The sequence below is a fragment of the Microbacterium sp. CnD16-F genome, assembly GCF_024124465.1.
In the GTDB taxonomy this organism is placed as follows: Bacteria; Actinomycetota; Actinomycetes; order Actinomycetales; family Microbacteriaceae; genus Microbacterium; species Microbacterium gawkjiense.
The window spans coordinates 1-52,846 of record NZ_JAMXSA010000016.1 but is presented as its reverse complement, the minus strand read 5'-3'; the positions used below and the strand labels follow the sequence as shown (position 1 = coordinate 52,846).

Below are 52,846 nucleotides of genomic sequence, written 5' to 3'. Positions count from 1 at the left end.
CGATGGCCTCGAGCGAAGCGGCCGTCCGCGACGGACGCGCGGCGCTCGACGCGGCATCCTCCCGCTCGGATCACGCGACGCTGCCCGGCGCCGCCCTCCGCAGCGACGACGCCGTGCTGCGTCCGGAGTGCCCGTCCGCGCACCTCAGCGACGACGAGGGACTCTGCACCCCGCCGGACGGCCGCCCCGCACCGCCCGCCTCCGTCCGCGTCGCCGGAGCGCGCGTGACCCTCGTCGGCGACTCGGTGATGCTCGCGTCCGCCGGCGGCCTCCTCGACCGGATGCCGGGCGCCCAGGTCGACGCGAAGGTGTCCCGCTCGATGGGGGCCGGCGTCGCGATCGTCGACCGCCTCGCCGCCCGCGCACAGCTGCGCGACTACGTCGTCGTGGGTCTCGGCACGAACGGACCGGTGGACCCCGACGACCTCGCGCGCCTGAAGAAGGATGTCGGCCCTCACCGCACGCTCGTGCTCGTGACCGCCCACGCGCCCCGCGACTGGATCCCGGGCGTCAACGAGGAGCTCGAGTCCTTCGCGCAGCACACCCCCGGGGTCGCGATCGCGGACTGGTCGGCGGCGATCAGCGGTCATGAAGACCTGCTGGCGGGCGACGGCATCCACCCCGGCGCCCGCGGCGGACAGCGCTACGCCGACGCCGTGGCCGACGCGATCGACGGTGTCGAGAACAGCCGCGCGCAGCTGCGCTACCGCGTCGAGCTCGCCCAGTGGGCCGTCGCCCAGACCTTCGACGCCGCGCGCTGACCCTCTCAGGACCGCTCCCCCGCCCACACGCCCGCCGAGCCGCCGCCCGCCGAGCGACGCCGCCTCTGCGTCCACATCATGTGCTCCGGACGAGGGCACACGTTCTGGACCGTGCACAGCGTGTGATGTCGTTGCGAGCACATGATGTGGCCGGGGAGGCGGCGGCCCCAAGCCCCCGCGCGGGTACGAGAAAGGGCCCGCCCCGAAACGGGGGCGGGCCCTCGGATTCCCTCCGGGGAGGGAGCCTTACTTGGCCTCGTCGGCCTTCTCGTCGTCGGACGCGACGGCGTCCTCGGCGGTGGCTTCGGCAGCAGCGCCCTCCTCGGGCGACTCGGCACCGGCGTCGGCGGCGTCCTCAGCGGGCGTCTCGACCTCGGTCTCCTCGGCAGCGGGCTCCTCGGCAGCCGGCGCAGCGGCGGCCGGAGCAGCCTTCTTCGACGACTTCGCCTTCGGGGTGACGGGCTCGAGGACGAGCTCGATCACGGCCATGGGCGCGTTGTCGCCCTTCCGGTTGCCGACCTTCGTGATGCGGGTGTAGCCGCCCTCACGCTCGGCGACCAGCGGCGCGATCTCGGCGAAGAGCTCGTGCACGACGGACTTGTCGCCGATGACCGACAGGACGCGACGGCGAGCGTGCAGGTCGCCGCGCTTGGCGAACGTCACCAGGCGCTCGGCGAACGGACGCAGGCGCTTGGCCTTGGTCTCGGTCGTGGTGATCGACTTGTGCGTGAACAGCGCGGCAGCGAGGTTCGCAAGCAGAAGACGCTCGTGGGCGGGGCCGCCACCGAGGCGGGCACCCTTCGTGGGCTTGGGCATGTCAATTACTCCTGGAAAGAAATTCAGTCAGTGGACCGGGACGAACCGGAGTCCGCTCAGACGGTCTCGTCGTCGTAGCCGCCGTAGAAGTGCGCACCGTCGAACCCGGGGACCGAGTCCTTCAGCGACAGGCCGAGCGAGACGAGCTTGTCCTTGACCTCGTCGACCGACTTCTGACCGAAGTTGCGGATGTTCATGAGCTGCGTCTCCGAGAGGGCGACGAGCTCGGACACCGTGTTGATGCCCTCGCGCTTGAGGCAGTTGTACGAGCGGACCGACAGGTCGAGGTCCTCGATCGGCATCGAGAGCTCGTTGGTCAGGACCTCGGCGACCGGCGCGGGGCCGATCTCGATGCCCTCGGCCTCGACGTTCAGCTCGCGGGCGAGACCGAACAGCTCGACCAGCGTGCGACCGGCCGACGCGACGGCGTCGCGGGGGCTGATCGACGACTTGGTCTCGACGTCCAGGACGAGCTTGTCGAAGTCGGTGCGCTCACCGGCACGGGTGGCGTCGACGCGGTAGCTGACCTTGAGGACGGGCGAGTAGATCGAGTCGATCGGGATCTGACCGGCCTCGGCGTACTCGTTGCGGTTCTGCGTGGCCGAAACGTAGCCGCGGCCGCGCTCGATCGTCAGCTCGAGCTCGAACTTCGCCGAGTCGTTGAGCGTCGCGATGACCAGGTCGGGGTTGTGGACCTCGACACCCGCCGGAGCGGAGATGTCGGCGGCCGTGACCTCGCCGGCGCCCGTCTTGCGCAGGTACGCGGTGATGGGCTCGTCGCGCTCGCTGGAGACCACCAGCTGCTTGATGTTGAGGATGATCTCGGTGACATCCTCCTTGACACCCGGGACGGTGCTGAACTCGTGCAGCACGCCGTCGATGCGGATGCTGGTGACCGCGGCACCCGGGATCGACGACAGCAGGCTGCGACGCAGCGCGTTGCCGATCGTGTAGCCGAAGCCCGGCTCGAGGGGCTCGATGACGAATCGGCTGCGGAAGTCGCCGACCTTCTCCTCGGTCAGAGTGGGACGCTGTGCAATGAGCACTATGTGTTCCTTTCAGTCACGTGACCGCTATATGACACGTGCAGTTGGTGAAGTGTTGAGTTGTGACCGGGATGCCGGGGCGCGACGCACGTCGCACCCCCGGCATCCGTCGAGGATCAGACGCGGCGGCGCTTCGGGGGGCGGCAGCCGTTGTGGGCCTGAGGCGTGACGTCCTGGATCGAACCGACCTCGAGGCCGGCGGCGGTCAGCGAACGGATCGCGGTCTCGCGGCCCGAGCCGGGCCCCTTGACGAAGACGTCGACCTTCTTGACGCCGTGCTCCTGCGCCTGACGCGCAGCGGACTCGGCGGCCATGCCGGCGGCGTACGGGGTCGACTTGCGCGAGCCCTTGAAGCCGACGCCACCCGAGGAGGCCCAGCTGATGACCGCACCCGAGGGGTCGGTGATCGAAACGATCGTGTTGTTGAACGTCGACTTGATGTGGGCCTGGCCCAGCGCGATGTTCTTCTTCTCCTTGCGGCGCGGCTTGCGCGCAGCGGACTTGGCCTGTGCCATGTGAGTGTTCTCCTAAACCTGTGGCGGCCGCGCTTTAGCGCGCCTTCTTCTTGCCGGCGACGGTGCGCTTGGGACCCTTGCGGGTACGCGCGTTGGTCTTCGTGCGCTGGCCGCGCACGGGCAGGCCGCGACGGTGGCGGATACCCTCGTACGAGCCGATCTCGACCTTGCGGCGGATGTCTGCGGCGACCTCGCGGCGCAGGTCACCCTCCACCTTGTAGGTGCCTTCGATGTGGTCGCGGAGGGCGACCAGCTGCTCGTCGGTGAGGTCCTTGACGCGGATCGACTCGTCGATGCCGGTCGAGCTGAGGATCTCGACGGAGCGGGTACGGCCGATGCCGTAGATGTAGGTGAGGGCGATCACCACGCGCTTGTCGCGCGGGATGTCAACGCCGGCAAGACGTGCCATGCGATGTCTCCTAGGAGTAAGTGGAGGTGTGGAGCAGGATCGGTGCCCGGGCCTCCGACCCGAGGTGTCCCCCGCAGAGCGGGTTCTGATCCTGCCGAGATGTGTTCAGTTGTGAGCCTGCGAGGCCGCGCCGGGGCGCGGCATCCCATCAGCCCTGGCGCTGCTTGTGACGCGGGTTCGACTTGCAGATGACCATGACGCGACCGTGGCGGCGGATGACCTTGCAGTGGTCGCAGATGGGCTTGACGGAGGGGTTGACCTTCATGATTTTCCTGATTCGCTGTCTTCGCCGACGCACACGGGTGTGCGGGGCGTTACTTCTCGACCGGTCTCAGCGGTAGCGGTAGACGATGCGACCGCGCGTGAGGTCGTAAGGCGAGAGCTCCACGACGACACGGTCTTCGGGGATGATGCGGATGTAGTTCTGCCGCATCTTTCCGGAGATCGTGGCCAGGACCTTGTGACCGTTGCTCAGCTCGACGCGGAACATCGCGTTCGGCAGAGCCTCGGAGATCACACCCTCGATCTCGATGACACCGTCTTTCTTCGCCATACGCTCGCTTACAGTTGGCAGACCGGTCGGTCTGCGGTGAGTGGGGATTGTGGTGACACGCCGAAACAGGCGCAACGCACCAAAGATTTAGTGTACGTGATATCGGAGCGACCCGCCACTCGGCGTGTCGCCTCCGCGCGCTCAGCCCGCGATTGTTCTTCGCCGAGTCACCATCCACGTGCCGACTCACCATCCGATGGCGCGCATCTCGCTGGTGATTCGACGCACCGATGGTGATTCGACGCGCCCATGGCTTCCTGCACAGCCCGATGGATGCCGCGGACGTCCCCCGACGGCTGTTCCGCATCGCGACATCGCGACGCTGAGCCACGGAGATCTCCGAAAGCTGGCGCGGGGCACGTTCGTCGCATCGGAGACGTGGGATGCGGCGTGGCCCGCCGAACGCCATCTCCTGCAGGTGGCGGCCTATGAGCAGCGCCGGCGCGGCGGCGTCGTCTACTCCCACCTGACCGCTGCGCTGCTGCACGGACTGCCTCTCTGGGGCGCCCCGCCGACGCATGTGCACGTCTCCGGCACGCAGCACAACGGGGCGGTCTCGCGAGGGACACCGTATGTGTCCCGCCATCGATGCGCCGTACCCGACGTCGACGTGGTCTCATCGGGTGGCCTCGTCCTCACCGCGCCCGCACGCACCGTCGCCGACGTGCTGCGGACGACGCCCCGCGACACCGCGATCGCGATAGCGGATGCCGCGCTCCGCGCGGTCGCGTGGGACGCACGGCAGCGACTCTACGACGCCGATGCAGCCGAATATCTCCGCGCCGAGATCGCGCGACGGTTGACCACTGGCGCTCGCGGGGTACGTCAGGCGCGCGAACTCCTGGAGCTCGCCGACGGGCGCTCGGAGTCCGCGGGAGAAAGTGTGAGCCGCTTGCGCCTGCACGACCTGGGATTCCGGCGGATCAGGCTTCAGGTGTCGGTGGGGCCCTACTTCGTCGACTTCGGCCTCGATGACGCCGCGGGGTGGGGCGAGTACGACGGCGAGGTGAAGTACCGCGACGTCGCCATGCGGCACGGGCGGGCCCTGGAGGATGTCCTGCGAGCGGAGAAGGAGCGGGAGGACTGGATCCGCGGGCTGACCGGGCGTCGCGTCATCCGCTGGACGACCGCCGACATCCGCTCCCCCGGCGGTCTGCGCTCGAAGCTCTACCGGTTCGGCGTGTTCCCCACCCCGAATCACCGCCGAAACGCCGAATCACCACCCGACGGCGCGCATTCGGATGGTGACGGGGCAACCGAGTGGTGACTCGGCGAGTGAGCGCCGCTCGGTGATCTCGGAGGCGACCCGCCACTCGGCGAGTGAGCGCCGCTTCGAGATCAGCGAGCGGACAGTCGCGAGAGGATGTCGGCCTGCGGGTCGTACGTGACCGGGACGACCTCGTCGTTCACGACGAGCGTCGGGGTCCCGGTGGCGCCTTCCGGCAACTCCTGCGACTGGGCGAAGCTCTTGTACTCGTGGTCCTTGATCGACTTCTCGAGCTCGGCGGTCACGTTCACGCCGGCATCCTTCGCGATCTGGATGAGCTCGTCGTCGGTCAGGCCGGGCGTCTGCTCCTGGGGCCGCTCGTCCCACAGCGCACGGAAGAAGGCGTAGGCGTTGTCGGGGTCGGCTTCGGCGACGGCGTACATGGCGGATGCCGCACGGCTCGAGTACTCGGTGCCCTGGGAGAGCCGGTCGAGGATCGTGACCGGGTGCACCTCGAGGGTGATGCTGCCGTCGTCGACGAGGCCCGAGATCGTCTTGCCCTCCGTCTCCTCGAACTGGCCGCAGTACGGGCACATGAAGTCCACGTAGGTGGCGACGGTGTCGGGCCCGTCGCCGAAGGTGATCGCACCGGTCTCGCGGTTGATGCCGCTGGCCTGCGGGACGGGTCCGGGGCCCGACGCCTGCGAGTTCAGCACAGCGACAACGGCGACGACACCCACCAGGACCGCCACCACCGCGACGCTGATCCAGATCGCGAACCAGTTGGTCTTACCCGTGGCCGTCGCCATGTGCGTGTCCTCCTCAGGAGATGGGGGTCGGGGTGATGCCGAAGGCCGCGAGTCCCGCGGCGCCGCCGTCGGGGGCCGTCAGCACCCAGATACCTCCCTCGTGCACCGCGACGCTATGTTCCCAATGGGAGCCGTCCTGGCCGTCGACCGTGCTGACGGTCCAGTCGTCGTCCTCGACGAGGGTCGCCTCGTCCCCCGCGACGATCATGGGCTCGATCGCGACGCACAGCCCCGGCCGCACCTCGGGTCCGAGGTCGGCGACGCGGTAGTTGAAGACCGTCGGGCCCTCGTGCATCTTGCGGCCGATCCCGTGTCCGACGTAATCGCGGAGGATGCCGTAGCCCTCCCCCGACCCCTCGACGTAGGACTGCACGGCGTCGCCGATCTCGCCGACGCGCGAGGCCGAGGCGAGCGCGGCGATGCCGGCCCACAGCGAGCCCTCGGTCACGTCCGACAGCCGCTGACGACGTTCGACGAGCTCGGGACGGTCCGGGTCGGGCACGACGATCGTGATCGCCGAGTCCCCGTTCCACCCCTCGAACTGCGCGCCGCAGTCGATCGAGACGATGTCGCCCGGCTGCAGGACCCGATCACCCGGGATGCCGTGGACGACCTCCTGGTTGACCGAGATGCACGTCGTGTGGTGGTAGCCGCGCACCAGCTGGAAGTTCGATTCCGCCCCGCGGGCGAGGATCGTGCGCTCGGCGATGGCATCGAGCTCCGCGGTCGTCACACCCGCGCCAACCGCCGGACGCACGGCATCCAATGCCGCCGCGGTGATGAGACCCGGTTCGACCATCGCGCGCAGCTGCGCGGGCGTCTTGTAGATGGAGCGGCGGAAGACCATCAGGCGGTGATGCCGCGTGCCGCGAGGGCCGCCGTGATGCGCTCGGTGATCTCGTCGAGCGACCCGACGCCGTCGATCTCGTCGACGATGCCGCGCTCGCGGTACACGTCGAGGATCGGCGCCGTCTCGGACTCGTAGATCGACAGGCGCTTCGCGATCGACTCCTCGTTGTCGTCGGCGCGGCCCTGCTCGGCCGCGCGACGCGAGAGGCGGGCGATCGACTCGTCGCGCGGCACCGAGAGCTCGATGACCGCGGTGAGCGGTTCGCCCCGCTGCTCGAGGAAGCCGTCGAGGTGGCCGACCTGGGTCAGGTTGCGCGGGTAGCCGTCGAGCAGGAAGCCGTGCGCGGCATCCTGCTGCGACAGTCGGTCGCGGACGATCTCGCTCGTCAGCTCGTCGGGGACGAGGTCGCCGGCGTCGATGATCGCCTTCACCTTGAGCCCGAGGTCGGTGCCGTCCTTGACGTTCGCGCGGAAGACATCGCCGGTCGAGACGGTGGGGATGCCGAGCCGTTCGGCGATGCGGGCTCCCTGCGTCCCCTTGCCCGAGCCCTGCGGGCCGATGATCAGGAGGCGGGCGGGATTCTGCGTCATCGGAGGAGTCCTTCGTAGTGGCGCTGCTGGAGCTGGGCGTCGATCTGCTTCACCGTCTCGAGACCGACACCGACGATGATGAGGATCGACGCGCCACCGAACGGGAAGTTCTGGTTGGCGCCCACCGTCGCGAGGGCCAGGAGCGGGAGCAGGGCGATGAGGCCCAGGTAGATGGAACCCGGCAGGGTGATGCGGGTGAGAACGTAGTCGAGGTACTCCGCCGTGGGACGTCCCGCACGGATGCCGGGGATGAACCCGCCGTACTTCTTCATGTTGTCGGCGACCTCGACCGGGTTGAACGTGATCGCGACGTAGAAGTAGGTGAAGCCGATGATGAGCAGGAAGTACACCGCCATGTAGAGCGGGTGGTCGCCGTTGACGAAGTTCGCCTGGATCCACGACACCCAGCCCGGCACGCTGCCGTCGGCGGCGGGGTTCGCGTTGAACTGCGCGATGAGGGCCGGGATGTACAGCAGCGACGAGGCGAAGATGACGGGCACGACGCCGGCCATGTTGACCTTGATCGGGATGTACGTGTTGCTGCCGCCGAGCGTCCGGCGCCCGACCATGCGCTTCGCGTACTGGACCGGGATGCGGCGCTGCGACTGCTCGACGAAGACGACGAGGGCGACGGTCGCGATGCCGACGGCCAGGACCAGCAGGAAGATCTCGAAGCTGCGGGCGACCGCGATGCTCCACAGCGCCGACGGGAAGGTCGCCGCGATGGAGGTGAAGATGAGGAGCGACATGCCGTTGCCGATGCCGCGCTCGGTGACGAGCTCGGCCATCCACATGATGAGGCCGGTGCCGGCGGTCAGCGTGACGATCATGAGCAGCTGCGCCCACCAGGCCTCGTCGGTGAGGAGCTGCTGGCACTCGGCCACGCCGGTGATGCCGAAGAGCTGGCCCGAGCGGGCGACGGTGACGAGTGTGGTCGACTGCAGCAGCGCCAGCGCGATCGTCAGGTAGCGGGTGTACTGGGTGAGCTTGGCCTGACCGGCCTGGCCCTCCTTGTACAGGGTCTCGAAGTGCGGGATCACCACGCGGAGGAGCTGCACGATGATCGTGCCGGTGATGTAGGGCATGACGCCGAGCGCGAAGATCGACAGCTGCAGCAGCGCGCCGCCCGAGAAGAGGTTCACGAGCGAGAGCAGGCCCTCGGTCGACCCGGACTGGTCGAGGCAGGTCTTCACGTTCGGGAAGTCCACGAACGGAGCCGGGATGTGCGCGCCGAACCGGTAGATGGCGATGATGCCGAGCGTGAAACCGATCTTCCGACGGAGATCCGGAGTGCGGAAGACCCGCGCGATGGCGCTGAACAAAGGGATTTCCTCCAGTGGGATGCCGGGCGCGCCGGAGCTCGCCGCATTCCAACATACGGCAACAGGGGCCGGAGGTTATCCTCCGGCCCCTGGCACGTGATTACTTGATCGAGCCGCCGGCGGCAACGATCTTCTGCTCGGCCGAACCCGAGACCTTGTCGACGGAGACCGTCAGCGCGACCGAGATGTCGCCGGTGCCGAGCACCTTGACCTTCTCGTTCTTGCGCACGGCGCCCTTGGCGACGAGGTCCGTCACGGTGACGTCGCCACCGTTGGGGTACAGCTCCGCGAGCTTGTCGAGGTTGACCACCTGGTACTCGACGCGGAACGGGTTCTTGAACCCGCGCAGCTTCGGCGTACGCATGTGGAGGGGCATCTGCCCACCCTCGAAGCCCACCTTGACCTGGTAACGAGCCTTCGTACCCTTGGTACCGCGGCCCGACGTCTTACCCTTCGAGCCCTCACCGCGACCGACACGGGTCTTCGCGACGTTGGCACCGGGGACCGGACGCAGGTGGTGGACCTTCAGCACGCCGGGGCGCGCCGCATCCTTCTTCGGGGCAGCCTTGTCGGCAGCGGGCCCAGCCGCAGCCTTCCGGGTTGCCGGCTTCTTGGCCTTGGGCTCGACGGCCTCGACCGTCTCGTCCTTCTTCTCAGCCATCAGTCGATCTCCTCAACCTTCACGAGGTGCGCGACGGTCTTGATGTACCCGCGCGTCTGCGCGTCATCGGGACGAACGACGGAGTCGTTGATCCGCTTCAGACCGAGCGAACGCAGCGTGTCACGCTGGTTCTGCTTCTCGCTCACCTTGGACTTGACCTGGGTCACCTTCAGACGAGCAGCCATCATGCACCCACCTTTGCAGCCTTGGCGGCGTCAGCCTCGGCACGGACCAGACGCGCGGGGGCGACCTGGTCGAAGTCGAGACCACGACGCGCAGCGACGGCGCGCGGCTCCTCGAGCTGCTTCAGCGCTGCGACGGTCGCGTGCACGATGTTGATCGTGTTCGACGAACCCAGCGACTTCGACAGCACATCGTGGATGCCGGCGCACTCGAGGACGGCGCGGACCGGACCACCGGCGATGACACCGGTACCGGCAGCGGCCGGACGCAGCAGCACGACACCGGCAGCAGCCTCACCCTGGACGGGGTGCGGGATGCTGGAGGCGACACGCGGCACGCGGAAGAAGTTGCGCTTGGCCTCTTCGACACCCTTCGAGATGGCGAGGGGGACCTCACGCGCCTTGCCGTAGCCGACACCGACGAGACCGTTGCCGTCACCCACGACGACGAGCGCCGTGAAGCTGAAGCGACGACCGCCCTTGACGACCTTCGACACGCGGTTGATCGTGACGACGCGCTCCAGGAACTGGTTGTCGCCGCGGTCGCGCGAGTTGCGGTCGCGGGTCTGGCTGCGCTCGCGGCCACCGCGGCGCGGCTCGCGCTCGCGCTCGGCGGGCGCCTCGGCCGTAGCCGCAGCCGCAGCGGGCTGCTCGGTCGCGGTCACTTCGTTCTCCTTGTTCTCGGTCACAGGTTCAGACCTCCTTCGCGAGCGCCGTCGGCGATCGCAGCGACGCGGCCCGCGTAGCGGTTGCCGCCGCGGTCGAACACGACCGTCTCGATGCCGGCAGCCTTCGCACGCTCAGCGACGAGCTCGCCGACCTTGCGGGCCTTGGCGGTCTTGTCACCATCGAACGTGCGCAGGTCGGCCTCGAGGGTGGAGGCCGATGCGACGGTGAAGCCCTTGCTGTCGTCGACCAGCTGGACGAAGACGTGGCGGGCGGAACGGGTCACGACGAGACGCGGACGCGCCTCGGTGCCCACGATCTTCTTGCGAAGACGGGCGTGACGACGCGAACGTGCGTCGGACTTCGACTTGAGAGCCATGGTTACTTACCACTCTTTCCGGCCTTGCGGCGAACGACCTCGCCCGCGTACCGCACACCCTTGCCCTTGTAGGGCTCCGGCTTGCGGATCTTGCGGATGTTGGCGGCTGCCTCGCCGACGGCCTGCTTCGAGATACCGGCGACGGTGAGCTTGTTGTTGCCCTCGACGGTGAGCGTGATGCCCTCCGGCGCCTCGACCAGGACGGGGTGCGAGAAGCCGAGTGCGAACTCGACCGCCGTGCCCTTCTGAGCGACGCGGTAACCGGTGCCGACGACCTCGAGGCCCTTGGTGTAGCCCTGGGTCACGCCGATGATGTTGTTGTTGATGAGGGTGCGGGTGAGCCCGTGGAGAGCACGCGACTCGCGCTCGTCATCGGGGCGGGAGACCAGGACCTGGTTCTCCTCGACCTTGACCTCGATGGGCTGTGCCACGGTGAGGTTCAGCTCGCCCTTGGGGCCCTTGACGGCGACGTCCTGGCCGGAGACCGTGACGGTCACACCGGCGGGGATGTCGATGGGAAGACGTCCAATACGCGACATGTCAGATCACCACACGTAGGCGAGGACTTCCCCGCCGACGCCCTTCTGCTCGGCCTGGCGGTCCGTGAGGAGGCCAGAGGAGGTGGACAGGATCGCGACCCCGAGGCCACCGAGGACCTTGGGAAGCTCGTTCGACTTCGCGTACACGCGGAGACCGGGCTTGGAGACGCGCTTGATGCCGGCGATCGACCGCTCGCGGTTCGGGCCGTACTTCAGGGTCAGGGTGAGCGTCTGGCCGACACGGGCGTCGGAGACCTCCCAGCCGGAGATGTAGCCCTCCTGCTGGAGGATCTCGGCGATGTGCGTCTTGAGCTTCGAGCTCGGCAGCGCGACGGTGTCGTGGTGCGCGGAGTTCGCGTTGCGCAGACGGGTCAGCATGTCTGCGACCGGGTCTGTCATCGTCATAAGTGTGTTCCTTTAGTCATGAGGTTTCGACTGCCGTTACACGACAGGCGACCTTCTATGAATGAGCGATATTCAGTTGTGCAGTCGTTCGGCCCCGGAGCACGCCCCGAGGCCGAACGATCGATCTTATCGGATCACGCCTGAGCGTCCGCCGACTTGAACGGGAAGCCCAGGTGCTTGAGCAGCGCCCGACCCTCGTCATCCGTCTTCGCCGTCGTGACGATGGTGATGTCGAAACCGCGGACGCGGTCGATCTTGTCCTGGTTGATCTCGTGGAACACGGACTGCTCCTGGAGACCGAAGGTGTAGTTGCCGTTGCCGTCGAACTGCGTCGCCGACAGTCCGCGGAAGTCGCGGATGCGGGGCAGGGCGAGGTTGACGAGACGGTCGACGAACTCCCACGCACGGTCACCGCGGAGGGTGACGTGGGCACCGATGGCCTGGCCCTCACGCAGCTTGAACTGCGCGATGGACTTGCGGGCCTTGGTGACGACCGGCTTCTGGCCGGTGATCTTGGTGAGGTCGTCGACCGCACCATCGATCACCTTGCTGTCGCGCGCAGCCTCACCGACACCGGTGTTGACGACGACCTTCACGAGACCGGGGATCTGCATGACGTTGGCGTAGCCGAACTCGTCCTGCAGAGCCTTCTTGATCTCGGTCTGGTACTTCTGCTTCAGGCGGGGCTGGATCTTGCCAGCCTCCGCGGCAGTTGCGTTGCTCATGTTCAGAGGTCCTTGCCGCTCTTCTTGGCGTAGCGGACGCGGACGGTGCGCTTGACGCCGTCCTTCGTCTGCTCCTCGACGCGGTGGCCGACACGGGTCGGCTTCTTGGTCGACGGGTCGACCAGCGCCACGTTGGAGATGTGGATCGGGGCTTCCATCGTCTCGATGCCGCCCGTCTTGGTGCCGCGCTGCGACTGGCCGACGCGGGTGTGCTTGGTGACGTAGTTCACGCCCTCCACCACGACGCGGTTCTGCTCGACGAGGACCTCGAGGACCTTGCCCTGCTTGCCGCGGTCGCCGCCCTTGTCCTGCTTGCGGCCACTGATGACCTGAACCAGGTCACCCTTCTTGATGTGCGCCATGATCAGATGACCTCCGGTGCCAGCGAGACGATCTTCATGAACTTCTTGTCGCGAAGCTCACGACCGACCGGGCCGAAGATGCGGGTGCCGCGGGGCTCCCCGTCGTTCTTCAGGATGACGGCGGCGTTCTCGTCGAACTTGATGTACGAGCCGTCGGGACGACGGGTCGACTTGACGGTGCGGACGATGACGGCCTTGACCACATCGCCCTTCTTGACGTTGCCGCCCGGGATCGCGTCCTTGACGGTCGCCACGATGACATCCCCGACACCGGCGTAACGGCGGTTGGAACCACCGAGGACGCGGATCGTGAGGAGCTCCTTGGCGCCGGTGTTGTCGGCGACCTTGAGGCGAGACTCGTTCTGGATCATTGCTTACTTCGCCTTCTCGAGAATCTCGACCAGGCGCCAGCGCTTGGTGGCGCTGAGCGGACGGGTCTCGTTGATGAGGACGAGGTCGCCGATGCCGGCGGTGTTCTGCTCGTCGTGAGCCTTCACCTTCGACGTGCGGCGGATGACCTTGCCGTAGAGGGGGTGCTTCACGCGGTCCTCGACCTCGACGACGATCGTCTTGTCCATCTTGTCGCTGACGACGTAGCCACGACGGGCCTTGCGGTACCCACGGGCGTTGACGTCGCGGACGTCGTGCTCGGCCGACTCGTGACCAGTGGTCACGGGCGCCGTAGCGGCATCCTTCTTCTCAGCCATCACTCGGCCTCTTCCTTCGCGGCCTCAGCGGACTCGTCCGCCTTCTTGGCCTTGCTCTTCTTCGCCTTGGTGGCCGTCTCGACCGGGGCGGGGGTGGCACGGATGCCGAGCTCCCGCTCGCGGATGACGGTGTAGAGCCGCGCGATGTCGCGCTTGACCGCACGGATGCGGCCGTGGCTCTCGAGCTGGCCGGTGGCCGACTGGAAGCGCAGGTTGAACAGCTCTTCCTTGGCCTTGCGCAGCTCCTCCACGAGGCGCTGGTCTTCGAACGTGTCCAGCTCGCTCGGGGCGAGCGTCTTGGTGCCGACGGCCATTACGCGTCGCCCTCCTCGCGCTTGATGATGCGTGCCTTGAGCGGCAGCTTGTGGATGGCACGGGTCAGGGCCTCGCGAGCGAGCTGCTCGTTGACGCCCGCGACCTCGAAGAGGACGCGACCCGGCTTGACGTTAGCGACCCACCACTCGGGCGAACCCTTACCGGAACCCATGCGGGTTTCGGCCGGCTTCTTGGTGAGCGGACGGTCGGGGTAGATGTTGATCCACACCTTTCCGCCACGCTTGATGTGACGCGTCATGGCGATACGAGCGGACTCGATCTGACGGTTCGTCACGTAAGCGGGCGTGAGGGCCTGGATGCCGAACTCACCGAACGTGACCGCGGTGCCGCCGGTGGCGGCGCCGTCACGCTTCGGGTGGTGCTGCTTGCGGTACTTGACCTTGCGGGGAATAAGCATCAGGCAGACGCTCCTTCTGCGACGGGGGCCTCGCTGCGGGGGCCACGACGACGGTCGCCACCGCGGTCGTCACGACGTGACTTCGGCGCGTTGGCCTGCTCGCGAGCGAGCTCCTTGTTGGTGAGGTCGCCCTTGTAGATCCAGACCTTCACGCCGATGCGGCCGAAGGTGGTCTTCGCCTCGTAGAAGCCGTAGTCGATGTTCGCGCGGAGGGTGTGCAGGGGCACACGGCCTTCGCGGTAGAACTCCGAACGGCTCATCTCGGCGCCGCCGAGGCGGCCGGAGACCTGGATCCGGACACCCTTGGCACCGGCGCGCTGCGCACCCTGCAGACCCTTGCGCATCGCGCGGCGGAAGGCCACGCGGGCGGAGAGCTGCTCGGCGATGCCCTGCGCGACCAGCTGAGCGTCGGCCTCGGGGTTCTTCACCTCGAGGATGTTCAGCTGGATCTGCTTACCGGTGAGCTTCTCGAGGTCGGCGCGGATGCGCTCGGCCTCGGCGCCGCGGCGGCCGATCACGATGCCCGGGCGGGCGGTGTGGATGTCGACGCGGACGCGGTCACGCGTGCGCTCGATCTCGATGTTGCTCACGCCGGCACGGTCGAGCGACGTCGTCAGGAGGCGACGGATCTTGACGTCCTCCGCCACGTAGTCGGCGTAGCGCTGCCCGGGCTTGGTGGAGTCCGAGAACCAACGCGACACGTGGTCGGTGGTGATGCCGAGGCGGAAGCCGTACGGGTTGACCTTCTGTCCCATTACTTGCTCGCCTTCTTGGTCTGGGCAGCCGGGGCGGACTCGGCGACCTCGGGGGTCGAGAGCACGACCGTGATGTGGCTGGTGCGCTTCTTGATCTGGAACGCGCGACCCTGGGCGCGGGGCTGGAAACGCTTGAGCGTCGTGCCCTCGTCCACGTACGCGTTCTTCACGTACAGGTCCTGCTCGTCCAGGAACTCGTTGTCCTTGTCGGCCTTCACACGAGCGTTCGCGACCGCAGCGGCCACGAGCTTGTAGATGGGCTCGCTGGCACCCTGGGGAGCGAACTTCAGGATGGCGAGAGCCTCCTGAGCCTGCTTGCCCTTGATGAGCGCGACGACACGACGAGCCTTCTGAGGGGTCACGCGGATGTGCTTCACGCGTGCGATGGATTCCACCATTTGTACTCCTCCTCTTCCTCTCTCTGAGAGCGTCGCCGCGTCAGCGGCGACGGCCCTTCTTGTCGTCCTTCTCGTGGCCGCGGAAGGTGCGGGTGGGCGCGAACTCGCCCAGCTTGTGACCGACCATGGTCTCGGACACGAACACGGGGATGTGCTTGCGTCCGTCGTGCACGGCGATCGTGTGACCCAGCATGGCCGGGATGATCATCGAACGACGCGACCAGGTCTTGATGACGTTCTTGGTACCGGCTTCGTTCTGCGAGACGACCTTGCGAAGCAGGTGCTCGTCGACGAAGGGGCCCTTCTTAAGGCTGCGAGGCATCTTCCTCTACTCCTACTTCCGCTTCTTGCCGGCGTTGCGACGGCGAACGATCAACTTGTCGCTTTCCTTGTTGGGGTGCCGGGTACGACCCTCGGCCTGGCCCCAAGGAGTGACGGGGTGACGTCCACCGGAGGTCTTACCCTCACCACCACCGTGCGGGTGGTCGACCGGGTTCATGGCGACACCGCGGACGGTCGGGCGGATGCCCTTCCAGCGGTTGCGGCCGGCCTTGCCCCAGTTGATGTTGGACTGCTCGGCGTTGCCGACCTCGCCGATGGTGGCGCGGCAGCGCGCGTCGACGTTGCGGATCTCACCCGAGGGCAGACGCAGCTGCGCGTACGGGCCGTCCTTCGCCACGAGGCGGACGGACGCACCGGCCGAGCGCGCCATCTTCGCGCCGCCGCCGGGGCGGAGTTCGATGGCGTGGATGACCGTACCGGTGGGGATGTTGCGCAGCGGCAGGTTGTTGCCGGGCTTGATGTCGGCGCCGGCACCCGACTCGACGATGTCACCCTGCGACAGCTTGTTCGGGGCGAGGATGTACCGCTTCTCACCGTCGAAGTAGTGCAGCAGCGCGATGCGCGCGGTGCGGTTGGGGTCGTACTCGATGTGAGCGACCTTGGCGTTGATGCCGTCCTTGTCGTTACGACGGAAGTCGATCACGCGGTACTGGCGCTTGTGGCCACCACCGATGTGACGGGTCGTGATGCGGCCCTGGTTGTTGCGACCACCGGTCTTCGCCAGCGGGCGAAGGAGCGACTTCTCGGGCGTCGACCGCGTGATCTCAGCGAAGTCGGCGACCGACGAACCGCGACGACCGGGGGTCGTGGGCTTGTACTTGCGAATAGCCATGTCTCTAGTCCTCTATCCCAGCTGTCAGCCGACGGCCGTGAAGATGTCGATGGTGCCCGACTTCAGGCTCACGATGGCGCGCTTGGTGTCCTTGCGCTTACCGGTGCCGAAACGGGTGCGGCGGGACTTGCCCGGGCGGTTGAGCGTGTTCACCGACGCGACCTTGACGCCGAAGATCTTCTCGATGGCGAGCTTGATCTCGGTCTTGGTGGCGCGCGGGTCCACGAGGAACGTGTACTTGCCCTCGTCGATGAGCCCGTAGCTCTTCTCGGAGACGACCGGCTTCAGGATGATGTCGCGCGGGTCCTTGTTGACGGCGGTCATGCCGAGACCTCCTCGGTGGAGCCGGCCTTCGCAGCGACGAACGCGTCGTAGGCGGCCTTGGTGAAGACGATGTCGTCGGAGACGAGCACGTCGTAGGCGTTGAGCTGGTCGAACGTGAGCACGTGGACGTACGCGAGGTTGCGGACGCTCTTGACGCTCAGCTCGTCATCACGCGTGATGACGACCATGACGTTCTTCGTCGGCGCGAGCTGAGCCAGAACCGCGGCAGCAGCCTTCGTCGAGGGCGCACCCTCGATGCCGAACGAGTCGATGACGTGCAGACGCCCGCCGCGAGCCCGGTCGCTGAGCGCGCCCAGGAGGGCGGCGGCGACCATCTTCTTGGGGGTGCGCTGCGAGTAGTTGCGCGGCTTCGGTCCGTGGACGATGCCACCACCGGTCATGTGCGGCGCGCGGATCGAGCCCTGACGGGCGTTACCCGTGCCCTTCTGCTTGAAAGGCTTGCGGCCGGCACCGGAGACCTCACCGCGACGCTTGGTCGAGTGAGTGCCCTGGCGAGCCGCCGCGAGCTGCGCGACGACGACCTGGTGGATGAGGGGGATGTTCGTCTTGACGTCGAACAGCGCGGCGGGCAGCTCCACGGAGCCAGCCTTCTTGCCGTCTGCCTTCACGACGTCGAGCGCGAGAGTCGAGTCAGCCATGTTCAGGCACCCTTCACTGCGTTGCGGACGTAGACGATGCGGCCACGAGCACCGGGGACGGCGCCCTTGACGAGCAGCAGACCCTTCTCGGCGTCGACGGCGTGCACCGTGAGGTTGAGGACGGTCACGCGCTCGCCACCCATACGGCCGGCCATGCGCATGCCCTTGAAGACGCGGCTCGGGGTCGACGAGGCGCCGATCGAACCGGGCTTGCGGTGGTTGCGGTGCGCACCGTGCGAAGCGGAGACGCCCTTGAAGTTGTGACGCTTCATGACACCGGCGAAGCCCTTGCCCTTGCTGGTGCCGACGACGTCGACCAGCTGGCCGGCCTCGAAGGTGGCGTCGACGGTGAGCTCCTGACCGAGTGAGTAGTCAGCGGCATCCGCCGTCCGCACCTCGGTGAGGTGACGACGCGGGGTCACACCGGCAGCCTCGAAGTGGGCCGTCTGCGGCTTGTTGACCTTGCGGGGGTCGATCTGGCCGTAAGCGATCTGCACGGCGTTGTAGCCGTCGCGCTCGGGCGTGCGCACCTGGGTCACCACGTTGGGGGCGACTTCGATGACGGTGACGGGAACGACCTTGCCGTTCTCGTCCCAGACCTGGGTCATGCCGAGCTTGGTGCCCAGCAGGCCCTTGGAAACCTTGGAGTTGATGTCAGCCATGATGATCGACCTCAGAGCTTGATCTCGATGTTGACGTCGGCCGGGAGGTCGAGACGCATCAGCGAGTCGACGGCCTTGGGCGTCGGGTCGATGATGTCGATGAGGCGCTTGTGGGTGCGCATCTCGAAGTGCTCGCGGCTGTCCTTGTACTTGTGCGGCGAACGGATGACTGCGATCACGTTCTTCTCGGTCGGAAGGGGCACCGGGCCCACGACCGTCGCGCCCGCACGGGTCACGGTGTCGACGATTTTGCGTGCCGACGAGTCGATGACCTCGTGGTCATACGACTTCAGGCGAATGCGGATCTTCTGTCCCGCCATTGTCTGCTCACTCTCTTTCTCGCGTCGTACCTCGAGGGCATTGGACGCACGGGGCGCTTGCGCGCCGGGCACTTCTCCCCGCCCGGAGGTGGGGGATCCGTCACCGCTGTTCTGATGTCAGTCCGCAGGAGACCTGCGGCATCCGCTTCCCCTCGCACGCACGCGTGCGCATCCGTTTCCGGAGTGGGTGTGGGGATGTGATGTTCTGCTGCCCGCGGCCTAGGCTTCTCGCCTATGCACTGCCCTGGCAGTGATCCCGCGCAGAGCGCAGGAATGTGGAACCTGTACAGTCTACGTGCCGTTCGGGCGTGTCGCAAACCCGGGCGTGTCGCGCCGCCGGGTACGCTCCCCCACCGCCGTCAGTGCGCTGTGCGTCCGGGCGCCACGACGGCGCTGAGGGTGCGGAAGAGGATCTGGATGTCCTGCATGAACGACCAGTTCTCGACGTAGTAGAGGTCCAGGCGCAGGGCGTCCTCCCACGACAGCGTGGAGCGTCCGCTCACCTGCCACAGGCCGCTCATTCCCGGCTTCACCCGCAGCCGGCGGTGGGCGGCGTCGTCGTACAGCGCCACCTCCGCCGCGCGCTGCGGCCGGGGGCCCACCAGACTCATGGTCCCCACGAGCACGTTGAACAGCTGGGGCAGCTCGTCGATCGAATGCTTGCGGATGACGCGCCCGACCTTCGTGATCCGCGGATCGTCCGTCACCTTGAAGAGCGGACTGTCGCTGGTCCCCTGCAGGTCGAGGAGGCTCGCGAGCTGATCGTCGGCATCCGCCACCATCGAGCGGAACTTCAACATGCCGAACTCGTCACCGCCCAGACCGACCCTGGGCTGACGGTAGATGACGCGGCCGGGGGTCTCGGACCGGATCGCGATGGCCGTCACCAGCATCACCGGCGAGAAGACCAGGATGAGGACGACCGAGCCGAGCAGGTCGAACGTGCGCTTCGCGAAGCGGCGCACGCCGTCCAGTCGCGGGAACTCCACGTGCACGAGCGGCAGCCCCGCCGCCGGTCGGGAATGGATGCGGGGCCCCGCCACGTCGGTCAACGCGGGGGCGACGACGAGGTTGCCGCTGCGGTCCGCGACATCCCAGCCCAGCTGACGCATCATCTCGGGGTGCACCTCGTCCGCCCCGGCGACGATGATCGTGTCGGCGTCAGTGGCATCCATCGCCTCCACCGCGTAGGCGAACCCGCCGACGACGGGGACGTCGCTGATCGTCTGGCGTCCGCGCACGTCGGTGACGACCCCCACGATGTCGAAGCCGGAAGAGTCCGCGCGACGGATCGCGCGGATGATCGAGCCCGCCTTCGCGGGCTCCCCCATCACGAGGGCACGGTAGACGTACTTCGAGCGACGCTGCTGCGCCCGGAGCCACAGGCGCCACACCCACCGGGTGAAGATCAGCGCGACGAGACCGACCGGCATGGCGACGAGGAACAGGCTGCGCGAGACCTCGATGCGGAGGAAGAAGGCGATCGCGACGAACAGCGCGAACACGGCCACCGTCGCGTTGACGAGGCGGCGATACTCCTGCTCGCCACTGCCGACGATGTTGCGATCACGCGTCTCGAAGACCGCGAGGGCGATCAGCCAGACGAGGCCGAGGAGGATCAGCGCCGCGACGTAGGGGATGCGGGGTCCGCCGTCCCAGGTGACGTCGCGACGCTCGTCCGGGAGGACGAGCGAGAAGAAGCCCACGAGGACGGCGGCGACGACGACGGTGTCGCTGTAGACCAGGCGGCCCGCGAAACGGGCGGGCCAATCCCGCGCGGAGCGACGGGCGGGGACCACGACGGAGGCGCGGCCGAGTCGTCGATCAGCCCGCCGGATGCCACGCATCGACCGGCTTGCGACGGCACGCCTCAGCACCCGGCATCCCCCGTCATGTCCGCGAACGTCCCCGACGGCAGCGGCCGCAGCGCGGATCGGATCACGGAAATCAGCCTTCCTGTCGACGGCACAGCCAGGTCGAACCGCCCCGCGCGTCGACTCGCGCCGTCGACGACGTGTGCTGTGAATCTCACAGGATGCTACCAAACCGGCCGCATTCGGCCAGGCGTTGGATCAATGGCAGGTGTCGGTAACGGTCGTCTTCGTCTCGTTGATCATCGGCGTCGTCCACACCGAGAGCGGCCCGAAGTCGCCCTTCCCGGTGAACGTCGCGGTCGCCGTGAAGGTGCCGTCCGGGCGCAGCCGCGCCTGGAATGGCTCGACGACCCGGCCGAGATCGACGTTGCCGGTGCGGAAGGCCGACGCGCCGCCCGTGGTCTCGGCGGAGGCGAGTTCCATCCCCGGAGGGGCGTACATGTAGACCTGGGTCCCGAAGTACGCCGCCCGCTGGCTCCGACTCTGGACGTATCGCGGAAGATCCTCGGCGTCCGCCTGACTGATGTCGAGCGAGACCGTCGCGGTCGTCGTCAGGGTCGTCACGCCATCGGCGCACGACATCGTGGATTCGACAGCGGTCTTCGTGTAGTAGTCGATCTTCGAGGCCGACACGTTGCGGAAGAAAACGCCGTTCACGGTCTCCGCGGTGTTGTCGGTGGGAAGGATGCCGGAGAGGCGCCCCGAGCCCGCGATGATCTTCTGCGTGTCGGTGTCTTCGCTCCAGGCCAGGATGCTGCCGGCGTCGATGCTCTCACCCACGGCCCACGCCATGTCCTTGATGTTGAAGTCGCCCCCCGCGATCTTGTCGAAGACCGCACTCGCGACACCGGCGAAGAACGCGTCGGACTTGAGGTCAGGGTCGGTGTACGGGTCCCACCACCGGTAGACGTCACTGAGGAGAGTCTTGACGGCGTTCTTGTTGTCGAGCGTCTTGCCGTCGACCTCGATGGGACCGGTCGCGAGAAGCATGCGCTGGAGGGCGATGGGATCGACCGAGATGACGCCGTCGATGTGCGTGTCGTCGATGTCGCGGTTCCAGAAGGCCTTCACCATCTCCGCCACCCCCGGCCAGTCGGGCTGGGAGGGCGCGAGGTTGATGTAGCTGCCGTAGCGGCTGCCGTAGAGCGCCTTCGCCGACTCCGAGATGTCGAGGTCGACCGTCTCGCCCTCGACGAAGGAAGCGCTGCTGGCCTGCCCCGCGATCTCGAGGTCGCCCTTGTCTGCGGTGATGAGCGTCTGCGAGGCCGAGCTACCCCCGAGCGGGAGCGCCTCGGCGTTGTTCTGGAAGACGAGCAGGTAGTTCTGCTTCTCTTCCGCGCCGAGGAGCTTCGGAAGAAGCGTGAACATGGGGCCGGCGGCATCCGCCACGTCGGCGACCTGATCGACTCCCGAGCGGACCGGTCCGATGAGGGCGTCCGACGCGGCGACACCCTTCAACTCGGAGCTCAGCTTGGAGATCTCGGGAGCGGCCGCTTCGATGAGCGGCAGGGCACGGGCGAGGATCTTCCCCTGGCCGTCATCCTGCATCTTGAAGACCGGCCCGCCGACGTCGTTCGCGAACACGTCGAGGGTCTCCGCCGCCAGCCGAACGCCGCGGAGGTTGTCGCCCGCCCCCGGGATCAGCTCCGCCATGCGCCAGACCGGATCGGCTGCGGCACCCGCCGCATCCGCCGCACCGGACGACAACTTCGGGATGGCGTCGGAGACGTTCCCGCCGTCCTGGATGGAGGTGACGGCCGCCTGCGCCGACTCGAGACCGTTCTTCGCGATCACGACCTTGATCACCAGCCACACCGCGAGAGCGAGGAGGAGGATGACGACTACCAGGATCACGCGTCCGACGATGCGACCGCGCGACGCCCTGTGGGTCTGGTCGCTGTCGTCGCGGTCATCGGGCGCGGCGGAACGTCCGGCCGCGGCCCGCTCGGCCGCTTCACGCGCGGCGCGTCGGGTCTCGGGAGGCATGGCTCACATCCTAGCCAGCGGGTGTCTGGGTGACCGTCGGGGCGGGCGTTGCACCGGCGGGCTCGAGTGAACTCTCGACGAACTGCGGCCGAACCGTCACCGGAATGGTCGCCACCCCGTCGACGGGCTCGATGGTCTTCGTGGCGCCCGTCATGGTGGTCACCGTCACCGCGACATCGCTGCGGACGGTCATCTCCGCCTTACCCTTCGGAGCCCACACGACGCGCACGGCATCCTTCTCGTCACCGAAGCGCACCGAGTGGACTCCCTTCGCCGACTCGTCCGCCGCCAGGGCCCGCCCACCCAGGCGGGCGATCATCAGGGCCTGGGCGTACCCGACGGGCTTCGGCTGGAAGGCGGCCACGCCGGAGGCCTTCTGGTAGTACATGCCGAAGTTGCCCTCGTGCTTCGCAGGGCTCGGGTCGTCGTTGATGAGGTCGTACCAGAAGAACTTCTCAGCCCCGCTCGCCAGCGCCGTGACCGAGGTCCGCACCAGGTAGTCGGCCTGCGCCGAGACGGTGCGGCCACCGGTCTTCGACGAGCTGCCGAGCTCCGTGATCCAGATGGGACGGGTCGTCTTGCCGTTCTCCTTCATGCTGCGATTCGCTTCGTCGATGATCCCGGCCAGCGACTCCGGGGCACTCGACACCTCGTACGGGTGGAAGCTGATCGCGTCCGCGTACTTCAGGCCGCCCGCGCGCCACAATCCGTCGAACCACGGTGCGTCGTAGCGCGCGGTCGAGCCGGCGATGATCGGCAGGTCCGGGTCAACCTTCTCGACCGCATTGTGCACGGAATCGAGCAGGGGGACATAGCACGAAGGCTTCGTGCCGCAGGCCGTCTTGTTGAAGCGCGTGTGGTTGAACTCGTTGAAGACCTCGAGCCCGACGAGGTCGAATCGCTCGGCAATGGCGGCTGCATAGTCGCCGTAGGCCTTGATCGCCGCTTTGCTCGTGGGCACCTTGCCATTGCCGTACAGCTCGTTGCCGTAGTTGACGATGCCGAGGAGGTGGATGCCGCGGGCGTGCAACCGGTCGAACCCGTCGACGTAGTGGTCCGCCCAGTCGTACTGGCCCTTGGTCGTCTCGTTGAAGCGCCACAGGACGTCGTTGCGGGCCAAGCCGATCCCGAGGGATGCCGTCAGGTCGGCGGCGTCGTCGTAGAGGTCGTTCTCGACGTGGAGCCCCACCCCGAACCGAGGGTCGGCGGCGATGGTCGTGCCCTCGTAGTCGATGACGCCGAGCAGGGTCGTGACGGTGCCTGCGCCCGTCTTCACGGCCACGCTGTAGTACCCCTCGTCCAGGCCCGTCAGCGGGACCGCTTCGAGCGCGTGGGACGCGTCGAGCGCGCCCTTCGCTGCGACCTTGCCGCCGGCATCCGTCGCGGTCCAGGAGATCTGCCCGGCCGGTGCGCGGACCGCGAGCATCGGGTTCGACGCCGGCAGGATGAGGGAGCGGTTGACGATCGTGTCCTTGCCGCCGACCTTCTCGAATGATGGGTTGGGGACGACGTTCTTGCCGTCGGCGCCCACCAAGGAGACATCGTCGATGCCGAGCCCGGCGACGGGGCCGTCGAGGACCACGCGGATCTCAGCGGTGTCCGCATCCGCCGGCGCGGTGAAGGTTCCCGTCACCGTCGACCACGCTGCATCCAGCTCGGACAAAGCGATCCGCTGATCAGCGATCTCGACGGACGCATCCACCGCCTCGGGGAGGGGCGAGAGAGACCGCACCTGTGCGGAGAACTCGTACGACGCACCGGCGACGACGGCGGCCTCGACGGCGAGCGCCGTCGTCCTTTGATCGATGACCGGTGCGTCGATGTACGCGGCGACCGCGCCGTCCGCGGCCTGGCCGACCTGGGGGACGACGCGAGCGACCTTCGTCGTGGAGGCGCGCTCCCATGAGCCGAAGGGACCCACCGCGACGACCGATTGCGGTGCGGCGACCGGGGTCGGCGTCGGGGTGGGTGTCGGAGTGGGAGCCTGAGTCGACGCCGAGGGGGTGGAGCGCGTTTCGGGCGCCGGCGTCGACGAGCCGCTGGTCGTCAACGCGACGGCGGTTCCGGTGAGCGCACCGACGAGGACGATGGCCGCGCCGATGTAGATGGTTCGCCGGCGGATCTGCATGGCGATGCCCCTCCGAGGGTATGGGAAGTGAGCGTCCATCATCACAGACGCGGCTGCGAGCGCAGAATCGACGCGGATGCCGGGCCGTATGATCTGTGCGATGTCACCTGCGCCTCTCGTCTCCATCGTCGTCCCCGTGCACAACGACGAGGGCACCATCGAGGCGGCCCTCGCATCGTGCCTGGCCCAGACCCTCCGGGAGATCGAGGTCGTCTGCGTGGACGACGCGTCCGACGACGGCACGGTCGCCGTCATCGAGAGGATGCAGCGGACGGACAGCCGCATCCGACTCGTCCGTCACGAGGAGAACCGGTCGGCGCTGCAGGCACGGCGCAGCGGTGTGATGGAAGCACGCGGCGACGCGATCCTGTTCCTCGACGGCGACGACGAGCTCGAATCCCGCGCTGCGGAGGTGACGCTCGCGGCGATGCAGGGCTCCGGCGCCGATCTCGTGCAGTTCGATGTGACCGTGGTCGACCGGCATGGGAACTCCGGCGGCGCTTTCGAGCGGCGCCTCGCACCTCAGCACGACTCACTGCGGGGCAGTGCGGTCGTCACGGGCCTGTTCCCCGCCGACGCGCCGGCCCGCGGGCAGCTCTGGAGGTTCCTGTTCCGCACCACTCTTCTCCGAGCCGCGCACGCCCACCTTCGGGAAGACGTCTCCCTGGTTCGCGTGAACGACCTGCCGCTGATGTTCCTGGCCGCCGCGCTGGCACAACATCTGGTCTCCGTCCCGGAGAAGCTGTACCGCTATCACCTGGGCCGGGGTGGGAGCGGTCATCAGGTCGACACGATCGAACGGGCCAGGTTCTACGCCGCGGCAATCGACTCGGTGGACATCATTCGCGACGCGGTCGCGTCCGTGGCCGCAGCCTCAGGGGACGCCACCGCGGTTCACGACGCCTATGCCGCGGCACGACTATGGACGGTCGGTTACGTCTGCCGCCAGCTCGTCGAGCGCGCTGATCCGAGCATCGTCGATTCAGCGGTCGAGCATCTGCGCACCAAGACGACCGACGATGACCTGCTCGCGGCGGCGGGAGCGCACTCCCCCGGGTCGCTCGCCGTCCTCGCACGGCACGTGGACCATCAGCCCATCACGAACCGCGAGGTGCGCAGCATCCTGCTCGTGACCTCGACGCTACGGACCGGCGGGGTCACTGCGGTGCTCTCCACGCAGGCGCGGATGCTGACAGAAGCAGGATTCCGAGTCACCGTCGTCGCACGCAACAGCAACAGCGACCCCAGCTTCCTGCCCTCGGGTGTCGAATTCGTCGAGCTGGCGGGCGGAGGGATCGAGGCCCGCCTCGAGGCGTGGAGGGCGATCTGCCTCACTCGCTCCGTCGACGTCGTCATCGACCATCAGATGCTGTACTCGAGCTACTGGCCGGAGTTCGCCGCGATGACGCGTGCGTGCGGTGGCGCCACCGTGGGGTGGCTGCACAACTTCGTGGCGCGCCCGCTTCTCGACGGTGACGACCGCCTGGGGAACATCGAGAAGTTCGCTCGCGTGCTCGCACATGTCGTCGCACTTTCCCCTCTCGACGTGAGCTACCTCAAGCTTCGCGGCATCACCCACTCGTCCTACATCCCGAACCCGCCGTCAGCGATGCTCGACGGCGAACGGCGCGCTCCTCGGGAACGGCCGACGGGGCTCCACCCGATCAACCTCGTCTGGTGGGGGCGGCTCGAGGAGCGGACCAAACGAGTGAGCGAGCTGCTCGAAGTAGCGGTGCTGCTGCAGCGCCGTCACACCGCCTTCTCTCTGACCGTCATCGGCCCCGATTGGGGCGGCTGGACCGCGGCCAAGTTCAATGCCCTGGCGCGCAGGCGCGGCGTCGCCGAGGTCGTTCGCGCAGTCGGCCCGAAGCGTGGGCGAGAACTCGAAGCCGCCATCGACACCGCGGACGCCTTCCTGTCGACCAGCCTCATCGAGGGATATCAACTGACCATCGCTGAAGCGCAGTCACGGGGTCTTCCGGTGTTCATGTACGAACTGCCTTGGCTCACCCTCGTCCAGGAGAACGCCGGAATCGCCTCGGTGCCCCAGGGGGATGCCGCCGGTTTGGCAGATGCCATCACCGCCGTCGCCGCTGATCCGGTCCTCTTCGCGCGACTTTCGCGAGGCTCACTCGACGCAGCCGAGCGCGCAGGATCCTACGACTTCTCCGACCTCTATCGTCGCGTCGTCACCGGAGCGCCGACGGGGGCGTTCTCACCTGAGCCGACTCTGGAAGATGCCCGCCTGCTGTTGGGGCTGCTCCGCTTCTACTCCGAGGCCAACCGGTCTCAGACGAAGACGGTCACCCCGCGGCGCGAACTGGCCGCCCGGATGTGGCGGCGGGTGGCGCCTCTCGGGGGCGTCGGGCTCCAACGCCTGCCGGGCTTGCGCCCGCTGGTCGCGAGGCTCAAGCGACGAATCGGTGTAGCCGACTGAGGATGCTGCGAATTACAGCCTCGTAGGCATCGCCGTCATTCCGTCCGGACCTGCGGTCACGGGCCCCCGATGGCCGCGGGCAGACCAGCGAGGAGCGCAACCGCGGCACCAGCAGCGGCAGAGAATAGAATCACGGCTCCTGTGGCGGCGACCGCGATGATCCGACGTCGGTTCTGCCGTCGCTGCGAAATGCGATGACGCTTCCGCCGCGCGACCACTCGGGACTCTCGATCGGTCCCCGTGACATCGACAGTCGCGGCGGCGAGCCATTCGCCGAGAGGCGACACGGTTCCCTCATCGCTTCGGTCCGCACTGGTCGGCGCGACTCCCGGAGAGGGAGCGACCCCAGCATCAGTCGGGGCCGCCGGGGCTGCAGAAGCAGCGACTTCGGGTTTGGTCGTGCCACTCCTCGCCCGAGCCGACGACTTCCCCGCCGATGCGGCGCCCACAGCGGACACCCCCGGTTGCTTGGTCCACCGCACGTAGTCCGCGATGACTTCCTTCGCGTCGCCATCGGCGCGGAGCTCGCCCTTGTGAATCCACAGCACGCGATCGCAGGTGTCCCGGAGCGAGCCTGCAGAGTGGCTCACGATCATTACCACCCCAGCGCTCTCGCGGAGTTCGCGGATGCGCTGCTCGCTTTTCACCTTGAATCGACGATCTCCCACAGAGAGGGCTTCATCGATCAGAAGGATGGAGTGCGCACGCGCGCTGGCGATGGCGAAGCGCAGCCGGGCACCCATTCCTGACGAATATGTGCGCATCGGGTGATACAGGAACTCGTTGAGCTCGGCGAAGTCGGCGATCTCGTCGACGTGTTGAGCCGCTTCCTCCGGCGTGAAACCCATTGCCAGCAAGCCGAGCTTGATGTTGTTCTCACCGGAGAGCTCAGGAACGAGAGCAGCGTTCACACCCAGCAGCACCGGGCGATCGGCGGCCCAGATCGCGCCCTCAGAGGTCGGGATGAGTCCGCTCATCGCTCGGAATAGCGTCGACTTCCCTGATCCGTTATGCCCGACGACGCCGATCGTCTCACCCTCCGAGGCGGTGAAGGAAACCCCTCGGACGGCCGGAACGGTGATCTGCTCCCGACCACCGCGGAAGGCGCGCGCGTTCATGATCGCTTCACGAGAACTCATGCGCTTGCCGGAGGCGAACACACGGTAGGTGACGTGGGCGTTCTGCGCCACGATCATCGGTCGAGGGGCGCCTTCTCTGGCGGCTCCCGGGGTAGCCAGGTCAGTCACTGAGGCCATACCTCGCCTCCGCTTTCCAGAAGAAGACGACGCCGAACCCGATCGCGAGAAGTGCCCACACAGGAGCCGCGATGATGGCCAGCAGTGGTGCAGGGTGGCCGACGATCATCGCATCGCGCACGAGAGCGATGTAGTCGTAGGTCGGGATGAGATGGGCAATCGTGAGCAGCACCGGGTGGTCGGCGAAGACGACATCCACCTGGAAGAAGATGCTGCTCACGTAGAAGAGAATCCGATTGATGGTCGGGATGAACTGCTGGACGTCCCGGGCCCACACCGTCAAGCGGGCGACGATCAACGCGACACCCAGGTTGAATATCGCCATCATCGCGAGGATCGGCACGACGAGCAGCCACGACCAGGTGATCGGTACTCCGAGGATGAGCAGGAGCACTCCGAGCAGGATGACGATAGGGATCAGCCTCAGCGTCTGCTCGATCACGGTCGCCACGGGCAGAAGGATCCGCGGGAAACCGAAGCTCTGCACGAGTTTCGTATTCCCCGTTATGGCCCGTGCCCCGTTGCCGAAACACCCCGTGAAGAACTCGAAGATGAAAACGCCCGTGATCAGGTAGGGGACCCAGTCATCCGGACGCGCTGAACCCGAGAGAATGAGTCCGAAGATGGTGCCGTAGATGGTCGCCGTGAGTAGCGGCTTGAGCACAATCCACAGCACGCCGAGCCGGTTCTGGAGCAGCGAGCCGATGAGCCGATGGCCCGCCAGTGTGATCGCGAATTGACGACGATGCCAGGCCTCTACGAGGTATTCACCGAGCGGTGGACGCCTGCCGACCAGGACAAGACCCGCCGCGGGGGCATCAAGGCGTGCATCCATGCCGGATCTCGCCACCTCTCATTGACCCAGTCGGCTGCGCGACGAAAGGCGCATATCGGGGCGATGATACCCGGCCCGTCTGGCAAACCCGCTCGATGCGTGGATCGCTCACCGTCACGCGACAGCGTCCATGGCCGCACGGATGGTCCGTGTCAAGTGCGCGACGTCCGCTCGGGCCGCAGCGATGGCCGGCGCCAGACTGTCCAAATGATCGGGCAGCCTGTCTGCGAACTCGGCGAACTCCTCGTACCGTCCGACGAGACCCCCGAGCCCGGCCGCCGTCAGCAGACGCCCGATCTTCTGAGGATCACTGCCCGAGCCCAAGGGGAATGCTCCCTCCGTCGCTCCCATGATCAATCCGTGCGCACGATCGCTCACCACCGCGAGCGAACGCGAGTAGATGGACCGGACATGAGCGTCGAGCTCATCGTGCTTCATGCTCGCCGCGGCGAGGTACTCGCCTCCGAGAGCCTCCGCCAATCGCACAGCCCTGGGCGCATCGCGCGCTACTTGCGCGAGAGTGACGATCTTGCGCCCTGTGGCGGAGCCCAGCGCACGCACGTCCGAAATCCACTGGTCCCCGGGCCACGGTCGATCGAATCTCATGGTCACGGCGATGAGATCCCTCGCGGATCGAGGTGACCATTCACCGACATCAGTCCCGAGAGAGTAGGCCCAGTCCGGGGCGAACTCGCCGAATCCGGCAGCGTCACGCGATCCCTGATCGCGCCACGAGAAGACCGTGGCTCCTCGGAACGATGCGTCGAACGCCACCGGCCCGAGTTTGCTCACATCCTTGACGCCGATACCGGCGACGATCAGGGCGCCGCCTGCGCGGAGCACCCTCGCGCATTCCGCCGCGCGCCGCGGCACCGGAAACACACCGGGCTGAGGGTTGATCTCGCCCGCGTTGAAGGCGTGCACCGGTCGGGTGGATGCTTTCTCCGCCTTCACCCACTCCGCTCGGTGGACGTAGTAGGTGATGTCCGCCGCGTGGGGGAAACCCGCCTCGTAGTCCGTTGTGGGCGTGCCGAGAAAGACATGGAGGTGGCGGTCGGGACCGCGGAGAGCCTCCAAGTACGCGACTCTGAGAGCAGAGTCACCGAGATTGTCATCTTGGCCCGCGAGGTGCGCGAAGACGTTCTGAGTCGCTTTCGTGTTCACTACGCCGCAGTCTATTCTTTGTCGAGTGTCGCCCACGTTCCCGCTTCGCTTGCTGAGCGCTCATCGCAAGCGACGGAGGACGCTGGACCCCGAGCCGGAAACCGGCCTTCGAGTGCTCGTGTCCGGAAGGCCGCCAGCTCACGCCGTCGCGCAGGTAGATCAGCTCGTCGGTGACGACGCGGCCGGCGAAGCCCCGACGGGAACGGCCCTGGAGTTCCGGGCGGTGATCCGCGATCCGCGAGACGTAGATGTCATCCATCTGCTGTCACCCGACGCGGTCATCGGAGGTCCACGGACTGCAGCCGGTGAGCGTCTGCGGCGAGCCACCGCTTTCGCGTCCCACGTTCGCCGTCATCGCATCGCACTCGTCCAGACGGTGACCGCATCGAAGACACGTACGCCTGCCGAACGGATGCTCGACAGCGCCACCACCTTCTTCGCAGCGCGGTCCGCTGAGCAGCCGACACCGGACGTTCATCGGACTCGCGTCATCCCCCAGAGTCACCTAGGTGATCGATTCCTCGGCTACCCCCGAGCTGACGCAGTCTCCGGGCGAGCCGTCATGCTGACGTCAGGCGTCTTCGATGCAGCCTACGAGGCTCCGCTGAAAGTGTTCGCAGCCGCCGACCTGCCAGGAACGACCCTCCGCCTCGTCGGACGCGCACCGGCGGCGTTGGCCGCGTCCTTCGCTCGGAGCGCCGGGCGCAACGCCGGGAGGATCGCGCTTCGCGACGCCGCTCTCTCCGACGCGGAGAGGGTGGTCGAAATCACGGCGAGTGAGTTCGTCGTGATCGCAGCCCCGGAGGATCCGCTCTCGTACGCGACGATGATGCTCGCAGTGTCGTTGGGCCGGCCCGTCCTCGTGGAAGAGACCGCGGAGACAGCGGCCCTCGCAACCGAGATCGGCCCCGAATGGATCCGAACTCACCCGGGACGCTTGACCATCGCCACGCTCGAGGCATCCGTACGCGCCATGCGCGCCGAGACGTTCACCGAAGCCCCTCGGCTGTCCTCGCGAGCTCCCAACCCCGTCGCCGCGATGTATCGCGACCTTTACCGCGCGGCCGCATCCGCGGCGCGGCGCTGAAAATCACCGTCGATTCAGGATCTTGATGCAGCCCGCTCCCCTTGTTTCCGTCGTGATCGCCGAGTCGGACACCCGACGCGTCGAGACGGCACTCCGATCGTGGCGGGATCAGGATCTCGAGGCCCTCGAGATTCTGTGGATCGTCGACGAGACCGTCGTCGACCCTGATCTCGATCGCGTCCGCGGAGCCGACGATCGTGTCCGAATCGTTCGCGTCCCCCCGAAGACGTCGGCTGCTTCTGCCCGTCGTCTTGGTCTCGAGCAAGCAGCGGCCCCTCTGACGCTCATCGCGCGCGCCGGCGAGCACGTCCCGCCTGCGGCCGCCCGCGTCGCGGCGACGACCTCCTCAGACGACGACAGCGATCTCATCGTCCTCTTCGACGATGCAACGGGAACGACGCTCCCTCCGGTCATGGCGGAGGAGGATATCGTCCGTCATCTGTTCCCCGAAAATGATCCCCTGACCGCCGACGGGGTCCTCCTGTTCGTACGCACGGATCTGATCCGGCGAGTGGCCGACGAACTCGGCGATGGTGATCGCACAGAGCGCTTCACCGCCGGGATGTTCTTGGCCGTCGCACTGGCGGATCGCGCTTCGAGCCGCGCACTCGAGGGCATTCGCACGCCGACGTCCGGAGATCACCACGCATCCGCACCCGGACAGGCAGAGATCGCCTTCGGCGATGTGGATGCGTTCGTCACGATCGAGGGGCCGGTCAGAAAGCGCGCCCGAGAGATCGCCAACCCGGAGCCACTTCTCGAGGGGTTCCGCTCCGTGCGGCTCGCCTTCATCGCGCGCTCGATCCGCGCTCTCACATCCGACGGCGTTCCACGGCAGTTGCTCGAGGTCCTCCACGCCCGGGTGAATCCCCTCGATGTCGTTCTTGCGGCCTCGGAGTTCGTGCCGGAGTTCCTCGCCGTGCTTGCTCAGGACGGGGAACGAGTCGAACTCGCCGGGGGGCCTCGCAGCGTTCTGCTCACCACCAACATCCTGACGACGGGCGGGGTCTCAGGCGTACTCCTCGCTCAGGCCCGGATCCTGAGGGATGCCGGTCACCGGGTCACGATCGCAACGCATCGCGCGGGCAGCGACCCGTCCGCAGCCCCCGACGGAGTCACCGTCGAACACCTCACTGCCACCACGCCGCGCGACCGACTTCTGCAGTGGGCCGAGATCTGTCGACGCAACGAGATCGATACCGTCATCGATCACCGCATCCTCTACTCACGCGACTGGCCCGGGTATGCGTTGGCAGCTCGGGCTCTCGGAGCCGCGACGATCGGATGGATCCACAACTTCGCAGGCCGGCCGACGTACAACGGGAACGAGCTGCACTCCCTTCTGCAGCAGCATCTCGGCGCCCTCGCCCAACTGATCGTGCTCTCCCCGCTGGACGTCGCCTTCTGGAAGTTGCGCGGCATCGAGCGAGTCGCGTACCTTCCCAACCCGCCGTCGCCCATGCTGCTCGACACTCCTGACGACGCGCGGGCCAAACCGCGACCGGAGGGCCGCCTCGAATTGATCTGGTGGGGGCGGCTCGAGGAGCACACGAAGAAGGTGAGCGAACTCGTCGAGGTCGCGGCCCAGCTGAAAGCCCTCGGAACCAGGTTCCGGATGACCATCGTGGGGCCGGACTGGGCCGATATGTCCAGAGATCGGCTCAACGCACTCGCGTCCGAACGCGGTGTGGCGGACCTCGTCGAAGCCGTCGGCCCGCGACGTGGCGACGACCTGCTGGCCGCCATCGACTCGGCACACCTCTTCGTCAACACGAGCATCATCGAGGGATACCCGCTGACCCTCCCCGAGGCTCAGTCTCGGGGTCTCCCCGTCGCGATGTACGACCTGCCGTGGCTCGCATTCCTCCAGGACAACGACGGAGTCGTCACTGCGCCTCAAGGAGATGCACGTGCCCTCGCCGTTCGTATTGCGGAACTGGGCAAGGATGGAGAGCGGTACGAGGCGATGTCGGCTGCATCGCTGGCAGCGGCCCGGCGCGCGGCATCCGCTGATTTCGCCGATCTCTACGGCCGACTCCTGTCCGGAACGCTCCCGTCCACACACTCACCGGAGCCGACTCTCGAAGACGCGCGGCGGTCTCTGGACCTTCTGCTGTTCTTCGCAGAGAACCGGGCGCCGCGGCAGGCACCGCGACCACGCGCAGGTCGACGTCTGCCTCCGGCCACGACGCGCGGTCGATTCGAGCGGAAGTTCACTCCGAGCGCTCATCGCGTGCTGGCCATCGCACCTTGGCTGCGTCCGCTGGCGCGCCGAGTGAAACACCTGCTGCTGCGGTGAACCGCATTCTCCTCGCCTCGGAAGGGCGCACCTTGCAATGATCACGAAGCCCCTCGTTTCGATCGTCATCCCCGCATACAACGACGAAGAGCACATCGCGACCGCGCTCGAGAGTTGCCTCGCACAAACCCTCCGGGACATCGAGGTCATCGTCGTCGATGACGCATCCACGGACAGCACGACCCAGGTCGTCGATCGCTTCGTCGACCGAGACTTCCGGGTCAGACTCCTGCGCCAGCCGGAGAATGCGTCGGCCCTCCAAGCGCGTCGTGCTGGAGTGATGGCAGCGCGTGCAGATCATCTGCTCTTCCTCGACGGCGATGACGAGCTGGCCCCCGCTGCCGCCGAAGTCACGCTGGAACGTGCTCGCGCGCAGAACACGGACCTCCTCCAATTCGGCGTCGACGTCGTCCGAATCGACGGGACGACGGGAGGACGCTTCGAGTCGCGCTTGCAGCCGCGACATGACCGACTGGAAGGGGATGAGGTCCTCCGCGCACTCTTCCCGGAAGACGAGCCCGCCCAGGGCCAGCTGTGGCGGTATCTGTTCCGCACCGAGATCCTGCGCGACGTCTACGAACTCGTGCCGGACGAGCTCGTGCTGCCGAGGGTCAACGACCTTCCCGTCATGTTCTTGACGGCTGCGCGCGCACGGCGGTTCGCGTCTATCCCGGATCGGCTGTACCGCTACCACTTCGGCCAGGGAAGCAGTGGGCACAAGCTGCAGTCGCTCGAGCAGGTCACGTTCTACGCAAGCGGGATCTCATCCATCGACGCCATCGGGGACATCGTCACGAGCATCGCCTCTCGCAACGCGAACGGTTGGAGGGTTCTCGACGCCTACCGATCTGTCAGAGAGTTCATCGTGGGTTACACCACGTCCTACGTCGCCCAGCACACCCCCGACGATCTTCTCGAGACAGCGTTTGCGCACCTCCGAACTCGGGCTGCGTTCCCTGACATCGTCCGCGCGGTGGCTCGCCACTTCCCGGCCAGCCTCGACGTCCTCGCCGCGAACACCGGACGGGTCGACCTCGGGACACGATCGATCCGGAACGTGCTCATCACGACAAGCGCGCTGCGTACAGGCGGAGTGTCAGGCGTCATCCGCGCACAGGCGCAGCTCCTCACCGACGCCGGCTATGCGGTGACCGTCCTCACCCACGAACAATCGGCACCGATCGGCGTACCAGCGGTTGACCAGGTGGAGCTTGCGCAGGGTGACCTTGCGGATCAGCTGGCGGCATTCGTCGCTGTCTGCCGAGACCGCGACATCGATGTCGTCATCGATCACAGCATCCTCTACTCGCTCGTGTGGCCGACTTTCGCTCTGGCAGCGAGAGCAGAGGGGATCGCGACGATCGGCTGGGCTCACAATTTCGCGCTGCGCCCTGTGTTGCTCGGCCTGAAGCGCCTGGACTTCCAGACCCGCCACCTGCCGGCTCTTGCGACTTTCGTGGTTCTGTCGCGACTCGACGTCGCCTTCTGGAAGCTTCGCGGGATGCCGCGCACGGTCTTCCTCCCGAACCCGCCGTCGGACATCTTCGTCGCGCAAGCTCGCCGGTCCTCGCCCCGGACCGCGCCGCGCGGGCGCCGCGCGGAGCTGATCTGGTGGGGACGCCTCGAGGAGAGGACCAAGCGACCATCCGAGTTGATCGCGGTGGCGAGCGAACTGGCCGGAAGGGGCGTCGACTTCCGCCTCCGGATCGTCGGCCCAAACTGGAACGACCTCTCAGGCAGCGACCTGGAGGTTCGTGTCGCGCGCGCCGGACTCGAGTCTCAGGTGGAGATCACGGGCTTGCTCACGGGCGGGGATCTGCAAGCAGCGATCGACTCCGCTGACGTCTTCGTGAACACGAGCGTCATCGAAGGACATCCGCTCACGCTCCCCGAGGCCCAATCCCACGGCCTCCCCGTGGCCATGTACGACCTACCTTGGCTCGAGCTGCTCGACGGAAACGAGGGCGTCGTCACCACGCCACAACGGGATGCCGCTGCCCTGGCGGCAGCGATCGTGACGATCATCTCCGATCCGCACCGCTACCAGGAGCTCTCATCAGGATCGCTTGCGGCAGCTGAGCGTGTGCGATCACAGGATCTCACCCCTCACTACCGAGGACTGTTCGCCGGTGAGCTGCTTCACGAGCACTCGCCAGATCCGACGACGGCTGATGCGCAGCAGCTCATCGACCTCGCGATCGAATTCGCTGAAGCCTTCACGCAAGCGCCGCCTGATGCCACGCGCAGCCTGCCTGCCGCAGCGGTCACCGCCGCCGCCCCGAGCACGAGCGGCGAGTCGGGCATCACTTCGCTGGCGGAAGCACTCCGGCCGACCGCGAACCGGCTCCTAGAGCGAATCCCGGCACTGCGACCGCTTGCTCAGACGCTCAAGCATCGTCTGTTCGAGCGATGAGCTCAGATCTCTTCGCGACACCTCGGCGCCGTCAATGTGAGGCGGGATGACCCAACGGGACTCAAGCCGGTGGCACTGATGTCATAAAGCGCTCGACGGTCTGGCAGATGATGACATCCGGCCGCTGTTCGCTGATCACCTCATCCAACATCTCAGCACTCCACACAAAGCGATGTTCTTTGAAGGCGCGCGATATCCAGAAATTCAACCCTCTCGGGTGATCCCCGCCGCTGAAAAAGCTGTTGCCGAACACGAGCACCTTCGCATCGATCGGTGCCTGCGGCGTCACCCAGTGGAGCATCCGCCCGGTGTGCCCGCTCTCTGGCCGGTGCTCACTCTGCAGGACGCGTCCCTGCGCAACCTTCTCGAGCCACGGAGATGCTGGAACAAGATCGGGCTCCGGGATCGGACGGCCGAAGAACCGAGCACCCAGATCCCCGAGGAAGACACCCGAAGGCGAGAAACGGACATCGTCCATGAATGACGCATCGGTGAGAGCGGAGATGAGCGCGCGAGCTTCCACGGCAGCCCCACGCGGCCCCAAATGCGAGTCGCCCCGAAGCCACAGATCGTTTACGCTGCGCGAATCCTGCGAAGCTTCGGCGAGGGCACTCCGGCCGCTCACATAAAAGGGCGCGTCTGCCAATTCGCGGTCGACGTCCCGCAGCAACGGAGTGACGGGACCAAGACCCGCCACGCGGCTGTCCAGCGAACTCGACTTGTCAGGTATGCAAATCTGCACGTACTCGGCGCCGGCGGCGCGGGCCCGGGAGTCGCGAGACTCGGTCAGCGTCGACCACACCAGAACTTTGGCCCGGAGGGATGCGATCTGATCAGCTTCGGTGGGCTCCGCGTACTGGCGAATGAGGCCGTTACTCCCTCCGACAAGGAAAAGGTGACCCCCCGCGCCCACCACCGCGGAATGGTCCTCGGATAATGCTCCGATCGGCAGAGATACTGCGGAGTATTCCAGCTCGCCCGTGTGGTCGGGCGAGACGATGCCGTGGGTCACTTTTGCCTCTCTCTTCCCCTGCGGGGGTCCTCCCCTGATAGGGATCCTCCGCGCTTGAGATCCGTCACGATTCGCTACCGAGGACGAGACCGCCGCCGTTAGTAGTTGGCAGTGCGGTGACGTCGAACATCCTCTTGGAGGACGCGCGCACGCGCCAAGAATGAGTGCTGCTCTCGAACGTAATCCGATACGGCTCTGAGTGTCGCTTCGTTGTAGTACTTCGACGGACCCGTTTCGGCGATTGCGAGCAGTTCCACGGGAGACCCGAATGTAGCGACCCCGCGAGGGAGCACAGCCGCGGGAAACAGATCATCCAAGCCGTCCACACGATCCGTCAGCAGACGGCCCCCGGAAGCGAGAACATCGAAGACGCGATTCGAAACGAACCCAAGTTCGCGCATGTCCGCCCAGTGATCGTTCAGCGACCACTGGGCGCTTCGATAGAAGCGTCGCAGTTCATCGTTCGGTACGTAAGTACCGGCGATGTTCGACCCATCGACGAATCCCTCCCACCCGTTTCCGTAGATCACCACAGGAAGACCGGCGTTCGCGGTTTCACACGCTGCCGGCCGATACTGCTTCCGAGAGTTTCCGACCATCAGAAGCTTGTCCGCGACCGCAGGTACCGAGTCGTCCTGGATGAAGAACAAGTCAGGATCCGTGCACTGCAACAGGGTGTCGACTTGGATGCCCCACTGATCCATCATCCGCCCGCCCCACGAGGTGCTGGCCGCGTAACGAAGGTCGTAAGACGCGAGCTCCTGCGGCGTCACCTCGTCCGGATGGCTGATCACCCAGATGACGCTCGTCGCTCCCGCCGGGAGGGGCGCTGTCCGCAGGCCGCGGAGGTTGACCACGACCTGGTCGGAGTTCGCTGTTTCGCGGTCAATGTTGGGCCCGTAATCGACCGAAACCCGTTCGCCGAGTTCACGTAAAGCACGTGCGAGCGAATTGGCGAAATGGAAATCTCCCCAAACCAATGACCGTTCATCTGCCGGTGCGGCCATCTTGATGGACCACCTCAGGGGAGATTGCGGCCTGTCTCCGACGACCAGCGCGGGCTGCTCTGACGGGAGCTGCCACCGTGCGCGGGACCATCTCGACGGTTCCAGGGGAATGGAAAGCGATGAGAACCCCTCAAACGCCGGGATGACCCCCAGCGTCGCAGCCGCTTCAGTGGAGCCCGACGGAGCTTCGTCCCAAAGGTCGTGGAACATGAGCACGTCATGTTTGGATTCGGGTTTCGGGGTGAAGAGCGACGGCTCGCGTGCTCGAACGGCGTTGCCGAGATCCACGATCACGGGCTTCGCCTCCGCCGCTGCCGCACGCTGCGACATGTCGATGTCGGCCCATAGCTGGCGCAACTTGGTATTGAAACCGTTGATGTGGCGCATTGTGGTCGTTCGCATGAGGAACGGAACAGTGGCGCCGGGGACACTCACGTGCGCGGAGACCCCCGTGGCCCAGTCGGCAGGCAGTCCGGCCAGCAGCCCGATCGGATCTCTGCCGTTGGGCGCGTACACCACACCTGCGTCCTGGATCAGACGACGCCTGTCCAGGACCACGGGGTGCACGACCGCCGCGTCAGTTTGGTGGAGACGATCGATCAGCTCGACTATCTGCCCATCCATGTGTGCCGTTTGAGCATTGGTGACGTAGACGTACTCTCCTCGCACAGCGCGCAAAGCGTGGTTAAGGCGCAGCGCGGGCCGATCGTTCACGCCGACGGCAGGCATGACGCGCACATTCATGACCGAGAATTCTGCGAGCAGAACCGATTGCAGTACCGGCCACGCATGCGATGTGGGGAGGAGAAGTATCTCCGCATCCGCAGCCCCGACGTGCTGTTTGAGGTCGTCGAGAGTAGCTCGAGCCTCATCGAACGTCCTCACACCGTCGACCACGATGCTCACCAGACCCGGTTCGCATTCAGGGAGCGAAGCATCCGCCCATCGCCGACGATCGCGGACGTAGAAGTTCCACGCGATCGACTCTGCTTCGCTGATCCGGTTGGGGTCCTGATCGTCTTCGCTGTACTTGACGCCCACGTAGGGAACCTGATCCAGCTCAGCTGCGCCGACCAAGGACAGGATGAGGTCGTAGTCCACAGCGCGGCGAAGATCCTCATCGAACCCGCCGACCGACATGATCAGTTCCCGCCGCGCGACTATCGCGGTCTGGTCGATCGAGTTGGCGACCAACAAAGATTCAGGTGTCGCCGGAGTCGTCCTGAACAGTGACGCTCCGTTCAGAGAAACCTCGACGCAACTGTAAGCCGCCTGACCTCCGCTTAGCTCGAGGTGGGCGACCATGGAGAAGAGGAAGTCCGTCTCCCACTGCTTGTCCGAATCCAAGAACGCGATGTACTCACCCTTGGCGCGCGCGAGGGCAGCGTTCCGAGCGGCACTCACTCCACGGTGCGGCAGCTCCAGGGGAATGACGCGTGAATCTGTCGCGGCGACGGCATTGACGACCTGAAGTGTGTCGTCAATCGACCCGTCGTCAGCGATCAGCAATTCCCATCTCGGGTAGGTCTGGTCGAACACCGATTGCATCGCGGCACGAAGCTGCCCAGATCGATTCCAGGTGGGCAGAATGATCGATACGAGCGGCAAATCCTCGCCTCGCGCACGGAGGGCTTCGCGCGCCTCCTCGAGAGCGTCGGTTTCAGGTGGCGCAACGCGACTGCCCCGAGTCGGTGCCAGCACGTGCTCGCGTTCTCTCCAACCGGATACGTGGCTGCGCAGGAAGGAACGTACGTCGTCCAGCGTGATGCCGCTTCGCAGCGAGCCTGAGGAGCCGTACGGAAGAGGGGAGTCCGATCCGGCGTCACGAAGGAAGCCGGTGAGTGGCCCATACTCAGCGTCAACGACATCATCCCGGAGATGCGCGGGATCGAAGAGCGGCGAGGTCGATTTAGCCCACAGTCCATCCTCGTTCTCGAGATAGGACAGCAACGGGTCTTTCTCGACCTTCGACCACGTGCCGCGCATCATCCAGGCGGGCTGGAAGAGGGGGTGAGGACTGAAACCCGCCTTCCGTCCACGGTTGAGGTAATGCTTGATGGCGTCGTCCAATGAACGGAACTGTCCTGCAACTTCGCTCTCGTACCACTCCTGATCGAAGACGAGCGAAGCGCGGATCTTCTTCACATCGGCCTCGCGCGTGTCGGGCGCAGGTCGATCAGGTGCCTTCGCTCGAGCCGATTTCCGCGACGGGACGCCCCTCGGGGACCCAAGCCTCCGATTGAGCCGAGTCTCAAAGTTCTTCGCAGCCGCGAGGATCCGCAGACTCAGTGCCCGCCGTGTATCGACGACGACGAGCACGAGGGCGATCTGGAGCACGACGGCGATGAAGGTCAGCCACGCCGGGGCAGCGAACGCGACAAGCGACGCCATTGCGACGAGGAGACCAGCGATCAGAACGAGGACTGCGCGACGTTTATCCTTCATGACTCCTGCTCTCCAGGGGTATTCAGCCGGCGGTATTCGGGGTCCGAGCAGTATCCGAGTCCGCTGTTCTTCAGAAATGAGGTGTCGCTGAGCGCGTTGTGTTCACGTGCGCGGAACGGATAATTCGATCGCGTGTCGCGAAGGAAGGACCGAACTCCTTCCATGTGCTCGCCCAGCCTTGATTCCGCCTCACTCAGTAGCTGGGTCGCGCCCAGGCCGTATGGATCGAAGCGCAAGGTGTCGAACTTGAGCAGAGGGAGCCGTGCGTTCATGAGAAAACGATCGGCAAGAGCGATGGCCGGATTGAAGGAGCGGCGTTCCTCGTCGGTCACGAGCCGGACGTCGCTGACGACTTTGCCCTTACCCCCGGGCACGAGACGCACATCAGCCTGATACGCCCGTCTCCGCATCGCGAGATCCAGCTCCTCGGCTGTCGGCTGGAGATAACCTCCGGCGCTGAAGCCGGCATCGGTCAGCACGGTAGTGAGGCCGACTTCGTATTGCATGATGACAGATTTGCGTTGCGAAACGGGCACCATCTCGCGCCAGAAACCTTGGAATGCGTTCGAACGGGTCACTGCGTTCGTGAAGCTGACGAAGAAGCTTTGAGCGTGCCCGCCGTGGTTCTCAGACCAGGTCATGCCCAAGACGTCCAACGTCTGAGCCTGGCGGCTGTCGAGTATCGAGTCGAGAGGGACGATAGGACCGACGAAGGTGTCGTTGACGAGAAGGAGCCGGTCGTAGGCGGCGTAATCACCGACGACGTCCAATCCCCATTTGTAGCTGTAGAAGTCGTAACCGTAGTTGGTGCGATTGATCCACTCGACGTTGCGGGGCAAGTCGACGTAATCGGTTGACTGGATCCCTGACGTCGACACCACAATCACCCGGGTCGCCGCCCGTGAGTAGTTTCGAAGAGCGTCCAGGGTGTGCTTGCGAAGAATCGAGTGCGCGTCGAAATGCGCCATGACCACCAGCAATGACATACGTGACCTAACCCGCCAACTTCTCGCGACACGTTGCTCGCACGTCACAACGCGATCCTGCTCGAGCGACACCAAGCCGGTTGCGCCCCCCAGCCGGGTTAGCCTACTACTGTGTCGCCGGGAGCCTTCGCACCGTGCTGATGCGTAGCGAGTTCGAGGAGGATCGGCGCAGATGTCGCTCGCAGACGATCGTGAGGTCAACCCTCATAGCCCGCAGCACTCATCGAACCCGTTGGCGAGTTCGTTCCTGGAAGTGCGCGCTGTCGACGCGCCGCCACGACTCAACTTGGTGCTTCTCGAGTTTCATCCAGAAGCAATGTTCGCGGGCGTGAAGACGGCCATCGAGGTCGCGGCGGTCACCGCCGGCCTCCTCGACGTGGCCGTCAGGCTGATCCTGTTGACGCAGGAGCGGCTCGACCCGCCTGCGCGAGCGGAATACGAGCGAGAGCGGGTCGCGAAGCTCTCTTCCGTCTTCGACGGCGTGAATTGGGAAGTCGTCTGTGGATACGAGGTCACCGACACCAGCTTCGGACGAGACGACATTTGGGTGGCTACCCACTGGATGACCGCACACGCACTCGACGTATCGGCACAGGCGGGGAAGCTCTCATGCGATCAGGTGATCTATCTCGTGCAGGATTACGAGGCCGAGTACTTCGCAGGCCCGCACGAGCGAGCGTTCGCAGAGTCCACCTACTCGGCGGGCTTCGCATTGCTGGTTAACGGTACTCAGGTGGCGCGATTCTTGACGGCTCGTGGCCACCATGTGGATCGGGCTCAGATCTTCGCCCCCCAATTCGACACCTGGAACCTGCAGCAGGCCGCCGCGCGACGGTTTCGCGAGCCAGTTCCGCGGTTGCTCTTCTACGGCCGACCGTCGAAGCCGCGAAACATGTTCGATCTCGGCATCGCCGCTCTGACAATGACAGCTGAGAGACTTCGTAGCGAAGGACGCACGGTTTCATTCGTGATGGCCGGCGAGGAGGGCGAAGACGTCTCGCTGGCGCAGGGGACGGTGATGCACAACCTCGGCGTGCTCGACCGATCGTCATACTTCAGTGAGCTCTCACGGGTAGACGTCGGCCTGGCCCTCCAGGCGACGCCACACCCGAGCCACATGCCGTTCGATCTCGCCATGACAGGGTCGGTCGCTGTCACGAATGAGGTCGATGGATCCCGTCACACGATGCACCCGCGAATTGTCGCCGTCGAGAGCTCGCCTCATGCTCTCTGTGAGGCGCTGCTGAACGCTGTGACGAGCGCGCGGAACGGCGCACCCCGGAGCGTCGGCTATCTTCCCCCTCGAGACGGCAGCCTCGGCGCTCCCTTGCCGGATGCGATTCTTGCCACGCTCTCGGGGATGGGCAGAGCTCCCGCGCGGTGAGCATGACCGATCGATCAGTATCGTTGTCAGATGCGCAGCGCCGGTGACGATCTCACGTCGTCACTTCGCCCCACCCGCACCCTCGTCTCCGCGACGGGCCCGGCCGGCAATATCGGCGACGCGCTCATCCGGCGCGAGGCGGTCCGCTGGGCCGTGGGCACATCCGACGAGCTCGTCGTCTACGTCGGTGAGGCACCGGACGTCTGGCTGCGCCAGCTCGGCCTGCCCACGGGCACCCGTGTCCTCCGCTCCAAGCGGAGCGTCGCACGGTGGCTGTGGCTGATCGCGACGGCGCCGCGCCGCCCGGTCCTCGTCTTCGAATCGGGCGAGATCCCGCTCGACCGCGGCAACGTCCTGCGTGAGCTCGTCTTCCTCGCCGAGACGGTCCTCGTCCGCCTCAAGGGCGGCGTCGTAGTCCGGCCGCCCCGCGGCATCCGTGCCCCCACCCAACCGGCCACCGCCATCCATGCGTTCGCGGCCCGCCTGTCGCCGTTCGCCCTGTGGCGGGATGCCGCCAGTGCTGCACTCGCCGGCGGAACCCGCGTCGTCCCCGACATCGGGTTCGGCGCCGGCATCCGTCCCGGTGTCCCGTGGGAGAACCGCCGCGACCTCGTCGTCAGCCTGCGCGGGACGCGACCGATGCCGAACGGGGACTGGATCGAGGCGGTCCGCGGGTTCGCGGCATCCGAGGGTCTCCGCATCCGCACCGTCGTCCAGGTGCGCGAAGACGAGGAACGCTCCCGCGACCTCGCTGACGCCCTCGACGGAACGTTCGAGCCGTGGGGCGACACCGACGCCATCACGCACGAGGTCCGTCTGCGCGAGCGCTACGACGTGGCCCGCCTCGTCATCAGCGACCGCATGCACGTCCTCGTCCTGGCCGCACTGTCGGGCGCGGCTCCGCTGGAGCTCGTCCCCTCGCCGACGCACAAGATCACGGCCGCCTTCGCCACGATCGGGCTCGCCGACACCACGGCGGACGCCGCGACGATGACGGCGACCGAGATGCAGGAGCGGATGCGGCGGCAGATCGACCGCATCGACGAGATCACCAGGCGCATCGCGGCCGCCTCCGCCGACCTCACCCGCATCGAAGACGAGATCCGCACCGCGATCCGGACGGCACGGGCGTGACCGGCGCCCGCGTCCTCTTCCTCTCGCACACGCACGTCTTCGGTGACTTCCGCGTCGGCAGCCACCACTACGCCCGTGAACTCGCCCACCTCGGCGCCGACGTCGTCCACCTCTCCACCCCGATCTCGCTCGCCCACCGCCTCACCGGACGCATCCCCCGCGCCGTCTCGACGGCCGTCCCCCGCCACGCGCACCGCGACGACGACGGCGTCACGCACCTCGTCCCCCGCACGGCCCTCCCCCGCCCATGGGGAACCTTCCGCGTCGCGCGGGCTCTGGCCCGCGCCGGGATCGAGCCACGGTTCGACGCGGTCCTCATCGACCAGCCGCTGCTCTGGGACGACAGCGTGCGCGGACTCAGCGACACCCTCGTCTACCGCCCCACCGACCTCTACCCCGACGGACTCAAGCACACCCTGCAGGACCGCATCCTCGCGTCCGCGGACGCCGTCGTCGCAACTTCCGGCGCCGTCCTGCGCGGTCTCGGCCACCTCACCCTCCCCTCGCTCGTCATCGAGAACGGCGTGGACCTCGCGGCGTTCGCCGATCCGCCGACGGATGCCGACACCCGCCCGGCGACCTGCGTGTACGTCGGCGCGCTCGACGCCCGCTTCGACTGGCAGCAGCTGCACGCCTGGGCGAGCGCCCACCCCGAGGTGCGCTTCGTCATCGCCGGACCCCGCCCCACCCCACCGGCGCCCCTGCCTTCGAATGTCGAGCTCGCCGGCCCCGTCCCCTACGCCGAGCTCCCCGCGCTCCTCCGCGGCGCCCGCGTCGGGCTCCTCCCTCTCTCCGACGACCCGTCGAACGCCGGCCGCAGCCCCATGAAGCTGCACGAGTACCTCGCCGCCGGTCTCGCCGTGGTCTCCCGCGAGACCCCCGGCATCCGCAGCGACATCGACGCCGGCGTCCACACCTACGCCTCGCCCGAGACGGCCGACGCGGCGCTCGCGGCCGCGCTGCGGCATCCCTCCCCCAACCTCGCGGGTCGCCGCACGGCGGAGAACCACACCTGGGCGGCGAAGGCCGGCGAGCTCGCGACGTTCCTCAGCGGCCTCGTCGCGGACTGATCGCCCTCAGCCGAGCGCGTGGGTCAGGGTCTCGGCCACGACCCGTGCCGTCCGATCCCAGTCGTACGCGTCAGACGGTGCCGCCACGGTTCGCGCAGAGTGGGCCGCCTCGGTCATCGCCGCCGCCCACTCGTGCGCGTCGTGCGCATCGGACACAGCCCACCCCCGCCCCGCCACGATCTCGGCGACGGCACGGCATCCGCTCCAGTGGATCACCGGCGTCCCGCTGGCCACCGACTCGAGCGCGGGCAGCCCGAACCCCTCGAGCAGCGACGGCATGACGGTCGCCGCCGCGCCGCGGTACAGCTCGGCCAGGCGCGCGTCGTCGACCCCCGTCGTCACCTCCACACGCTCCGCCACCCCCTCCGCCGCGGCGAGTCGACGCACCTCGGCGGCCTCGTCCGCGGGAACGACCGACCGGACCCGGATGCCGGGGGCCACCGCCGCCGCACGCAGCACGACATCGAGGTTCTTGTGCGCCCGCGTGTTCCCGACGAACAGGACGTACGGATCGGATGCCGCCTCCCGCGACCCCTCAGGCGTGAACGCCGCCGAGCACCCGTTGCCGGCGTTCACGACGCGCACGCTGTCGTCCCGAAGCCAGGTCCGGATCGCCTCGGCCGACGTCTCGGAGACCGTGAGGACCACTCCCGCCCGGCGGACCACCCGACGCACCGGACCGTTGTAATAGGCGAGGAACTTCGCCCGACCCGGCCAGGCCGTCTGCAACTGGATGAGGTCGTGCACGGTGAGCACCTGACGCGGGGCGCGCAGGAGCGCGCCGTACCCGGGCGAATAGACGACGTCCGCCGGGGCGGGTCCGGGGACGCGCCGGAAGGCGTCGAGCGGCGCGTAGGGCGTCCCGTCGAGGCCCAGGTCCCGCCACGGCACGTCGAGACGCCCGAGTACCTCGCGCGCGTACCGGCCGATCCCGTGGGCGCCCCGGTAGCGGTCGTCGACGAAGAGCGCGGTCATCCGACCTCCCGTGCGACCCACGCGGCGATCTCGGCCTCGAACACCGGCCGATCGAACTCGTATGCCCGGTGGACGCAGGCGTCGCGGTCGGCCGCCGCGGCCCGCTCGACGGCTGCGGCGAGCTCCGTCGCCGACCACTCGTGCACCAGCGCCCCGGTGACGCCGTCGACGACGCTCTCCGCCACTCCCCCGACCGCGTTGCCGACGACGGGGGTCCCGGTCGCCATCGCCTCGACGGGCATGATGCCGAAGTCCTCGACGGCCGGGAACACGAGCGCGACGGCGGCGCGGTACAGCGCCGCCAGCAGGGTCGACGATGGATCCCGGACGATCGTCACCGGGTGCCCGCGGTCCTCCGCGTACGCACGCAGTCGGGCCTCGTCGGCTCCGCCGCCCGCGAGGACCACCGGCAGCCCCGACGCCACCCCGGCGTCGATGACCAGCTCGAGCCGCTTGTACGGCACGAACCGGGACACACCGAGCAGGTAGTCCGCCGGCAGCGTCGCCAGCACGCCCTCGGTATCATCCGTGGCACGCGCCTGCGCGAACCTCGCCACGTCGATCGGCGGGTGGATCACGGTCGCCTCGCGGTCCCACGCCCAGGCGACGCGCTCCGCGATGAACGCGCTGTTCGCGGCGATCGCGACGGGCTCGGCCGCCCGCCGACGGTCGAGCGGCTTGAGCATCGCCGACGCCGCGCGCGCGAGCGGCCCCTGCCCGCGCCCGTCGAGCTCGGGCACCCAGATGTACCGCGCCGGCGTGTGCGCGTACACGAGCTTCGGCGCCTCGGCGGCGCGCCCGCCGAAACGCGCGTGGTGGGAGAAGAGGTGGCTGCTGCAGAGCACCCAGTCCGCATCCCGCTGCGGCAGCATCCGCCACGCGAACGGCATGAGTGGAAGAGCGGCCGCCTTGCGCCCGCGCAACGGCGTGCGAGCCAGCAACGTCTCCCCGACGCCCTCGAAACGCCCGCCGCTCTCGTCCCACAGGCACCAGCGCTCCGCGTCGGGGAACACCTCGCCCAGGACGGCGAAGACGTTCTCGGACCCGCCCCGCGGCGACAGCCACTCGTGGACGAGGATGCCGCTCACGATGCGACCCGCTTCACCTGCGTCATCCGATCCTCACCGTCCGACGTTCATTCTGTCAGACGCGCCACCTCCGGCCGGGCACAGCAGAGGGGCCGGATGCCGCAGCATCCGACCCCTCGCAGGGATCACTCGTTCCCGATACGCCGATCGACGTTGCCGCGGACCTCGTCGACCTTCGCGTCGACCGAGTCGGGAGCGACCTTCTTCACGAAATCGGCCGCGGCGTCGAGGACCTTGTCGCTGACGTCCTCGGCCTTGTCCGACTTCAGGTTCCGGTCGATCTCCTCCTTGTGCTGCTCGAGGAACTGCTTGCCCTTATTGACCACATCGTCGATACCCATGGGATCCCTTCCGTCTCGGACCGCGGATGCCGCGGCGCGGTCAGTCTAAGACCGCCCCCACCCGATCGCACCCCCTTGCAGGAACGACGAAGGGGCCGGGCCCGAAGGCCCGACCCCTGTCGGTGAGTCCGAAGGACTTACTTGAGGATCTTGGTGACGGTACCGGCACCGACGGTGCGGCCACCCTCACGGATCGCGAAGCCGAGGCCGTCCTCCATGGCGATGGGCTGGATGAGCTCCACCGTCATGTCCGTGGTGTCACCGGGCATGACCATCTCGGTGCCCTCGGGCAGCGTGATGACGCCGGTGACGTCCGTGGTACGGAAGTAGAACTGCGGGCGGTAGTTCGTGTAGAAGGGGTTGTGACGGCCACCCTCCTCCTTCGAGAGGATGTAGGCAGTACCCTCGAAGTTGGTGTGCGGCGTAACCGAACCCGGCTTCACGACGACCTGGCCACGCTCGACGTCGTCGCGCTTGAGACCACGGAGGAGCAGACCACAGTTCTCGCCGGCCCAGGCCTCGTCGAGCTGCTTGTGGAACATCTCGATACCCGTGACCGTGGTCTTCTGCGTCGGGCGGATGCCGACGATCTCGACCTCGGAGTTGATGGCGAGGGTGCCACGCTCGGCGCGACCGGTGACGACCGTGCCACGACCGGTGATCGTGAAGACGTCCTCGATCGGCATGAGGAAGGGCTTGTCCTTGTCGCGGACCGGGTCGGGGATCGACTCGTCAGCGGCGTCCATCAGGTCGAGGATCGACTGGACCCACTGCTCGTCGCCCTCGAGAGCCTTGAGGCCCGAGACGCGGACGACCGGAGCGTCGTCGCCGGGGAAGCCCTGGCTGGACAGCAGCTCGCGGACCTCGAGCTCGACGAGCTCCAGGATCTCCTCGTCGTCGACCATGTCCGACTTGTTCAGCGCGACCATCAGGTAGGGAACGCCGACCTGCTTGGCGAGCAGGACGTGCTCACGCGTCTGAGCCATCGGGCCGTCGGTGGCGGCGACCACGAGGATCGCGCCGTCCATCTGAGCGGCACCGGTGATCATGTTCTTGATGTAGTCAGCGTGACCCGGGGCGTCGACGTGTGCGTAGTGACGCTTCGGGGTCTCGTACTCGACGTGCGAGATGTTGATCGTGATACCACGCTGGCGCTCTTCGGGAGCGGAGTCGATCGACGCGAAGTCACGCTGCACGTTGGTGGCCGACGGGAACTTGTCGGCGAGCACCTTCGAGATGGCAGCGGTGAGCGTGGTCTTGCCGTGGTCGACGTGACCGATCGTTCCGATGTTGACGTGCGGCTTGGTCCGCTCGAACTTGGCCTTGGCCACTGGGTCCTCCTCAGGACTGTCGTGTAGTCATCCGGGCGCTGGATTGCGACCGGGTTTCTACGGGGATGTTGTCAGTGTAGTTGACGTGACGATATTCAGTTTGGGCGGATGCCGGGGGCCGGGCCCCCGGCATCCGAAGAACGAGTGTTACTCGCCCTTGGTCTTCTGGACGATCTCGTCGGCCACCGCGCGCGGGACCTCGGAGTAGCTGTCGAACTCCATCGCGTAGACCGCGCGGCCCGAGGTCTTCGAGCGCAGGTCACCGATGTAGCCGAACATCTCCGACAGAGGGACGAGGGCGCGGACGATCTTGATGCCCGCTCCGTCCTCCATCGACTGGATCTGGCCACGACGCGAGTTCAGATCACCGATGACGTCGCCCATGTACTCCTCGGGAGTACGGACCTCGACGGCCATCAGCGGCTCGAGCAGCACGGGGCTGGCCTTGCGGACAGCCTCCTTGAAGCCCATCGAACCCGCGATCTTGAACGCCATCTCGGACGAGTCGACGTCGTGCGACGCGCCGTCCATGAGGATCGCCTTCACGCCCACCATGGGGAAGCCGGCGAGCACACCGACCTGCATGGCGTCCTGGAAGCCCTGGTTGGTCGGCTCGATGTACTCGCGCGGGATGCGGCCACCGGTGACCTTGTTCTCGAACTCGTACGTCTTGTCGGCCGTGACCTCGAGGGGCTCGAGCGCGAACTGGATCTTCGCGAACTGGCCCGACCCACCGGTCTGCTTCTTGTGCGTGTAGTCGTAACGCTCGACGGTCTTCTTGATCGTCTCGCGGTACGCGACCTGCGGCTTGCCGACGTTCGCCTCGACGCGGAACTCGCGCTTCATGCGGTCGACGAGGATGTCGAGGTGCAGCTCGCCCATGCCCTTGATGACCGTCTGACCGGTCTCGGGGTTGAGCTCGGTGCGGAAGGTCGGGTCCTCTTCGGCGAGCTTCTGGATGGCGACACCCAGCTTCTCCTGGTCGGCCTTGGTCTTCGGCTCGATCGCGACCTCGATGACGGGCTCGGGGAACGTCATCGACTCGAGGACGACGGGCTCGTTCGGGTCGGCGAGGGTGTCACCGGTGGTGGTGTCCTTCAGGCCGATGACCGCATAGATGTTGCCCGCGGTAACCGCGTCGACCGGGTTCTCCTTGTTGGCGTGCATCTGGAAGATCTTCCCGATGCGCTCCTTCTTGCCCTTGGTCGAGTTGATGACCTGCGCGCCCGAGTCGAGCTGACCCGAGTAGACGCGGATGTAGGTCAGGCGACCGAAGAACGGGTGCACGGCGACCTTGAAGGCCAGCGCGGCGAACGGGTCGTTGGCGTCGGGGTGACGCTCGATGACCTTCTCCTCGTCCTTCGGGTCGTGCGCCTCGATGGCGGGCACGTCGAGGGGCGACGGCAGGTAGTCGACGACCGCGTCGAGCATCGGCTGGACACCGCGGTTCTTGAACGCGGAGCCGCAGAGCACGGGGTAGAGCTCGCCCGCGACCGTCATCTTGCGGATGGCGCCCTTGATCTCGGCGATCGTGAGCTCCTCACCGCCGAAGAACTTCTCGAGGAGCTCCTCGTCGCTCTCGGCGACGGTCTCCAGCAGCTGCTGGCGGTACTCCTCGGCGCGGTCCTTGAGGTCGGCGGGGATCTCCTGCACCTCGTACTTGGCGCCCATGGTCACGTCACCCTTGGCGTCGCCGGGCCACACCAGTGCGCGCATCTCGACGAGGTCGATGACGCCGACGAAGTCGTTCTCGGCACCGATGGGCAGCTGCAGCACGAGCGGCTTGGCGCCGAGGCGCTTCACGATCGTGTCGACGGTGAAGTAGAAGTCCGCGCCCAGCTTGTCCATCTTGTTGACGAAGCAGATACGGGGGACGTCGTACTTGTCGGCCTGACGCCACACGGTCTCGGACTGGGGCTCGACGCCCTCCTTGCCGTCGAAGACGGCGACGGCACCGTCGAGGACGCGGAGCGAGCGCTCCACCTCGACCGTGAAGTCGACGTGACCCGGGGTGTCGATGATGTTGATCTGGTTCTTGTTCCAGAAGCAGGTGACGGCGGCCGACGTGATCGTGATGCCGCGCTCCTTCTCCTGCTCCATCCAGTCGGTGGTCGAGGCGCCGTCGTGGGTTTCGCCCAGCTTGTGGTTGACACCCGTGTAGAAGAGGATGCGCTCGGTCGTCGTCGTCTTGCCGGCATCGATGTGCGCCATGATGCCGATGTTGCGGACCTTGTTGAGGTCGGTGAGCACTTCTTGTGCCACGGGGTGTCCTTACGTGTAGTGACGGATGTCGCGGGGCGGCCGGCCGGGGGTGACCCGGCCGGCCGCCGAGGTGCTGATTACCAGCGGTAGTGCGCGAAGGCGCGGTTCGACTCGGCCATCTTGTGGGTGTCCTCGCGGCGCTTCACCGCGGCACCGAGGCCGTTCGAGGCATCCAGGATCTCGTTCTGGAGGCGCTCGGTCATGGTCTTCTCACGGCGACCCTTCGCGTACGAAACGAGCCAGCGCAGCGCGAGCGTGTTCGCGCGGTGCGGCTTGACCTCGACGGGAACCTGGTAGGTCGAGCCACCGACGCGGCGGCTCTTGACCTCGAGGGTGGGGCGGACGTTGTCGAGCGCCTTCTTGAGCGTCGCGACGGCGTCCTGGCCGTTCTTCGCCTCGACACCCTTGAGGGCGTTGTAGACGATGGCCTCGGCGATGGACTTCTTGCCGTCGACGAGGATCTTGTTCACCAGCTGGGTGACGATCGGAGCACCGTAGACCGGGTCGTTGACGACGACGCGGCGGGGTGCGGGTCCCTTACGAGGCATCTAGCTCAACCCTTCTTGGCGCCGTAGCGGCTGCGAGCCTGCTTACGGTTCTTGACAGCCTGGGTGTCCAGGGCGCCGCGGACGATCTTGTAACGCACACCGGGGAGGTCCTTCACACGACCACCGCGGACGAGCACGAGCGAGTGCTCCTGCAGGTTGTGGCCCTCACCGGGGATGTAGGCGGTGACCTCGGTCCCGTTGCGGAGCTTCACACGGGCGACCTTGCGCATCGCCGAGTTCGGCTTCTTGGGCGTGGTCGTGTACACGCGGGTGCAGACACCCGCCTGCTGCGGGTTCGCCTTCAGGGCGGGCGCCTTGGTCTTCGAGACCTTGGGCGAGCGACCCTTGCGAACCAACTGCTGAATGGTTGGCACGTTCTCTCCTTGTCGATCTGCGCGCGGCTCGCGCCGGGCACAGGTGCTGCACGGTGACAGCGTTCGTGGTTTCACCACAGATCCATCTGCACGCCGCGACCGCGACGAACGGGAGTGATGGATATGCCGTGGGGGTGGCCTGTTCGCAGGCCCTGTCCCTGGTGCGCTCGCCTCGCCTGTCCCGTGCCGGGGCACGTCGCATGGCGCGCGTGTGCGCACACCCGATCAATGATACGCGGGATGACGAAGTCGGGTCAAACGAGGGCGGACTTCACCGCGAGTGCTCAGGTGCGGATCGCCGCCGGTCAGGAACCGGCATCCGTCCGCTGCAGTCGGAGCGCCGCATCGCCGAGGAGGAAGCGCTCGGCCACCTCCGCCGCCCCGCCCGGCTCGACCTCGACGTCCGTGCCGAGGGGACTGGGCAGCAGGATGCCGTTGGTCGAGCCCAGGTCGACGATGCGCCACACCTCGCCGCGCCGCTCGAGGCGGGCATGGGTCTTCGACACGGTCCGCGTCGGGTCGGCGATCGCAAGGAGCTGGGCGCGGGGATGCGCGGGATCGGCGACGGGGTTGCGCCCCAGGATGACGACGTCGCCCGACAGGTCGGCGGTCGAGCCGTCGGGGAGCACGAGCTCCCACCGCGGGTGCCCGCGACGCACGACGACGGTGCGCTCGAGGTCCTCGCCCCACGGCGCGGGGGCCGATTCCTGCTGCTCGCGCTCCTGCGCCGAGACCGAGGAGCTCGCCGACACGGGAGCGCCCGCGGCCGGCGAGCCGGGGATGGCGGAGACCTCGCCGGTCAGCTCGGGGAAGACGTCGCGTTCGGCGCGGTCGGCGCCGAACGCCGGCGGGCGCAGACGCGTGACGGGCGCCTCGTCGCG

56 protein-coding genes and 1 pseudogene are annotated in these 52,846 nt (G+C 66.9%); 9 read left to right on the top strand and 48 right to left on the bottom strand.

Going from position 1 to position 52,846, the window contains the following annotated elements:
- Positions 1–761, top strand: a pseudogene (locus NH287_RS06640) (acetyltransferase); the annotation flags it as partial.
- Positions 762–1,007: 246 nt separating this feature from the next.
- Here NH287_RS06640 and rplQ read toward each other — a convergent pair.
- From rplQ to infA, 6 genes are all read right to left on the bottom strand, one after another.
- On the bottom strand, positions 1,008–1,577 hold the full coding sequence (gene rplQ / locus NH287_RS06635) for a 50S ribosomal protein L17 (protein ID WP_253034947.1): 570 nt from the start codon (positions 1,575–1,577) through the stop codon (positions 1,008–1,010).
- Between the two features lie 56 nt (positions 1,578–1,633).
- Complete coding sequence (locus NH287_RS06630) at positions 1,634–2,623, bottom strand: DNA-directed RNA polymerase subunit alpha (protein WP_217528388.1); 990 nt, start codon at positions 2,621–2,623, stop codon at positions 1,634–1,636.
- Between the two features lie 116 nt (positions 2,624–2,739).
- Positions 2,740–3,138: a 30S ribosomal protein S11 gene (gene rpsK / locus NH287_RS06625; protein WP_018171470.1), complete on the bottom strand. Its 399-nt coding sequence runs from the start codon at positions 3,136–3,138 to the stop codon at positions 2,740–2,742.
- 34 nt (positions 3,139–3,172) lie between these two features.
- Positions 3,173–3,547, bottom strand: coding sequence for a 30S ribosomal protein S13 (gene rpsM, locus NH287_RS06620; protein ID WP_251581832.1), 375 nt, complete (start codon positions 3,545–3,547; stop codon positions 3,173–3,175).
- A gap of 148 nt (positions 3,548–3,695) precedes the next feature.
- Positions 3,696–3,812 (bottom strand): 50S ribosomal protein L36, encoded by a 117-nt coding sequence (gene rpmJ, locus NH287_RS06615; protein WP_005050492.1) that lies wholly within the window; start codon positions 3,810–3,812, stop codon positions 3,696–3,698.
- Between the two features lie 66 nt (positions 3,813–3,878).
- Positions 3,879–4,100, bottom strand: a complete 222-nt coding sequence (gene infA, locus NH287_RS06610; protein WP_017201569.1) for a translation initiation factor IF-1 — start codon at positions 4,098–4,100, stop codon at positions 3,879–3,881.
- Between the two features lie 418 nt (positions 4,101–4,518).
- Here infA and NH287_RS06605 point away from each other — a divergent pair, with 418 nt between their 5' ends.
- Positions 4,519–5,367 (top strand): hypothetical protein, encoded by an 849-nt coding sequence (locus NH287_RS06605; RefSeq protein WP_253034946.1) that lies wholly within the window; start codon positions 4,519–4,521, stop codon positions 5,365–5,367.
- A 71-nt stretch (positions 5,368–5,438) separates the two neighbouring features.
- Here the strand turns inward: NH287_RS06605 and NH287_RS06600 are convergent, their stop codons facing one another.
- From NH287_RS06600 to NH287_RS06470, 27 genes are all read right to left on the bottom strand, one after another.
- Positions 5,439–6,116 carry a thioredoxin domain-containing protein gene (locus NH287_RS06600; RefSeq protein ID WP_253034945.1) on the bottom strand — a complete coding sequence of 226 codons (678 nt, stop codon included), beginning with the start codon at positions 6,114–6,116 and terminating at the stop codon, positions 5,439–5,441.
- 13 nt (positions 6,117–6,129) lie between these two features.
- Complete coding sequence (gene map / locus NH287_RS06595; protein WP_253034944.1) at positions 6,130–6,963, bottom strand: type I methionyl aminopeptidase; 834 nt, start codon at positions 6,961–6,963, stop codon at positions 6,130–6,132.
- Positions 6,963–7,556, bottom strand: coding sequence for an adenylate kinase (locus NH287_RS06590; protein WP_217528396.1), 594 nt, complete (start codon positions 7,554–7,556; stop codon positions 6,963–6,965). The genes map and NH287_RS06590 overlap by 1 nt, the downstream gene beginning before the upstream one ends.
- Positions 7,553–8,878 carry a preprotein translocase subunit SecY gene (gene secY / locus NH287_RS06585; RefSeq protein WP_064003319.1) on the bottom strand — a complete coding sequence of 442 codons (1,326 nt, stop codon included), beginning with the start codon at positions 8,876–8,878 and terminating at the stop codon, positions 7,553–7,555. Before secY ends, NH287_RS06590 begins: the two co-directional genes overlap by 4 nt.
- Before the next feature lie 100 nt (positions 8,879–8,978).
- Positions 8,979–9,539 (bottom strand): 50S ribosomal protein L15, encoded by a 561-nt coding sequence (gene rplO / locus NH287_RS06580; protein WP_082886191.1) that lies wholly within the window; start codon positions 9,537–9,539, stop codon positions 8,979–8,981.
- A complete protein-coding gene (rpmD, locus tag NH287_RS06575; protein WP_020098644.1) occupies positions 9,539–9,724 on the bottom strand; it encodes a 50S ribosomal protein L30 in 186 nt (61 codons plus the stop codon). Before rpmD ends, rplO begins: the two co-directional genes overlap by 1 nt.
- The gene (gene rpsE / locus NH287_RS06570; protein WP_064003320.1) at positions 9,724–10,410 is read right to left on the bottom strand and encodes a 30S ribosomal protein S5; all 687 of its coding nucleotides are present in this window, start codon (positions 10,408–10,410) and stop codon (positions 9,724–9,726) included. Before rpsE ends, rpmD begins: the two co-directional genes overlap by 1 nt.
- Positions 10,407–10,766 (bottom strand): 50S ribosomal protein L18, encoded by a 360-nt coding sequence (gene rplR, locus NH287_RS06565; protein ID WP_064003321.1) that lies wholly within the window; start codon positions 10,764–10,766, stop codon positions 10,407–10,409. Before rplR ends, rpsE begins: the two co-directional genes overlap by 4 nt.
- A 2-nt stretch (positions 10,767–10,768) precedes the next feature.
- On the bottom strand, positions 10,769–11,305 hold the full coding sequence (gene rplF, locus NH287_RS06560) for a 50S ribosomal protein L6 (RefSeq protein ID WP_064003322.1): 537 nt from the start codon (positions 11,303–11,305) through the stop codon (positions 10,769–10,771).
- Between the two features lie 6 nt (positions 11,306–11,311).
- The gene (rpsH, locus tag NH287_RS06555; RefSeq protein WP_064003323.1) at positions 11,312–11,710 is read right to left on the bottom strand and encodes a 30S ribosomal protein S8; all 399 of its coding nucleotides are present in this window, start codon (positions 11,708–11,710) and stop codon (positions 11,312–11,314) included.
- Between the two features lie 134 nt (positions 11,711–11,844).
- Entirely contained in the window at positions 11,845–12,435 is a 591-nt protein-coding gene (gene rplE, locus NH287_RS06550) for a 50S ribosomal protein L5 (RefSeq protein WP_064003324.1), read from the bottom strand.
- 2 nt (positions 12,436–12,437) lie between these two features.
- Positions 12,438–12,797 (bottom strand): 50S ribosomal protein L24, encoded by a 360-nt coding sequence (gene rplX / locus NH287_RS06545; RefSeq protein WP_064003325.1) that lies wholly within the window; start codon positions 12,795–12,797, stop codon positions 12,438–12,440.
- 2 nt (positions 12,798–12,799) lie between these two features.
- The gene (rplN, locus tag NH287_RS06540) at positions 12,800–13,168 is read right to left on the bottom strand and encodes a 50S ribosomal protein L14 (RefSeq protein WP_064003326.1); all 369 of its coding nucleotides are present in this window, start codon (positions 13,166–13,168) and stop codon (positions 12,800–12,802) included.
- 3 nt (positions 13,169–13,171) lie between these two features.
- Positions 13,172–13,504 carry a 30S ribosomal protein S17 gene (rpsQ, locus tag NH287_RS06535; RefSeq protein WP_253034943.1) on the bottom strand — a complete coding sequence of 111 codons (333 nt, stop codon included), beginning with the start codon at positions 13,502–13,504 and terminating at the stop codon, positions 13,172–13,174.
- On the bottom strand, positions 13,504–13,818 hold the full coding sequence (gene rpmC, locus NH287_RS06530; RefSeq protein ID WP_018187344.1) for a 50S ribosomal protein L29: 315 nt from the start codon (positions 13,816–13,818) through the stop codon (positions 13,504–13,506). Before rpmC ends, rpsQ begins: the two co-directional genes overlap by 1 nt.
- Complete coding sequence (gene rplP, locus NH287_RS06525) at positions 13,818–14,237, bottom strand: 50S ribosomal protein L16 (protein ID WP_064003327.1); 420 nt, start codon at positions 14,235–14,237, stop codon at positions 13,818–13,820. Before rplP ends, rpmC begins: the two co-directional genes overlap by 1 nt.
- Positions 14,237–14,992: a 30S ribosomal protein S3 gene (gene rpsC / locus NH287_RS06520; protein WP_064003328.1), complete on the bottom strand. Its 756-nt coding sequence runs from the start codon at positions 14,990–14,992 to the stop codon at positions 14,237–14,239. The genes rplP and rpsC overlap by 1 nt, the downstream gene beginning before the upstream one ends.
- Positions 14,992–15,390 carry a 50S ribosomal protein L22 gene (gene rplV, locus NH287_RS06515; protein ID WP_064003329.1) on the bottom strand — a complete coding sequence of 133 codons (399 nt, stop codon included), beginning with the start codon at positions 15,388–15,390 and terminating at the stop codon, positions 14,992–14,994. The genes rpsC and rplV overlap by 1 nt, the downstream gene beginning before the upstream one ends.
- A gap of 40 nt (positions 15,391–15,430) precedes the next feature.
- Positions 15,431–15,712, bottom strand: coding sequence for a 30S ribosomal protein S19 (rpsS, locus tag NH287_RS06510; RefSeq protein WP_018187348.1), 282 nt, complete (start codon positions 15,710–15,712; stop codon positions 15,431–15,433).
- Positions 15,713–15,724: 12 nt separating this feature from the next.
- Positions 15,725–16,564: a 50S ribosomal protein L2 gene (gene rplB, locus NH287_RS06505; protein WP_036309862.1), complete on the bottom strand. Its 840-nt coding sequence runs from the start codon at positions 16,562–16,564 to the stop codon at positions 15,725–15,727.
- 24 nt (positions 16,565–16,588) lie between these two features.
- Complete coding sequence (gene rplW / locus NH287_RS06500; RefSeq protein WP_064003330.1) at positions 16,589–16,888, bottom strand: 50S ribosomal protein L23; 300 nt, start codon at positions 16,886–16,888, stop codon at positions 16,589–16,591.
- Entirely contained in the window at positions 16,885–17,547 is a 663-nt protein-coding gene (rplD, locus tag NH287_RS06495; protein ID WP_064003331.1) for a 50S ribosomal protein L4, read from the bottom strand. Before rplD ends, rplW begins: the two co-directional genes overlap by 4 nt.
- A 2-nt stretch (positions 17,548–17,549) precedes the next feature.
- The gene (gene rplC / locus NH287_RS06490) at positions 17,550–18,209 is read right to left on the bottom strand and encodes a 50S ribosomal protein L3 (RefSeq protein ID WP_064003332.1); all 660 of its coding nucleotides are present in this window, start codon (positions 18,207–18,209) and stop codon (positions 17,550–17,552) included.
- 11 nt (positions 18,210–18,220) lie between these two features.
- The gene (gene rpsJ / locus NH287_RS06485) at positions 18,221–18,529 is read right to left on the bottom strand and encodes a 30S ribosomal protein S10 (protein WP_018171443.1); all 309 of its coding nucleotides are present in this window, start codon (positions 18,527–18,529) and stop codon (positions 18,221–18,223) included.
- Positions 18,530–18,888: 359 nt separating this feature from the next.
- Complete coding sequence (locus NH287_RS06480; RefSeq protein ID WP_253034942.1) at positions 18,889–20,328, bottom strand: sugar transferase; 1,440 nt, start codon at positions 20,326–20,328, stop codon at positions 18,889–18,891.
- 273 nt (positions 20,329–20,601) lie between these two features.
- On the bottom strand, positions 20,602–22,389 hold the full coding sequence (locus NH287_RS06475; protein ID WP_253034941.1) for a DUF4012 domain-containing protein: 1,788 nt from the start codon (positions 22,387–22,389) through the stop codon (positions 20,602–20,604).
- A gap of 10 nt (positions 22,390–22,399) precedes the next feature.
- Positions 22,400–24,517, bottom strand: a complete 2,118-nt coding sequence (locus NH287_RS06470) for a cellulase family glycosylhydrolase (protein WP_253034940.1) — start codon at positions 24,515–24,517, stop codon at positions 22,400–22,402.
- A gap of 100 nt (positions 24,518–24,617) precedes the next feature.
- On the opposite strand from NH287_RS06470, the gene NH287_RS06465 reads away from it, so the two are divergent.
- Entirely contained in the window at positions 24,618–26,954 is a 2,337-nt protein-coding gene (locus tag NH287_RS06465) for a glycosyltransferase (RefSeq protein ID WP_253034939.1), read from the top strand.
- Between the two features lie 56 nt (positions 26,955–27,010).
- Here the strand turns inward: NH287_RS06465 and NH287_RS06460 are convergent, their stop codons facing one another.
- The 3 genes from NH287_RS06460 to NH287_RS06450 form a co-directional block, all read right to left on the bottom strand.
- Positions 27,011–28,150: an ABC transporter ATP-binding protein gene (locus NH287_RS06460; RefSeq protein WP_253034938.1), complete on the bottom strand. Its 1,140-nt coding sequence runs from the start codon at positions 28,148–28,150 to the stop codon at positions 27,011–27,013.
- A 43-nt stretch (positions 28,151–28,193) separates the two neighbouring features.
- On the bottom strand, positions 28,194–29,045 hold the full coding sequence (locus NH287_RS06455; protein WP_253034937.1) for an ABC transporter permease: 852 nt from the start codon (positions 29,043–29,045) through the stop codon (positions 28,194–28,196).
- 114 nt (positions 29,046–29,159) lie between these two features.
- Positions 29,160–30,209 carry a hypothetical protein gene (locus NH287_RS06450; RefSeq protein ID WP_253034936.1) on the bottom strand — a complete coding sequence of 350 codons (1,050 nt, stop codon included), beginning with the start codon at positions 30,207–30,209 and terminating at the stop codon, positions 29,160–29,162.
- Between the two features lie 25 nt (positions 30,210–30,234).
- Between NH287_RS06450 and NH287_RS06445 the strand changes: the two genes are divergently transcribed.
- Positions 30,235–31,296 (top strand): hypothetical protein, encoded by a 1,062-nt coding sequence (locus tag NH287_RS06445; protein WP_253034935.1) that lies wholly within the window; start codon positions 30,235–30,237, stop codon positions 31,294–31,296.
- A gap of 346 nt (positions 31,297–31,642) precedes the next feature.
- On the opposite strand, the gene NH287_RS06440 is transcribed toward NH287_RS06445, so the two are convergent.
- Positions 31,643–32,152 carry a hypothetical protein gene (locus NH287_RS06440; protein WP_253034934.1) on the bottom strand — a complete coding sequence of 170 codons (510 nt, stop codon included), beginning with the start codon at positions 32,150–32,152 and terminating at the stop codon, positions 31,643–31,645.
- Between the two features lie 6 nt (positions 32,153–32,158).
- Between NH287_RS06440 and NH287_RS15345 the strand changes: the two genes are divergently transcribed.
- Positions 32,159–33,595 (top strand): glycosyltransferase family 4 protein, encoded by a 1,437-nt coding sequence (locus tag NH287_RS15345; RefSeq protein WP_253034933.1) that lies wholly within the window; start codon positions 32,159–32,161, stop codon positions 33,593–33,595.
- 37 nt (positions 33,596–33,632) lie between these two features.
- The gene (locus NH287_RS06430) at positions 33,633–36,008 is read left to right on the top strand and encodes a glycosyltransferase (protein ID WP_253034932.1); all 2,376 of its coding nucleotides are present in this window, start codon (positions 33,633–33,635) and stop codon (positions 36,006–36,008) included.
- 61 nt (positions 36,009–36,069) lie between these two features.
- On the opposite strand, the gene NH287_RS06425 is transcribed toward NH287_RS06430, so the two are convergent.
- From NH287_RS06425 to NH287_RS06415, 3 genes are all read right to left on the bottom strand, one after another.
- Positions 36,070–37,020, bottom strand: coding sequence for a hypothetical protein (locus tag NH287_RS06425; RefSeq protein WP_253034931.1), 951 nt, complete (start codon positions 37,018–37,020; stop codon positions 36,070–36,072).
- 98 nt (positions 37,021–37,118) lie between these two features.
- Entirely contained in the window at positions 37,119–40,472 is a 3,354-nt protein-coding gene (locus NH287_RS06420) for a glycosyltransferase (RefSeq protein WP_253034930.1), read from the bottom strand.
- Positions 40,469–41,458: a rhamnan synthesis F family protein gene (locus tag NH287_RS06415; protein ID WP_253034929.1), complete on the bottom strand. Its 990-nt coding sequence runs from the start codon at positions 41,456–41,458 to the stop codon at positions 40,469–40,471. Before NH287_RS06415 ends, NH287_RS06420 begins: the two co-directional genes overlap by 4 nt.
- A 172-nt stretch (positions 41,459–41,630) precedes the next feature.
- Here NH287_RS06415 and NH287_RS06410 point away from each other — a divergent pair, with 172 nt between their 5' ends.
- From NH287_RS06410 to NH287_RS15340, 3 genes are read left to right on the top strand one after another with little or no spacing between them, the layout of a single operon-like run.
- Complete coding sequence (locus NH287_RS06410; RefSeq protein ID WP_253034928.1) at positions 41,631–42,842, top strand: hypothetical protein; 1,212 nt, start codon at positions 41,631–41,633, stop codon at positions 42,840–42,842.
- Positions 42,843–42,872: 30 nt separating this feature from the next.
- Positions 42,873–43,976 carry a hypothetical protein gene (locus NH287_RS06405; protein WP_253034927.1) on the top strand — a complete coding sequence of 368 codons (1,104 nt, stop codon included), beginning with the start codon at positions 42,873–42,875 and terminating at the stop codon, positions 43,974–43,976.
- The gene (locus NH287_RS15340; protein WP_253034926.1) at positions 43,973–45,046 is read left to right on the top strand and encodes a glycosyltransferase; all 1,074 of its coding nucleotides are present in this window, start codon (positions 43,973–43,975) and stop codon (positions 45,044–45,046) included. Before NH287_RS06405 ends, NH287_RS15340 begins: the two co-directional genes overlap by 4 nt.
- A gap of 6 nt (positions 45,047–45,052) precedes the next feature.
- Here the strand turns inward: NH287_RS15340 and NH287_RS06395 are convergent, their stop codons facing one another.
- From NH287_RS06395 to NH287_RS06360, 8 genes are all read right to left on the bottom strand, one after another.
- Positions 45,053–46,021, bottom strand: coding sequence for a glycosyltransferase (locus NH287_RS06395; RefSeq protein WP_253034925.1), 969 nt, complete (start codon positions 46,019–46,021; stop codon positions 45,053–45,055).
- Positions 46,018–47,109: a glycosyltransferase gene (locus NH287_RS06390; protein WP_253034924.1), complete on the bottom strand. Its 1,092-nt coding sequence runs from the start codon at positions 47,107–47,109 to the stop codon at positions 46,018–46,020. Before NH287_RS06390 ends, NH287_RS06395 begins: the two co-directional genes overlap by 4 nt.
- 125 nt (positions 47,110–47,234) lie before the next feature.
- Positions 47,235–47,450: an Rv0909 family putative TA system antitoxin gene (locus NH287_RS06385; protein ID WP_253034923.1), complete on the bottom strand. Its 216-nt coding sequence runs from the start codon at positions 47,448–47,450 to the stop codon at positions 47,235–47,237.
- A gap of 137 nt (positions 47,451–47,587) precedes the next feature.
- Complete coding sequence (tuf, locus tag NH287_RS06380) at positions 47,588–48,781, bottom strand: elongation factor Tu (RefSeq protein WP_251581760.1); 1,194 nt, start codon at positions 48,779–48,781, stop codon at positions 47,588–47,590.
- Positions 48,782–48,928: 147 nt separating this feature from the next.
- Positions 48,929–51,043, bottom strand: coding sequence for an elongation factor G (gene fusA, locus NH287_RS06375; RefSeq protein ID WP_308210394.1), 2,115 nt, complete (start codon positions 51,041–51,043; stop codon positions 48,929–48,931).
- 77 nt (positions 51,044–51,120) lie between these two features.
- Positions 51,121–51,591 (bottom strand): 30S ribosomal protein S7, encoded by a 471-nt coding sequence (rpsG, locus tag NH287_RS06370; RefSeq protein WP_018187368.1) that lies wholly within the window; start codon positions 51,589–51,591, stop codon positions 51,121–51,123.
- 5 nt (positions 51,592–51,596) lie between these two features.
- Entirely contained in the window at positions 51,597–51,965 is a 369-nt protein-coding gene (rpsL, locus tag NH287_RS06365) for a 30S ribosomal protein S12 (RefSeq protein ID WP_018171438.1), read from the bottom strand.
- 305 nt (positions 51,966–52,270) lie between these two features.
- On the bottom strand, positions 52,271–52,846 hold a 576-nt coding region (locus NH287_RS06360), incomplete at its 5' end, for an FHA domain-containing protein (protein ID WP_253034922.1).

Coding starts and splice junctions, on each gene's coding strand:
- NH287_RS06590 (WP_217528396.1), bottom strand. CDS start 7,556: ATGACGCAGAATCCCGCCCGCCTCCTGATCATCGGCCCGCAGGGCTCG.
- rplR (WP_064003321.1), bottom strand. CDS start 10,766: ATGGCTCTCAAGTCGAAGTCCGACGCACGTTCGCGTCGTCACGCCCGT.
- NH287_RS06600 (WP_253034945.1), bottom strand. CDS start 6,116: ATGGCGACGGCCACGGGTAAGACCAACTGGTTCGCGATCTGGATCAGC.
- NH287_RS06420 (WP_253034930.1), bottom strand. CDS start 40,472: ATGAAGGATAAACGTCGCGCAGTCCTCGTTCTGATCGCTGGTCTCCTC.
- NH287_RS06475 (WP_253034941.1), bottom strand. CDS start 22,389: ATGCCTCCCGAGACCCGACGCGCCGCGCGTGAAGCGGCCGAGCGGGCC.
- rplW (WP_064003330.1), bottom strand. CDS start 16,888: ATGACCGCCGTCAACAAGGACCCGCGCGACATCATCCTGAAGCCGGTC.
- rpsG (WP_018187368.1), bottom strand. CDS start 51,591: ATGCCTCGTAAGGGACCCGCACCCCGCCGCGTCGTCGTCAACGACCCG.
- NH287_RS06405 (WP_253034927.1), top strand. CDS start 42,873: ATGCGCAGCGCCGGTGACGATCTCACGTCGTCACTTCGCCCCACCCGC.
- rplE (WP_064003324.1), bottom strand. CDS start 12,435: ATGAGCAACGCAACTGCCGCGGAGGCTGGCAAGATCCAGCCCCGCCTG.
- rplF (WP_064003322.1), bottom strand. CDS start 11,305: ATGTCGCGTATTGGACGTCTTCCCATCGACATCCCCGCCGGTGTGACC.
- rpsS (WP_018187348.1), bottom strand. CDS start 15,712: ATGCCTCGCAGCCTTAAGAAGGGCCCCTTCGTCGACGAGCACCTGCTT.
- rplX (WP_064003325.1), bottom strand. CDS start 12,797: ATGGCGCACATCAAGAAGGGTGACCTGGTTCAGGTCATCAGTGGCCGC.
- rplC (WP_064003332.1), bottom strand. CDS start 18,209: ATGGCTGACATCAACTCCAAGGTTTCCAAGGGCCTGCTGGGCACCAAG.
- rplD (WP_064003331.1), bottom strand. CDS start 17,547: ATGGCTGACTCGACTCTCGCGCTCGACGTCGTGAAGGCAGACGGCAAG.
- rplP (WP_064003327.1), bottom strand. CDS start 14,237: ATGCTTATTCCCCGCAAGGTCAAGTACCGCAAGCAGCACCACCCGAAG.
- rplQ (WP_253034947.1), bottom strand. CDS start 1,577: ATGCCCAAGCCCACGAAGGGTGCCCGCCTCGGTGGCGGCCCCGCCCAC.
- rpsH (WP_064003323.1), bottom strand. CDS start 11,710: ATGACGATGACAGACCCGGTCGCAGACATGCTGACCCGTCTGCGCAAC.
- infA (WP_017201569.1), bottom strand. CDS start 4,100: ATGGCGAAGAAAGACGGTGTCATCGAGATCGAGGGTGTGATCTCCGAG.
- rpmJ (WP_005050492.1), bottom strand. CDS start 3,812: ATGAAGGTCAACCCCTCCGTCAAGCCCATCTGCGACCACTGCAAGGTC.
- NH287_RS06415 (WP_253034929.1), bottom strand. CDS start 41,458: ATGTCATTGCTGGTGGTCATGGCGCATTTCGACGCGCACTCGATTCTT.
- map (WP_253034944.1), bottom strand. CDS start 6,963: ATGGTCTTCCGCCGCTCCATCTACAAGACGCCCGCGCAGCTGCGCGCG.
- NH287_RS06455 (WP_253034937.1), bottom strand. CDS start 29,045: ATGGATGCACGCCTTGATGCCCCCGCGGCGGGTCTTGTCCTGGTCGGC.
- NH287_RS06430 (WP_253034932.1), top strand. CDS start 33,633: ATGATCACGAAGCCCCTCGTTTCGATCGTCATCCCCGCATACAACGAC.
- rpsM (WP_251581832.1), bottom strand. CDS start 3,547: ATGGCACGTCTTGCCGGCGTTGACATCCCGCGCGACAAGCGCGTGGTG.
- rpsK (WP_018171470.1), bottom strand. CDS start 3,138: ATGGCACAGGCCAAGTCCGCTGCGCGCAAGCCGCGCCGCAAGGAGAAG.
- NH287_RS06385 (WP_253034923.1), bottom strand. CDS start 47,450: ATGGGTATCGACGATGTGGTCAATAAGGGCAAGCAGTTCCTCGAGCAG.
- rpsJ (WP_018171443.1), bottom strand. CDS start 18,529: ATGGCGGGACAGAAGATCCGCATTCGCCTGAAGTCGTATGACCACGAG.
- rplV (WP_064003329.1), bottom strand. CDS start 15,390: ATGGTGGAATCCATCGCACGCGTGAAGCACATCCGCGTGACCCCTCAG.
- NH287_RS06410 (WP_253034928.1), top strand. CDS start 41,631: ATGTCGCTCGCAGACGATCGTGAGGTCAACCCTCATAGCCCGCAGCAC.
- rpmD (WP_020098644.1), bottom strand. CDS start 9,724: ATGGCTGCTCGTCTGAAGGTGACCCAGGTCAAGTCCAAGGTGAGCGAG.
- NH287_RS06465 (WP_253034939.1), top strand. CDS start 24,618: ATGTCACCTGCGCCTCTCGTCTCCATCGTCGTCCCCGTGCACAACGAC.
- rpsQ (WP_253034943.1), bottom strand. CDS start 13,504: ATGGCTGAGAAGAAGGATGCCGCTACGGCGCCCGTGACCACTGGTCAC.
- NH287_RS06395 (WP_253034925.1), bottom strand. CDS start 46,021: ATGACCGCGCTCTTCGTCGACGACCGCTACCGGGGCGCCCACGGGATC.
- rplO (WP_082886191.1), bottom strand. CDS start 9,539: ATGGCTGAGAAGAAGGACGAGACGGTCGAGGCCGTCGAGCCCAAGGCC.
- NH287_RS06470 (WP_253034940.1), bottom strand. CDS start 24,517: ATGCAGATCCGCCGGCGAACCATCTACATCGGCGCGGCCATCGTCCTC.
- rplN (WP_064003326.1), bottom strand. CDS start 13,168: ATGATCCAGAACGAGTCTCGCCTCAAGGTCGCCGACAACACCGGCGCC.
- rplB (WP_036309862.1), bottom strand. CDS start 16,564: ATGGCTATTCGCAAGTACAAGCCCACGACCCCCGGTCGTCGCGGTTCG.
- NH287_RS06460 (WP_253034938.1), bottom strand. CDS start 28,150: ATGATCGTGGCGCAGAACGCCCACGTCACCTACCGTGTGTTCGCCTCC.
- rpmC (WP_018187344.1), bottom strand. CDS start 13,818: ATGGCCGTCGGCACCAAGACGCTCGCCCCGAGCGAGCTGGACACGTTC.
- rpsC (WP_064003328.1), bottom strand. CDS start 14,992: ATGGGACAGAAGGTCAACCCGTACGGCTTCCGCCTCGGCATCACCACC.